Source organism: Metabacillus sp. 22489, assembly GCF_052044855.1.
GTDB lineage: Bacteria > Bacillota > Bacilli > Bacillales > Bacillaceae > Metabacillus > Metabacillus niabensis.
Genome location: NZ_JBQENT010000040.1, coordinates 1 through 49,633, shown reverse-complemented (window position 1 = coordinate 49,633; position 49,633 = coordinate 1). Strand labels below are relative to the sequence as shown.

Below are 49,633 nucleotides of genomic sequence, written 5' to 3'. Positions count from 1 at the left end.
ATAAAGTGGTCGGGAAACCAACTTTATCCTACCATGTGAAGTGAGGTTTTTTAATACCTAATACCACGCTTGAAGCTCTTTAGAACCCCCAGCATAGCAGGGGGTTTTCGAAACCACAAGAAATGCGATACCTCTTTATTGAGGTATCGCACCCGTTAGCCTATGTTTACTTCTTTTCAATCTTTTTGCTACCTCCGTTGTTAAGCTAAAATCCCCGTTACTTCCCCAAAAAAAAAGTTCCTAAACTCCAAAATTGATAAATATAATCCCATACTTCCTGTTCCTCTAAAATTTGGCACCCCTTTTGGAATTCACCGTAAAGGTACATATAACCCTTAAATTCTTTAGTTACCCCTGCTTTCATTTGCAAGATTGTATCGTCCATCAATTCTTTTATAAACTTTTGTTTCAAAAACTCTTACTCCATAGCTTTTTCTCCTCTTTGATTGCCATCATTCATATGTATCTTCTTCAATAACAATATCAATCTTTCTTTCCTTTACAGACAATTTTACCGAAGCATTCCATGGAGTCTTTTTTAGCTCAATATCTCCATTGTCGCAAAGGAATAATACTCCTACTGCATCATATGTTTCATCCAAAGCAACTATTTCTCGCTCATTTGAAACAACTCGAATATTTTGTACATCTCCAGTGAACTTAATTTTCCATTCTCCTAATTTAAATGTCTGCAACATAGTAATAGTCCCCTTTTTTCTAAATTTTGCTGTTCCTGAAAAGATTTTTCTAATATGTTCTGGTATTATGATATTTTCATTATTTTCTGTCAAAAGCCTCTCTACCTCTCTAATTTGACAATTGGTACCTTGTGTAATTTATTATAATTCCTTTTACCGAATACCGATATACATTTAAATCCCATGTCTCTAGTTGTACTAACCTGCCTCTTTAGTACAGTAAGAAATGTTATACCTCATTGCCGAAGTATCGCAACCGTTAGTTATACAAAAAGACTTACACAATAATTGCATATTATATAAATGATTATTTTTTATTTTTTAGTTCTAAAAGTATAGGTGCTATATTTAGTAAGATAGAAACAATTGTCAAAAGCCATAATGCCTTTTCCACAGTAGGTACAACATCCATTAAAGCTGACCAATCTTCGCCTTTTACCCAATTAGATACAAGGCTATGTTCTGCACAGAGTGTCAATGCTGTAAATGATAATCCCATTGCCATCGCAAGTTTATAATCTTTTCCTGTTTTATACATATAAAGATTTATAAAAGTTGCTACTAAGGCAATAAGTCCTAATATTAACCACATAATTATGCCCCCATTATATTTTTATTTAAGATGAACATTTTCTAAAATATATATAAAAGTTCAGTTATCCTTATTTCGAATTTCTACCGCGTCTGTTTAACAAAGTTACTTATTATTATGAAGTTCAAACGACTCTTCAAAGTCATCCCATTTTACATTTACCTTTATAACTTCGTCTTCACTTACCTTTGCTCCACCATCTGAACTACCTCTGGACGAAAATGTTAATGTTGATGGTGGGACTGCAAATTCTTCAATGCTTTCCGCAGCACTACTAATAGTTTCATAAGAGTATTCAAGTTTTTGTAATGAAGACAACTCTTCTATAGAACCTTTATATTTTAATATGAACTCATAGCTATCTTCATTGGAATAAGTCGTTCTTTCGTCTTTTTCTCCCCATTTTTCTGTTCCTTTATAGAGGTATTCAGCCTCCCAATTTTCACTTTCTCCACTAAATTTATAATCATTCGTTGTGGTTTCTGAACAAGCTGTTAAAAGCATTATTGTAAATAATAAAGTTGCTATTTTCTTCAAGTTTATTCTCCTCTCAACAATAAACATCTCCATATATTTCCTATTTCAACTTACTTCTAATAATGAATCTTTTCCCCTAAACTGCCCCTTTAGTTGAATTAAAAAATCGTATCCCACTTAGGAATTTTCTTACATCTTGATTCACAAATAGTTGTTTTCCATCAGCATAACCCGTTTTTTTAAAAAGAATTTATGAATCATCTTTCTGGTTCAAACAAATGAAATCATCCCCTTAGCCTGCATTCGATAAACATATTATACCTTTAAATCCATATTTTGTTAGTTAAAAATTCATTAAATTAAACTGTCCCTTTAGTTCAAAAAAAATACGATACCTCTTTATTGAAGTATCGCTACCTTTTTGTTCGATTTGATTCCGCAATGTTTCTTAAGTTGTTGATCTGGTATATTTTTTTCACGTTCTACATGTGTAACATTTATATTTGGAACATCTAACTTCTCTGGGATATCGGTCTAAGAAAGATCATAATTCTTGTTGTAGAATTGCGCCATTTGTGGCTAACTATCTCATTTAATATTAGTATTCCAGCCTTTTTGTAGTTGTTTTCGGCTGTAAACAATTTGTCCAATATGGTAAGCACTATGCGTGGAAAAATTTCCGATGCCCCCCACCACTTTGCAGTCAATTGGAAACCATCCACTTCATTTTCTACCTTCTCTTCAGTTAATCGATCTTGCCACTGAAGCAGAACCTCTAAAGGCATTTCCTTAAGTCAGCAAATCCTATATTTTTCGGAACAATAAAAAATGGGAAGTCTTATTCTCAACTTCCCATTCTGCTAATAATGATCTATTTAATTTCTTTAATTTTTGTTAGATCCCCACTGCATAAAGCTTCAAGATTTTCAGAAATTTTATAAGCAGACCAATCCCACCATTTAATGGAAAGGAGATAATTAATGAGTTCATCATCAAATCTTTTCTTAATAATTTTGCAAGGATTGCCTCCTGCAATATGGTATGGGGGAATATCTTTTGCAACGACTGAATTGGCCGCAATGATAGCTCCATCACCAATATGCACACCGGGCATTACGGTGACATTTTGACCGATCCACACATCGTTGCCAATTACAGTATCTCCTTTAAGGGGGAGCTCTTCCAATGTTGGAGTGAATTTCTCCCAACCATGACCCATAATATTAAATGGATAGGTAGTCACACTGGACATTCTATGGTTTGCACCATTCATTACAAATTCAATTCCCTTTGCTATTGCGCAAAATTTTCCGATAATCAGTTTATCTCCAATAAATTCATAGTGATGTGTGACATGTTCTTCAAACTTTTCAGCACCATTTATGTCATCATAATATGTGTAGTCACCGACTATAATATTTGAGCGTGTTATAACGTTTTTAATATAGCATATGCTTTTAATTGCCTCGTTTGGGTAGATTGCATTAGGATCTGGTCCGTATTGCATAATAATCCCTCCATTGGTTTAATATCGTTTTTTTATCTTTGGCCATCTGAATTTTGGAACATACTTTACCATTGTTTCAAATATGAGGCCCCATTGCTGCTCCGATAAAGTTGCTACTGATGTCTCATTATTGATACGAAGTTCCCTCTTTAAATGCTTAATTTGAGACGGTGTAAATATACCTCTTAATGCTAAATCGACTGAAAAATGAGGATTTTTAAGTACATAATCGGCCAAGCCCCAGAAAATTAAATAGTCACTATAAGGTACAATCGGTTTTGCTTTTCTATTTATTGTAATCATTGCCGAGTCAACTCTTGGTGGTGGAGAGAAATTTTTTCTTGAAATATCTTTGACATACCGAATATCAAACCACATTCTCCATGAAATGACATAGGCATCCTTCACAAAATTTGATGTAAACCTTTTGGCTGCACCTTTTTCCATTACAATTACTCCTCTTAGAAAACCACTTGAAGGTTTATTCAAGAGTAGTTTCATGATAGGTGTTGTGATGGAATATGGGATATTAGAAACAGCCAAAAATGGATTATTAGGCAGATGAATTTTCAAAATATCTTGATGAATAATCTTGGTATTCGGATGGTGATTAAATTTTCCTTTTAGAATTTCAACAAACTTATCATCATACTCCACAGCTAGTACTTTTCCAGCTTTTTGACTTAGAACTGATGTTAATGCTCCTTTTCCTGCACCTAAATCTAAAACTAAATCATGTGGGCTTACTTTTGCTTGATCTACAATCTCATTTATTAATTTTTTATTATGCATTAAATGCTTCCCTGAAAAATTGGGAGGTTCCCCACGACTCAATTTTATTCCTTTATACTTATGGGGTTTTTTGGTCATATCTTATCTTCCCTTCTAAAATATAAAATCACAGGCGATCTGGCTGTGATTTCAGAGTAAAAAGGAAGTGACCAATCATTATTTATAATTGAGCAGTTAAATTCGTCTTTAAATAAACCTTCTTTTTGATTAACATAAGAAGGTAAATTAGACATAAATAAAGAAAGGTAGAACTATCCGCCTTTCTAAACATTACATATTTGTGCTATCACTGAACGTTCAAGCATTGTCAATATACGTGATTATCAAAATATGAAATGAAGATTATTAAAAAAGGATAGACTAATCCCGTTTACTCTGAAAATCCAAATCAGAGCCTTTGAACGTATTAAATTACTGGTTCAAAGTTTGGAATCGTAGTCTTGGTATCATTTTCTAATAATCCTCCTTATAGGTAAAATATACCATTTATTATATGGCTTTATTTGGAATAAGTCAATACGAAAGGAATTTTTACATATTTTCCACACAGTAATAAGTAAGCCTGAAGATTATCTGGTATTTATTCAAACCAAATCTTATTATTTCTCCAGTTATCCATTTTGAATCGCCACTAAATTCGCCATTGTTTCTTCTATCTTATCATTTGGATTTATTAAACTCCCTCAGTTTAATATGAATATCTCTCGAATGCTCACTTATTCGCAGGATTTCATAACCCTTTAAATTAGATTTATGGGTAATGGATATGAGTTCAGATCATTTTGGCTTCGTGAAGGCATAGTGAAATAAAGGAGTTAGCTAATACTCCATATTTTACCATATAATGTACATCTCCACGCCGCCCCTGGAGGCTTTCCCTCCCATGTCTCAACGGGTCAATTGCCCTCTCATTCCTTCGTCATGCCTATCCAAGGGGTGGAGGCCAGTTATGCTAACCTGATGGGTCACAGTGCCCTTTTGTTGAATAAACCTGGTACTCCGTACATATTTGAAATCCTACGAATAAGACAACATTCAAAATAAAGTTAACTAGTTTATAAGATACATCTTTAACTTTGAACCTTCGGTTTAGGCAGCTAAGGGAATAGATTCTTGAACTTTACTTGGACAGTATGATACGTTTCGTCGTGCTATTCCTACAAATATCCTTGCTAGTTTCCCTATCAGTTTCATAATTGACTTCATTTTCTTCATCTTTTTTACTTTCACATTATGTGCATGTATTGCTTTAAACTCTGGATTATTCATCACAAGACTCATAGTAGCTAAATAGAGGAAACGCCGTAGGCGGGATCTCCCACGCTTCGAAAGAACAATCTGACCTTTCCATTTACCAGAACTGGCTTCAGCTAAATGTAATCCCGCATGACGTAATAGAGAATTTCCGTGAGAGAATCCACTAAGATCACCAGCTTCACCTATTATTCCGGCTAAAGATATTTCGCTTATTCCTTTCATCATGAGTAGTTTCTTGGCAAACGAGATTTTGTTTAGCACTTTTTTTACTTGTTGTTCCACTCTTTCGAGTTGTTGTTCAGCGAGGTCATATTCTTCTAATAATTGTTCTAAGTGGAACTTATATGCATCAAGTGCTTGTCCAGTTCCAATAGAAGATTTTGCGTACTTGATTAGTAATTGAGCTTTTTTGGGACCTGGTTGTCTTTTCATTAATGACTTCCATCCAACCATGATATCAAGTGAAGTCATGGAGGAGATTTCTTTTGGAGTGGGGAACAACCGGAGGGTTGCGATGGCTCCTTTGCACGAAACATCCTTAAATACATGTCTTAACTCTGGAAACACAATATCTACCCATCTATTAATTTGATTAACGGCCATAACGAGACGTTTTACTATCACATCACGATTAGACATAAGAACTCTAAGTTTCTCGAACGCTTCGGATGATATCTGAACGAAAGAATAGTAGCCATTTTTGACCATATCGGCAATCACAAGCGCATCTTTTTTGTCACTCTTTGATTGGGTATTATCACGATTCTCTTTATTCCTTTTTACTAAGTGAGGATTGACAGTGACTACCTCTATTCCTTTATCAAATAACCACTTAGATAGGTTAATCCAGTAATGGCCAGTAGGCTCCATTCCTACTATTTCTGCGTTTAAGTGTTTTAGTTTTTGTAAATCTTGCATCCAGTTTACTAGTTTCATAAAACCCTCTTCATTGTTTTCAAATGTAAGAGGATCTCCGACGATGATTCCGCGGTAATTAACAGCACGGGCCACGTGGAATTGTTGAGCGATATCGACCCCAACAATCAGATGATTACTAGAAATTCTTTCTATTAGTTGATTTTGTTTGTTTTGCATTTTAAAATTCATGGTAAGGGTTCCTCCTAGGATTTTGAGTTAGAGTGGTGTCTATACTCATATCTTACTGAGGAACCCTATTTTTATCAAAGCTTAAAAATAACGATCTACAGGAATGCTAACCTGCCCCGTTAGTTCATAAAAAAAGCCACACTCATCGCTAGTCGAATTTCTTCTGCTCTTGTTCTAATAATTTACTATACATATCAAGCCTTTCATTATCATTTAAATGCTTTGCAAAATACATAGCATTATAGAATTTATTGTATGAATCTTCTTCTTTTTCAATTTCTGCGTATGCTGTTTCCACATTTGAATTTCTTATTAGCCATTTTAATCCGTTATGTAAGAAATCTTGTTTAATATCGTTTATAACTTCCTCAATATTTGAACCATCAGGTTGTATCCACCAGATATCATTACGCTCCTTTTCAGCGCGATTGTAAAAATTCTTGGTGTACTTAGACTGATCAAGATTACAGGATAAATCATACCTTACATCACATTGATAGATTTTTGGTAGTAATTCTCCTTTAGCACTAATTTTTATTTCGTCTCTCGGTGGAATAAAGTCATAATATATTCCTAATTCTACAATAATAGACATAGGTGACCATCCTGTAACATCAGAAAAGGATTTCCCTACAGCAGCTATATCCAATACCCAAATACAGTGGTCATTCCACCCCCAATTATGTCTTGTATTCACTTTGTGAAATCCGTTTTCTCTTAATGTTGGCGATAAAATTTTTCTTATCACTTTATTTATTTCAGGAGTGCCAACCATACTTATCAACCTCTCATTACTTTAAATTACCTCTATTATAAAACAATTTCTTATTAAACAAATCTGCCTCTTAGTTCAATAAGAAATGCGATACCCCTTTATAAAAGTATCGCACCCGTTTGTGGAATAATCTATTCCCGATAAACTTACTCTTCCATTAATTGATTAATCGTCTGTTTTCATTTATCTTTCGTAAATGGTCACAATTACTCCATCCATATTATCACCTGAAATCTCGTATTCTTGATTTTTTGGCAGATGAATGGTCATGTTTTCAGAAAAGGGATAATAAGAAACAGTATATTTTTTACCTTCGACCTTAGTCGAAACCTTCTTTTGCTCCTTTAGATAATCTAAATATTCCTCTAAAACAAAACCCTTTTCCTTCATAATTGCACTATGCGGCAAACCAACATAGCGAATATGCCAAGGTTCATATTGGATGCCTGTAATATCTGTTTTATTCTTTGGATAGCGTAAAATAAAGCCGTATTTCCAAGCATTTTTTTCGATCCATTTTCCTTCTGGTGCACGTTCCATTTTCATCTGTGTAGACCCTACATCAAGCGATAAACCTAAATTGTGTTCACTATAACCTGGAGGTAGGGCTAGGTCGGATCCCATTTGTTCATATAATATCTTTTGTTCCTCAAAACTGCGAAATCCACTTGTGATGGCGAAATTATGGAGTCCCTCTTTTCCAGCATCAGCCATCATCTCTGAGAATTTTTGTGCAATATCCATTGACATATAATTTGTACTACCTAATAACACATATCCTTGTGTCAATTCATTGTGAATGGTTAAATTCACCACGTCTGATTTAATACTCTCTTCGTGAACTGGGTGTTCATTGTTGACCAATAGTAGATTTCCTTGATAAATTTGTTCTTCTGTAATAATTATTTGTTGGCTATTTTCGGCAGCCCTTCTATCCTCTGCTTTATCATTTTCATGTTGATCATATTTCAGCACTTCTACATTTGGTATATCTGCTTTTGATTCAAAAAATGATTCCTTATTTATGAAGGCTAAAAACAAGCATAAAAGGAATAATAGTAAAAATCCCCACTTCTTCATTTTTCAGTTTCCTCCTAATTCTTCTTCATTAGAAATAATAGGTAAAACTGTTTAAAAAAAGAGTGGGGTAAATCTTAAATTTTCTTTAAATGATGAATTTGAAATCAATCTATCTTAATTATTATGTTCACTTTCCTTTGGTAATCGAACTTCAAAAGTTGTCTGTACGACGTTGCTTTCAGCAGTAATTGATCCATTATGCTGCTCAGCAATATTCTTCGCAATAAACAGGCCCAATCCTGTGCTATCTTCTCTATGGGTTCGTGCTTTGTCTCCGGTATAGAACATATCAAAAATATGCGGGAGTTCATCTGGAGGAATGCTATCTCCATAATTGACAACTTGTACCACCACTTCATTTGCTTCAATGGAACCATTTATATCTACATACTGACCGTCATATCCATAACGAATTGCATTGGTGATAAGATTTTCAAACAGTCGTGCTAGCAAATCTCCATCCCCCAGAATGGGCAAATGGCTCGGAAGATTCATCCGGGCAATCAAATGATTTTTTTCGAATACAGGATACAATTCTTCATTTAATTGGTTTAGTAGGTCGGTTAAATTAAAGCTTTTCCTATCTACCGGCAGCATTCCATAATTCATTTTCGTTATCTCGAATAATTCATCAATCAGCCTTTCTAAGCGTTGAGATTTAGTGAAAGCAATCGTTAAAAAATGCCTGACTTGTTCTTTCGTTAAGCTTTCATCTTTAAGGATTAAATCCAAGTAACCCAAAACAGAAGTCAGTGGTGTACGCAAATCATGTGCTAAGTTTACAACTAGCTGATCCTTACTGCTTTCCGAAAAGTCACCTCTTAATATGGCTTCTTTTAATTTTTCACTTGCGAGATTGATGTCTTTCGCAATATCATGAAACTCATCATTTGATCGGATTTCAACTTGATGTTGAAAGTCGCCACGAGCAAGGTAGTGAATTCCGCTTGAAATCTCTTTGAAATAGGTAGAGTAGCGTTTCGTAAAAAGAAAGAAAAATAATATCGAAAGTGGAATAAAGATCAGTAAAAAGAAATTAATGTCTCCAATTTTGTTCATAAATAAGCGAAAATGGGTTATTAAATCGCCATATTCAACCCAAGTATGATAATAATATTGCAGTATTTTAAAGATAATATAAGTTATCGTACCAGACAGGAACATACTCAATCCAAATAACACAATCATTTTTGAGCGAAAACTTCGTACGATTTTAGCCATTGAATGTATACCCGACTCCCCATACAGTTTTAATTAATTTGTTTTTCTGTTTATCTTCTTTAAGCTTTTTTCGTAGCGTACGAATATGAACCATAACAGTATTCCCACTTTCAAAATATGCTTCGCCCCACACCTGCTGAAAAATGTTTTCTACACTAAAAACTTTCTTTGGATGACTGGCTAGTAAATACAAAATATCAAACTCTTTAGGAGTTAGCTCAATAGATTCACCGTAAAGTGTAACCGCACGTTGATCAGGAGAAATAACGAGTCCACCAAACTCTAGATTTGATTTATTTTCGGTCTTCGCATGATTCAATGTAGTAAATCGCCGTAACTGGGCATTTACTCGAGCTACCAATTCAATGGGGGTAAATGGTTTCGTCATATAATCATCTGCCCCAATTATGAGTCCCTGTACTTTGTCGAAATCAGATGTTTTAGCACTCAAAAATATGATCGGCATATTATGCTGTTTACGAATGCGTTGCGTTACTTCATATCCATCCATTTTCGGCATCATAATATCCAAAATCAGCAAATCAAAAACCTGATTCTCGACAGCACGAACAGCCTCTTGACCATTCGATACTTTCATAATACGGTACCCTTCCTTTTCTAAATGAAAGGCAATTAGATTAGCAATCTCCTCCTCATCATCAGCAATTAGTATCGAAATATCCTTCATATTTTCACTCCTAAATAAAGTTACATATAGGTCCTATTCATTTTCTATTATATCTTTTCTTTTTCAAAAAAATGGTCTTATTGTTGGACTGATAATACTCCATATGTTAACAAGTCGTTAGAAGATTCTCAAGAATGTTTGGTATTGCTTTTAAATAAAGTTTGATCTAAGAGGTTCCTTTCACTCTTAAAAACAACTAATAAAAAACCGTTGTTTTGAGAAAAGATTGATCAAAATAACGGTTTTTTATTGATTATTTATTTTTATATTAAAGTTTAATTATTTCTTATTAAACTAAAGCAGCCGTTAGTTGAACAAGAACTAGATATTGTTTTTATTTAAGTAAAGTTTTTAAGACTTCTTTAATATCAGCTACTAAATAATTTTGGATAAATCATATAATTGTCCGAAACCTATATAATGTTAAATTCGTCTAATCTTTTAAAGGGAAGGTGTATAGCTAATGAAAAGAAAATGTATCATTGCGTTTACAGTTATATTGTTAAGTATTTCACTCGCAGGTTGTAGAAATGCTGATATGGAAGGTATTATCTTAGAAGTAACAGAAAATGAGATATTACTTTCAGAGAATCTTTCTCTGGACAAGTATGAAGATATAAAAAATAAAACAATTTCAGAGATACAGGAAGAGGAAAAGGGTATTCCTTTAATTTCTTTAACTTATGACAATACAGTGGAATTGTCAAAAGGTGATGAAGTTATAGTATGGATTGATGGAAATGTACTTGCATCCTATCCTGAGCAAGCTAAGGCTAAGAAAATTCAATTTAAAAAATAAGTTCCTCAACAATCGGAGCAATTGTGATGATTATCTATACTAAATCTAATTACCTTGGACTTTAATGTCGCACCAGCCACTTACATCACACTGTCCATATTCGTTACCACCTACAGACACCACCGTTCCGTCAGATTTAAGTCCAATGGTATGAGTACAACCCGCCGCTACTGCTACTATATCGTACCAGTCACTTACATTGCATTGTCCATACTCATTCCAGCCCACAGCCATCACTGTTCCATCAGATTTAAGTCCAACGGTATGTTTACTACCCACTGCTATCGCCACAATACCACGCCAGCTACTCACATCGCATTGTCCTAGCTTATTTTGACCCACAGCAACAGTTGTACCATCCAATTTAAGACCAACAGTATGGAGATACCCCGCCCCTACCGATTCTATATCACACCAGTCGTTTACACTGCATTGATGGTACCTATTATTCCCCACAGCTGTAACTGTTCCATCCGACTTAAGACCGATGGTATGCCAGTCACCCGCTGCGACTGCCACTATGTCACGCCAGCCACTTACATCACATTCACCATAATTGTTTCTTCCTACAGCAATCACTGAACCACACGATTTAAGACCAATGGTATGACACCAGCCCGCTGCGACTGCTACAATATCGCACCAGTCGTTTACATCGCATTGGTTATGCTTATTCCAACCAACCGCTACCACAGTACCGTCAGACTTAAGACCAATGGTATGAGCATTACCAGTGTTTGTCGCCATATGAACATTACTCGCCGCTACTGCCACAATATCAAACCAATCACTTACACTACATTGTCCATATTTATTGTCACCAACAGCCGTCACCGTTCCGTCAGATTTAAGTCCAACTGAATGACGACGACCCGCTGCTATGCTATTTTTAGCCCACCGTTTCACCTTTAACGCTGATTCTTTTGGTGAAATGTAATCCATATTGTGTTACCTCCTTAAAAACAAGAGCTATATTATTATTGTTCATGATTAATCTGCTTCGTTAGCACAATAACTTCAACAAAAGGAAGCAATAATCCTTCTTGGGCTATCGCTATACCTATTTCCATTTAACAAAAAGTAAACCGAAGGCTGCCCCAAAAATAATTGCTTAGTCATTCCATTTCTATTGGTTTTCGAGGTTTTTCATCGTCACTCAGATTTCCTACAAATTTGATTTTATTTAGTTTCACTATTCTGCCCCTTTAATTGAATAACAAAAAGCGATGCTTCTTTATTGAAGTATCGCTCCCTTCACAAACTAAAATTTTAAAGGTCATTAAAAAAGGAAAGCTGTCATTTTAGGAGTATAACTTTAATAATTCTTGCTGAGGTAGATTATTCGTTTTATCTGTCTCAATAAAATATTCCAATTGCCATTTTTGTGTTTCAATAGCTTGTTTACTAGTAGGGGTATCCCATATAGGGTAAACTCTTATTGCCATTTTTCCTTTTGTAGTGGCTGTTTTAAGGATCTTTTGTTGTATAAGAACTTCTTTTGGAAAAACAAACTGTCCAAATCTATCATTATTAGAAAAGGTATTAATAACCAATAAATCGGCAGCTTTTTCATATGAAAAGGCTTGGTTTTTATGAGCTGAATCTTTTTCCCAAAAGGATACAAACTGTCCTATCTTATTAGGTGTAGTCCTTGCTACTCTAAATCTAACTGATTTCGAATTCAGCTGAAATATACCAGCACCATAATCTGAATTTTGGGGTTCCTCTTGGATAGCTTTTATTACTAGGTGATTTGGTTCATAGAAATTCTCATTTACATATGTTAACGCCTTATAAAATCCATTCATTATTTTACCCCTTCTATTTATACGACTGGCTCTAATGGCTCCTTCAAGATTTTGTTTGACTTCGATATGACAAGCCATTTATTCAGCTACATCTTACCCTTATTATTTATTCAGTTTTTATCATATTTTTTAAAACATCGTAAACAAATGGAAAAGTCATAAAGCCATCATCTTCTAGAAAATGTCCACCCTTTTCAATAGAAAAAAATGATGCATCCAATTGTTTGGATAAATTTTGACTTAATTGATAAGGAACAATATGGTCATCTTTGGCAGCAATAACAACACGTGAACTAGTTGCAGAAATTATCTTTTTATAATCTACTTTTTTAACTGTAAAAGGATCTAGTGAAGGTAAGATTGATAATGATTCAGAAAATCCGGAAACAAGAATAAGACCTCCAAAATTTGGTAGCGGATTTAATTGTTCTAGGTAGTTCAATAGTGTAATAGACCCTAAGCTATGCGTTACAAAATAAGTGTTGTTATCTAAATTCTTTATATGATTAGCTAATGTTTCCAACCATTCTTCCCTATTGGGATCAGATGAATTTGGCATGTGAAGAACAGAAACTTGATGATCATCTTCTACTAATTTTTCTTTTAACCAAGGGAACCAATGATTAGCTGGAGAAGCTCCGTATCCATGAATAATATAAACTTGTTTTCCCATTAATAATTCATCCTTTCTTATTATACGTATATACCAGTATATTACAGTTCTAAACCTACATGTTAGAAAAAACACTTGAAGAAAATATAATTTGTGAAGGGAAAGAAAAACTAGCTGAGATTAAAAAAATAGAATCATATTCGGGCGATATTGTGGTTTTAACGGCAAGCACCCGTTAGTTCAATAAGAACATAATGATTTAAACAAAATAATAAGTAATAGCCCATAAGGGGTAGCTTCATACCTTAACTACAGTTAAAATACCAGTCATACACTAACCGTTTTTGTTACCTTTATTTTTTTGAGGCCGAAAAAGGGTCTCATCGTTTTCTAGCTTAGAATCAATAAACTCCACAATACGTTGAAGATCGTGTATTTGATTCATAACTTTATCTTTATATTCTAAAAGGGTTCTTTTTAATTCGGGAACAGAACTAAGTTTATATTTTACAGGATATTGTAAAATATTTTTCATCTCATTTAATGACATTCCTGTTTTTTTCAGACAAATGATCAGTTCCATTAGCTCTATGTCTTCTTCATCGTATCTTCGATGTCCATTTCGTTTTCTTTTTGCATAAGGAAGCAATCCGATTTTTTCATAATAGCGGATCGCATCTTCAGTTAATCCGGTTTTCTTGGAAGCTTGCTTGATAGAATAAGCATTCAAATTATCACCTACTAATTTTGTTTACAGATAGATTAATTAAAATCTAAACGAGAAACTCGTTTTGGTAAATATCAAACAGTTGATTAAGTACTTGTGCCTCATAACCAGAGAATTTGATTGCAGTTTCTTTGCCCTTGTTTACAAAAATCCCGGTAATTTCGTTGTTGAAATTGAAAGCAGCTTCATATAAGCGAGATGCCCCTTTGCTTGGTGGAGAAAAAATAAGGTTCCTTATTGGAAGAATATAACTGGGCATTCTTTTTCCTTTGGTCAACTTCGTCCTGTTTGGTCCTGGGCAGACACTGCGAATTTTTATTCCCTCGGTCAATAGCTTCGGAGCAATTCCATTCGTCCACAGGGAAAGGGCTAATTTACTGTTCGCATATGGACCTATAATCTTTTTAAATGGAATTGTCTTAGGATCGATTACTGTATTTAAGTCAAATTGCTTTAAAAATAATAAAGAATTGGAAGACGTATTGATGATCGTTTTCTCCTGCCCCTGTAGTAACAGTTCTTTAAGTTCCATTGTAATGATATAAGGCACTAATGTATTAACTTCAAAATGAATTTCACGCCCTTGTTTGGAATATTTGTATTCAGCAAAACTGACTCCTGCATTGTTAAAAATCAAGTCAATTTTGGTCTCGCTTTTCTTAATCTGGCTAAGTACGTTTCTAAGACTGAAGAATTCAGCTAAATCAGCTTTATATATTCTTAAAAGCTTCTTTTTAAGAGCATCAATGATTATTGGTTGATCATTTGGAAAGTCAGAACGAATTACAGCAATTACTTCCCATCCTTGAGATAGCATCTTTTTCGTCAGTTCCAATCCAACCCCAGAGTTGGCTCCTGTAATCAATACCACTTTATTTTGTTCGTTCATTTTATTCTTCCTTTCTGTGTTTCCGATAGTAAACACAGATTACTACTTGGAGTGAACACCAAGTCAAGGAAAATTTATTTAATATATTTCCATAAGCGATTTATATTCGTATCCTTTGTAGTGTTATAAATAATCATTAAAATGGATGCTAAACTAAGTTGCGACCTTAGTTAAATAAAACTGCTTAGTTCGCAATCCGAATGAAAATAGACTTACAAATGAATATTAATACTGATTAAACTCGTAAGGTTGGTATTACTGTTTAATCAAAATGTAATTAAAGGATTGTTATTCAGCACTATACTATCATCGATTTTTAGTCTTACTATTATTGCTTTAACAATTTATCATCACACAAAGATAAGTAAATTAAATCAAGAATAAATCAGAATAATCACATCTGTGATTATTCTGATTTATTCTTGATTTTCGTCTATTCGACATAAAAAGCATAGTTTTTTCTTATTAAACTATTCTGCCCATTTAGTTCAATAAGACGTTTCACTTTTGTTACAGAATATAATCTGTACTATCTGCCTTTGTCCTCGTCTATAACGATACTATAAGAAATATTAAGTTTATCCCAAACCCAAGTCTGAAAAATTCTATCTATTTCTTTTTTTAGTGCTTCAACATCCAAATCCGCATCAATACCTAATTCTTTAAAAGTAAATGTTTCTGTCGCCTCTGTACCTTCATATTTTGTACTATTGAATGAAAATGTAACTGTTCTATCCATTAGTTCAACCTCCTTATTTCCCCTGCATAAATCAGTCTATAATGACAGTTTACAGTATTCTTTCTTTTTGCACTAAACTCCCCCTTTAGTTCAATAAAAAATGCGATACCTCTTTATCGAAGTATTGCACCCTATAGTTTAAGTACAATTCTACACATACTTGTTCTATAATTGGTTTAGAAACCTAAGACAACTTATATTTATAATGAAAGAGCATTGTTTATTTTAATTATTTATTAGAGGATTATGTTCTTCTGGTAACCGAAAAGTTGATTGTTTAAACATGATACATTCAGAATTAGGTTTTAGAATTGATTCAAACTCTCCCTTGCCAATTAACATTCAGATTAAGGGGCAAATAAAATAGCTATTAGGTAAAGATATACTAACACCTGGAGATACACTTCCTTTAACTAATGAGTTAGCGAATCAATTATCTATTAATCGAAATACGATTCAGGGAGTATATTCTCAACCTAAAGAGAAGGTCTGTTACTCATACTAAAGGGACGGGGGACACAAGTTGCAAACAACGAAGGATGCTTATGATGTAGGCTTTAATGTTGAAAACGGATTGCTTCTGAATTCGCTTATATAAACTGTTCGGCCAACCCCTGAAACGTAAAATGCATTATCTCTTTATTGAATGCAAAATTGCTTCTTGTATCTTTTATCTAGATGAAATTAAACGGATGACATCTGCAGAAATTGATAAAATTGATGTTTCTGAATTACCAGAACAAGCTCTTATTAAGCTATTCAAAATGCTGATGTCATTTTGACACGCTCCGATCTAGTAGATAAGGTTAAGAAGTTTGCAGATGTGACCCAAAAAAACATCATCTCTGTTGGTTCAACGAACGATGTGTCACTAAGAGGGTAATAAAAATGGAAATATATTAAACAAATATAAAAAAGCAGCCAATGAAGGTTATCCCCATTGACTGCTTTTAAACAAATGATCCTCTCGTTCAATTAGGTGTCTGTTCTAGATAAGCTATGCTTTATACAAAAGGTCAGCCATCTCAACTAATTTTAAGGATAGAATCATTATTCCCTTTTTATAAAATCTCTCCATTCGACTCAATCACGCTCTTATACCACTCAAACGATTTCTTCTTACTTCTATTGAGCGTCCCATTTCCTAAATTGTCTCTGTCCACATAAATAAATCCATAACGCTTCTTCATTTCTCCAGATCCTGCACTTACTATGTCAATACATCCCCACATTGTATAGCCCAATACATGTACACCATCTAGGTCAATTGCGTCTTTCATCGCTTTAATATGGGCTGATAGATAATTAATTCGATCATCATCATTTATGTTTCCTTCATCATCCTCAGGTATATCATTAGCTCCTAGGCCATTCTCTACAACAAATAATGGTTTTTGATACCTGTCATATAATTCAATTAATATTATTCTCATACCTAAAGGATCAATTTGCCATCCCCATTCAGAAGATGGTAAATATGGATTTTTAACTGAATCAAAGATATTTCCAGTCGTTTGCTCAGCTATTTCAGGATTAGCAGTACCAACACGAGACATATAATAAGAAAATGAGATAAAGTCAACGGTATTATTCTTTAATAATTCTTCATCGCCTTCCTCAATTTCAACTTGAATTCCTTCTCTTTCAAACTTTTTAAGCATATAAGCTGGATATTCTCCTCTTGCTTGAACATCCGAAAAGAAATAATCTTCTCTGTCTCTTAATTGACTTACAAGAACATCTTCTGGATTACAGCTATATGGATAATGTTTTCCACCATCTAACATACAACCTACTTGATTATTTGAGTCAATTTCATGAGCGATTTTTACCGCTAATGCGTTAGCAATTAATTCATGATGAGCAGCTTGGTATTTCACTCGTTTTGCCTCTACTTCATCTAAATCACCAACATATAGACCTGCTCCCATAAAAGGTGCATGTAAAACCATATTGATTTCATTAAAGACAAGCCAATATTTTACTAACCCCTTATATCTCGTCAAAATGGTTCGACAATATTTTTCAAAAAAGCCTATCATCTCTCGACTACGCCATGAACCGTATTTTTCAACAAGATACATAGGAACATCAAAATGAGAAATTGTTACAAGTGGTTCAATATTGTATTTCTTACACTCTTTAAAGACATCTTCATAGTATTTCAAACCCTTCTCATTTGGCTTTTCTTCATCACCATTTGGATAAATTCTTGTCCAAGAAATTGACATCCGATAAGTTTTAAAACCCATTTCTGCAAATAAAGCAATATCTTCTTTGTAACGGTGATATCCATCAATAGCATTCTTTGCTGGATAGAAATAACCTTCTTGAAAGTCGAACATTTTTTTCTCCCCGAAAACCACTGCTCGTCGATCTTCTCCTGTTGGCAACAGATCGACGTTTGCTAATCCACGTCCATCTTCATTATATGCTCCTTCATATTGGTTAGCGGCAGTTGCTCCACCCCATAAAAAATTCTTTGGAAATCCCATATTATTCATCCTCCTTAAGGTTTCATTTCTATCATAGGTTGAAGTTTTTCAACAGACTCATTTTCTTTAAGTAAACGTGTTACTTTTTTATTTGTTGATGAAAGATTTGTCACGACAATTGGCGTTGTAACATCATATCCTTGTGATTTGATGTATTCAATATCAAATTCCAGCAGAAGATCCCCCGCTATTACCTGATCGCCATCACTTACTTTTGGAGTGAAACCATTTCCATCAAGCTTAACTGTATCTATTCCTACGTGAATTAGAATTTCATCCCCTTTATCAGATAAGAGCCCAATTGCATGACCCGTCTTAAACATGACTTGGATTTTCCCATCGACCGGTGAATATACTTTACCTACAGAAGGTATAATCGCTATGCCGTCTCCTAATAACTTTTTTGCAAAAGTTGCATCTTTTACTTTGTCTATTGGAACAATCACACCTTCCATTGGTGACAGCAATTTATCTCCATCGCTATTTAAGCTAATTTCATTATTATTCACTTTTTTATCAGCTAAGTCCTTAAATCCTAATACGAAAACAGCTATAAATGAAACAACCGATGCAATGACAGCTACAATTATTGCATTCATTAAGTTAGAAGTTTGCTCGGGTGAGATGAACTGAATCATCGATATAATCCCTGGAGAAGCTAGAGCATACGATTTTATGTTAAATATACCGACAAATACCCCTGCAACCCCAGAACCAATCATTGCAGCGAACAATGGTTTTTTTAGTCTTAGTAAAACCCCGAATAAACCAGGTTCAGTTATACCGGCCATACTAGCTGAAATTGCTGAAGATATGGCAACAGATTTAAAGTTCTTATTCTTGGTTTTGACTCCAACTGCTAAACAAGCAGCACCAAGCGCGAAATTAGTCGCTAGCATAAGTGGTAAGAATAATCCATCAAATCCAGGTCCAGCAAAGTTCGTAAACATAATTGGATCAAAAGCATGATGCATTCCTGTAATAATTAACAATGGCATTAAAGCAGAGAGAATAGCCATTGTAAGCCACGGAGAGAACTTTTGGGCAATTTCTGTAATTTCTGTTAAGCCAACTCCGATAATTGCACCTAATGGAGCAAAAATAATTAGAACGATAGGTACTGTTATAATTAATGCTAATAGCGGCTTAAATATTGCCTTAGACCATCCTGGTGTTAGTTTATCAACCAATGGTAAAACTAAGCTTAGTACCCATGCTGCAAATAGTGGTGGAATCACAGCAGATGTATAACTAGTAGAATATATTGGTATTCCTAAAAACGATAAACCATCCCCTGCCATAGCTTCAATTAACATAGGATGTATTAATACAGCAGATACAACCATTGAGAGAACAATATCTGTATTTAATTTCTTAGCTGCAGTAAATGCAATAATTACCGGTAAAAAATAGAAACCTGCATCAGCAATAATATTCAATACATTATAGGTTGGCGTTCCATCCAATCCAACCATTCCAAGAATAACTAAAACAAGTTTGACCATCCCACACCCGATAATGGCAGGGAGCGCAGCTACTAAAGATCCTGAAATATAATCAAAAATGGAATTTAAATAACCCCTTACATCTTTCTTCTTTGGCTCCTTATTGCTCTCCTCTTCACCCGAAGTGCTGCGTATCGCCTTAGGTAAAGCATTAAATACATTAGCTACCTCACCCCCAATGATGATTTGATACTGACCGCCTTGCTTCATGACACCCTTAACACCCTCTATATTCTCTACAGATGCATCATCAACTTTAGACTCGTCTCTTAAAACCAATCGCAATCTTGACATACAATGAGTGGCATGTTCAAAATTTTCTTCACCAATTGCATTGGTGATTTCTTCAGCAACTTTTTTATAATTCATCCTCTTTTCCCCCTATAAAGAAACTTAAGCATAGTTCAAACAACATTAACTTTAATTAGAGAACCTCCAAAAGGGCACCTACCATCATTTTTAAACGCCTTGTGTTGTATTACTATTTGCATTATTGTCATTATTTTAAAAGTAATAACCTTTCTGAGGGATAGGGCTTTCATGATCGAAAGTGGCGACTTGCCTTCACGCCCATCGTTTTTTCCTATAAAATAGAAAGACCCAAACTCCTATAATTTCAAGAGTTTGGGTCAAGCTCGATCAATTCGATAACAATCCCATTTTATTTATCATTTATGACACGATTTATGTGAATAGTAATATAAGATAACTCAGCTGGTGTTAGCTTATGTCTTGTTTCTTCCAAAACATAATCACTAATTTTTAATGCACAATCATATTCTCTCGGATAGCTGTGACGAATCATAGAGAACAATTCCAAATTGTCGTCATATAATGCTCGATTCATCGTTATTCTCTGGATAAAAAATTTCAAGTGAGTTAACAATCGTCCGTATGCAAGGCTTTCTTCAGAAAACTCCTTATTAAATGTATACTGAATAATACTTACTATCTGCTTAATTATTTTCGTCATACCTACTGTATGATCCATTGTATTATCCATTTCGGCATTCACAATATGCAACGCTATCGTTATTGCTTCATCAATTGGAAACTGCACTTTTAATCTTCTCGAGATAATTTCTAACGCTTCTTTTCCAATCAAATACTCATGATGATAAAAATGCTTCACTTCCCAGGAAAGAGCATTTTTAAAGTCCATCCCTTTCTCATGACGTTCAATAGCAAAGTGAAGATGGTCAGTTAGAGAAAGATAAATGCTATCACTTAACCTTTTTCCAAGGGATAGTTTCGCATATGATACTATTTCATTAATTGTTTGGATTTCTTCCAAAGGAATATCTCGTAGTAATAGCTTAAACCGATCAGTAGTACTAGGATTATCTAGAGTATATACTTTTTCAATTCGACTAGGATCTACTTCTTGTCCAATCTCTTTTTTAAACCCTACACCTTTTCCCATGATAACAACTTCATTCTCATTTTGTACTGACGTTACAATATTGTTATTAATTATTCTTACGATTTTCATCACAATCCTCCTTTCAAAATATTATTGAACAAAAAAAACAGTTATCTCCAACACAAAAAAGCTGGACATAACTGGGTTAAGCTTACATTCGTAATAACAATCCCTATTTTATATCAAATCGTTTAATAAATTTTCATTTTTTAGACTTGCCCACTTAAGGTAACAATCTAGATAAATTGTACCACGCTTACATAAGAAATGCAAGACGTGATTTCGCTTTACTAATAAAATGATAATTCTTAAAATTTCTATCTATAATACTATTTTTTTCTAGATTACCATGTTCTTGTTCCACCTTAAATAAGTAACTATATATTTAGATATTACTTTTAATTATAAGCCTTCTCAATTGTAAATCTATTGTCGTCATATTTCTAAAAAACATTTTATTTAACTTCTCTGAATAAACAGCAATCCAATTTGTTGATATTTCGCTTTTATTTATACGTCACCAAAAACATGTCTTAAAGGTTTCAACTAAATAGCATCCAAAACAGAAAAAATCATAAAGAAAGAACCTCTTATCTTCAAAATCACATAAAGAATAAAAGGTTCTATAAAACTATTTTCGTTATCCTTACTTTAGACTATTTCAATTTCCTTGCTTTGCAGAACGGATAAACAAAAGTGCTATTAGAGCACCAGCAAAAGCCACCATACCACCCCAAAAGAATGCTTGCTGATAGCCTTCATTGAGTGTCACTGCAGTCTCCCCTGTTACACTAGCTGTTGCAGCTGCTGCAATTGACACCATAACCGCTAAACCAACTGCAGATCCAACTTGATAGGTCGTATTATAAAGACCTGATGCAACACCTGAATCCTCTGATTTTGCTTCTGCCACAGCCGCTGTCGTTGCCGGAAGATAGGTAAGAGCATTTCCAAGTGCTGCCAATACCAGTGGGACAAATACATTGCTCCAATAATTCCCATCAATTGTATTGCCTGAAAATAAAAGCCCCGCAAGACCAAGTATGATAAAGCCAATCATCATTGTTATTTTCATACCCAATTTATTCATTACCCTTTCAGCTAAAGCAATCATGAATATTGCCATTAGAATCGGTGCAGGTAACATTCCCATCGCAGCCTTAAATGGTTCAAATTCCAATACTTGCTGCAAATATAAAATAAGGAAGTAAACCAAAGGAAACCATGATGCCGATAATAATATAAGAGCAATGTTCCCTGCTGCCAAATTAGGTGTCTTAAAGATGCTAAGCGGTACTAATGGCTCTTTTCTAAACACTTGAATAAGGATAAAGACGATGAATAGAGCAATACCTATTCCTAAAGGTAAAATAGTTGAAAGTGCTTGCCAGCCGTTATGTTCTACGTTAACGATACCGTAAACAAGAAGGACAAGAGCTGCTGTAACAGCAATTGCACCTGCATAATCAATTCGACCCGTTTTTGGCATGTATTTTTGTAGAAGCTTTGGAGCTAATAGTAAAACGATAATACTGACAGGAACATAAAATAGTAATGTTGCCCGCCAACTAAATAACTGTGTTAAAACACCGCCAAGAACGATACCAAGTGCACCGCCTGCTGCACCAGAAAGCCCCCAAACAGCAAGTGCCTTCCCCATTTCTTTCTTATTAGCAGAAAATAAAATCATAACTATTGATAGTGCTGATGGTGCAATTAAGGCTGAACCAACCCCCTGGAAAGCTCTCCCTATATTCATTGACATTTCATTCCAAGCTAATCCAGCGAATAAAGATGAAATAGTTAAGATTGAAACTCCCCACATAAATATTCGACGGTGACCTAACAAGTCAGAAAGTTTTCCTCCTAACAGTAGTAATCCCCCAAACACAATCAGAAAGGCGTTCATAACCCATTGTAAGTTTGACTCTGTATATCCAAGTGCCCCTTTTATAGAAGGTAAGGCAACTTGAACAACAGCGGAATCCATGATCACAATAAAATTCGCAAATCCCAATAAAGCTAATGCTTTCCAACGCTTCGGATCGGGTTGTGTAATAGACTGTGAATGTGCTGACAATTTTCAATTCCCTCCATTTATTAAATTTATTTTAGAATTAACTTATTAATTGATCTTTTCCTATCCTTTTTAAAAATTTATAAAAAGTTTCGCGCTTTTTACCGTTTTGTGAATAGAAATTGATGATCTTTTCTACTGAATCATACAATTCTTCTGGTGTAAGACTGTCCATCAACAAGGAACCAACCTCAGCATCTTTCCCTTTTGCTTTGCCTCCAACATATAAATTGTAATGATCTTTCATTTTCATGATCCCTATATCACTTAGCATAGGCTCACCGCAACCAATGGGGCATCCTGTGTAAGCAACTTTCAGGGTAAATGGGACGGCTTTCCCGGCAATACGGCGATTTAGCTCTTTTGCAACAGGCATTCCTTCCTCTTCTTCCCCTTTGCAAAAATTACAGATTCGCAAGCTCTTTACAAAGTTTCCAACTGGATAGCAAGCTAATCCAACACTCTCAAACTCTTCTATTATTTCGTCTTTTTGGTCTTCTGGAATTTCTAGATAGAGTTGTTGGAATGTTGTTAACTCAAGTTCCTCATCTTCATTCAAATATTTTGATATCACCAAAAGTTGCTTTGCGTTTAGTTTTGCTCCAAAACCTATTCCACCATTTATGGCGATCTTCATTTTTTTCACCATGACTATCTCCCTCTTTTAAATTTATAAAGGATTAACAATTGTAATATACGTTACCTACGGAGGGTATATAAAGTAATATGAATATCCTGCTTATCATACATCAACAGGATATTCATACTTTTCATTTATTTTTTAACTTCTATAACAAATGGATAGACATGAACCTGTTCTCCGAACTTGAACTCTGCCCATAGCTTATATATTCCCGGTTTATCAAACTGTGTTTCAAATACAGTCTTATCATCTGCTACAGGGTGAACATGGATATATTTTTCACCCTCTTCATCCAAGACGACAACATGGCCTAATGCGCCTAGATGCGGCTCAGGTGTTGCATCCTTCACATCAAAATTAAGTATTATCTCTTTGTTGACTTCAAGGGAATCAGTTATTAATTCAACTGTTTGACCATTGATCGTCTTCGTAAATTCAGTATCTGCTGCAAGATCGTTCTCAACGTGTTTATGATTCGCTTCACCCACATGGAATTCAATAGGCTTTACTGAATATTGGAGACCTTTTGGTTTAATGTCAACGAACGCTTTATAAGATTGACCTGATAAACTTACCTTCTGTTTATAGATTCCATCCCCTGTTTTCTCAGGATGTAAATGATGGTACTCTTTTAAGTCTGAACTCACCACAATAAAATGCATGTATTTTTCATGGGAAACTTCCAGTTCCGGAACATTGTTATTTATATCTTTTAACTCAATAGTGATTTCTCCGTTAGCGTAAGACACCTTAGGGGTAACCTCGCTAGTTGTGTTTTTACTATGATTTTCGTGTGCGTGATGACTATTTTGATGATCCATGTTTTCTTCCTCCTGTTCAGTAGTCGGATGGGTATTATGTTCATCTGTATCAGGATTCATACTTGCGTACACATTGAAACCTATGATGACTATCCCAAGATAAACGATCGCCGAAATGGTCCAAATCAATATACTTTTTTTCAAACTAGGCACCCTCCTTTCTACTTTTGAGCCTTTAACTTAACTCTTTGAAGCCTTAAGGCGTTAAGAACAACAGATACAGAACTGAATGCCATTGCTGCTCCGGCTAACCATGGAGCTAAGAAACCAACTGCAGCGATTGGAACACCTAAACTGTTATAGGCAAGCGCCCAGAAAAGATTTTGCTTAATATTAGTAATTGTCTTCTTACTCATATAAATAGCGTCTGCAATACTTGATAAATCCCCGCGAATAAGCGTGATATCAGCTGCTTCCATTGCCACATCGGTACCTGTACCAATTGCCATTCCAATGTCAGCCGTTGCTAATGCAGGAGCATCGTTTATTCCGTCTCCTACCATGGCAACTTTCTTACCAGCCTGTTGAAGCTTTTTCACTTCTTCTGCCTTGCCTTCTGGTAACACTTCTGCGATGACTTTCTTAATTCCAACTTGTTTTGCAATTGCTTGCGCTGTTTGAGTGTTATCCCCTGTAATCATCACTACATCTAAGCCCATCTTATGCAAGCGGGCAATAGCTTCTTTAGATGTATCTTTAATCGTATCTGAAACAGCAACAATACCTGCATAGTGCCCATCAATGGCTACCAGCATTGCTGTTTTCCCTTGCTTCTCTAAATTCTCCATTTTGACTAATTCATTTTGTACATCGATATTATGTTTCGCCATCAGTTTTCGTGTACCGATAAATAGTTCCTTACCTTGTACCGTTGCTTGAATCCCAAAACCAGGAATGGCTTCAAAGTTCTCAGCTGACTCTAGAGAAATATCCCTATCCTTGATCCCTTCAACGATTGCTTCGGCAAGTGGGTGTTCGGAGTTTCTCTCAGACGTACCAACAAGCATAAGAAATTCTGTTTCATCGATACCTTCAGCTAAAATGACGTCAGTTAAAGACGGTTTCCCATTTGTAACGGTACCTGTTTTATCAAGAATAACCGTGTCTAATCGATGAGTTGTTTCAAGGTGCTCTCCACCTTTAAATAAAATCCCAAATTCAGCTGCACGACCTGAACCTGCCATAATGGAAGTTGGTGTAGCAAGACCTAGTGCACATGGACATGCGATGACTAGTACGGCAATGAACTTTTCAAGTGCTTCCGCAAACTCCCCAGGACTAACAGCAAAATACCAGATAAGGAAGGTTATAATCGCTATTCCAACTACAATTGGTACGAATATACCTGAAATCACGTCAGCTAAACGTTGGATCGGCGCTTTAGAACCTTGGGCTTCTTCAACTACTTTAATAATTTGAGCTAAAGCCGTATCTTTCCCTACTTTTGTTGCTTTAATTTTTAGAAAGCCATTTTTATTGATCGTTGAACCAATGACATGGTCTCCTACCTTTTTATCGACTGGAATACTTTCACCGGTAAGCATTGATTCATCAAGCGCTGATTGTCCTTCAACTATCTCACCGTCAACCGGTACTTTTTCACCTGGTTTAACGTAGACGATATCGCCTCCTAATACATCTTCAATTGGAATAATCATTTCTTGACCATCACGCATGACCGTCGCGTTTTTCGCTTGTAGACCCATTAATTTCTTAATCGCTTCTGATGATCGACCCTTTGCTTTCGCTTCAAATAATTTACCTAAGATAATTAAGGTGATAAGAACAGCACTTGTTTCATAATAGAGCTCAACCATATGAGCGTTAGAACCAATAGACATAATACTCAAATACAAACTATAGAAATATGCAGCAGATGTACCTAATGCAACGAGTACATCCATGTTTGCACTCTTATTTCTTAATGCCTTATAAGCCCCAATGTAGAATTGTCTCCCTACGATAAATTGAACAGGCGTAGCAAGTGCGAGCTGTACCCAGGGATTCATAAACATATCAGGTAACCAAATAAAGCGAGTGAATTCAAAATGACTGACCATGGCCCATAACAACGGAAATGATAAAATAAGTGAAAAGATAAACTTTCCTTGTTGTTTTTCAATCTCTTTTTGGCGATGGTCGACTTGTTCCCCTGCTTTTTCTTGCTTTTGTTCAAGCGAATATCCTAATTTTTTGATTGCCTCTTTCATATCAGAAGTGGATATTTGTTCAGGGTTAAATTCAACCTGAGCTGATTCTAATGCGAAATTTACCGTTGCTTGATCAACTCCATCTAATTTGTTAAGCCGTTTTTCAATTTTATTTGCACAGGCTGCACACGTCATTCCGGTAATATCAAACTCTGTTTTCTCGCTTACAACGTTATAACCTAAGGATTGGACCCTCTCTTTGAATTTTACTATGTCCGTTTTTTCAGGATCATATTTGATATTGGTTTTCTCAAGGGCAAAGTTTACATTCGCATCTTCGACACCTTCAATTTTCTTAAGTCCTTTCTCAATCCTTGTTGCACAAGCCGCACATGTCATCCCTTGGATTTGCATCGTTGTTTCCTTTTTACTCATGTTTTCTCACTCCTTCACTATATACTGACAGGGGGTATAAAGTTTTGTAAAAAATAATTGTGCCGACTACCAGCACAATTACTTTTGTGTGTTTTTATAAAACCTTAATTTTCTACATCGTACCCTTGGTCTTCAATTACATCTGTAATTTCTTTCAAACTAACGATGTTTGAATCGAATGATACGTCAACTTTTCCTGTATCAAGATGTACCTTAACCGCTTCAACACCTTTTAACTCTCCTACATTTCCTTCTATAGAATTAACACAATGTCCACAAGACATACCCTGTACATTTAATGTCACTTGTTGCATAAATAATTCCTCCTTGAATTTTTATATTACAATACCCTAGTATGGTACCGAATTAACATTTTTTATCAATCGGCTCTTTATCTCAACCGATCACTCTTAAAAATTTTTCAAAATACTGCTTGAGTTACTGAATTTGATGTAATCATTACTTAAGTTTTCTTCAAGATTACATTTTTTATTCCTTTAAATATATTTTATGTGCTAGTCAGTCTCACCTTCTTTTTTGTGTTCATTTTACATTAAAAGCTATCTTAGATCTTCCAATCAAGAAACATCTGATCGCTATTCACAAGTTGAATTTACTATACCCCCGAAAGGTAGTCAACTAATAAAAAGAAAATACCAGCCACCATAAGATACTGATATTTAGGCTATTGAGACTTAGAGAAGCGTTTAAACACTTCCATTAATTCCTGAATCGCCTCTTCTCCATTTCCATCCTTAATCGCGTCAGATACACAATGGTGTGTATGCTTTTCCAATAATTGAAGGCCGACTTTATTCATGGCTGCGTTAATAGCCGAAATTTGGGTGAGAATATCTACACAATACCTCTCGTTTTCAATCATATTTTGAATTCCTCGAACTTGGCCTTCGATTCTTTTTAAGCGGGTAATTAATTGATCTTTATCTTTTGTTGAGCGATGTGTCACTTTTACCTCTTCAGAATTAGTCATACTATTCCCTCCCTCTTTTTCTAATATTATATAATTTTTTAATATACTTAACTGGGGTATGTTATTATTGTATCATATAATAAAGAAGAAAGGAAAATTCAGAAACAAAAAATGGACCAAAGATAACGAACATAATATATCCATTTATACCCTTCCCGTTTTAGTTATTTATCCTCTAGAAAGTAATTACCGGGTATACATCTCGTAAATCTGTTCTAACTTTTCGTTTAATCGATCAAAACGAACAAACCGATCCTTTCGTAAATATTCCTTTTGATCTACCATAAAAAGCATAATAGGGAGCAGTTAAAATTAAAAATTTCCCTGCTACCTCTTCTACCTTACTAGCATCAATGTGCCCCAAGTAGATATGTGGGTAATGATCCAGCAGTTCCCTTAGCTTAGGTAATATAGCGTGACAAGTACTACACTCTGGTGTAGATACGTACAAGAAGCTCAATTCATGATTTTCAAGAAACTCTTCAACCATCTTAAGCGTAGTTAAATCATTTACCTTTTTCATATTAATTCTCCTTTGAAGGTCCTATGAATCAGCCAAATTACCTTCTAGGTTCTACCTTCAATTACAATTAGATACAATAACAGCGGACATGAAATATTGCTGCCGTCAGTCAATTCTTTAGCGCTGACCGGACAAGCAGAACCGTGTAAGGACTACTGTTCGATCTTTCCCTAGCAACTTCAATGGTTTCCGGATCAACTGGAATTTGCCCGGAAAAATAAAAAGTCTCCTGCTTGAATGATTTAGGAATAAGGTCCAATCGCTATAGTTGACCTTTCTGAATAAATCGTTGTTCTAACCATCATATTCACTCTTTATAGGCTGTCATAGGCATTTAAAGCATTCACACTGTGCGCCAGTGCAGAACCTGCTTTTAAAGCCGTCGCTACAAAAATAGCTTCTGCCAGCTCTTCCAAAGTAACACCCAGTTTTTTCGCGCACTTTGTATGAATCTCAATGCAATAGGCACAGCCTGTAACATGAGCTATAGCAACGGCAATTAACTCTTTTTCTTTTTCGCTGATTAACCCCGGTTTCATCGCTTCCTGTTCAAATTTGTTGAAAGCACTAAAGGCTTCAGGACTTAATTCCCTAAATTCTTTAAACCGCTCCAAATTAGATCGCTGATAAAGCTCCTCCCCTCCCATTTCATCAAAAGCGTTTAAAGCATTCAATCCATGGGCCATAGCAGAACCAGCCTTTAACGCCGTTGCCACCATGACAGCCTCCATAATTTCTTCTTTTGAAGCTTCTAATTTTCTCGTACGTGACACATGATCATTAATACAATACGGACATCCTGTGACATGAGCAACCGCTACTGCAATCAGTTCCTTCGTTTTCTTCGTGATCATCCCTTCTGCCATTGCCTGTCGGTCAAATGCGAGAAAGGCTTTAAACGCATCAGGTGCAAGCTTCCCTATCTCTGGTATTCTACGAAAATAAGATTTTTGATATAAACTTTCATTTGTCATTGAAAAAACCTCCATTGAATCTGCTAATTTTTTATAAAGTAACGCCACCGCCCTACCCTATACAAAGTTAATGGGAATTTCGATTAGATTACATTGGACCATATCAAGATGAATTTTGACGGATTCAACGCCATTTAATATACCTATATTAAAATTAATACAATGTCCACAAGCATCCCTTGTACATTAAGCTTTATTTGTTGCATAAAATAATTCCCAGTCATCTTTACTCACTAAATTTACTATACCCATGTATGGTATTTATAATAACTTTTAAATTTATTTTTTGATTTTAGAAACTCTTTCTTTTTATCAGGATCATCTTGTTTAAATCGTTCAATTACGCAAGTGTTAATATGACTCTCTAATAAAACTATAGAAACAGAATCTAATGCTGCTTGAGCTACTGAGATTTAATATTGTTTATTTTCTTTAATTTGACTCTCTCCCTGTTCATCCTTTTAATGAGCTTATCTTGTAGGTCACTAGGATAGTTTCACGTTCTTTTTCTTGTGTGCACAACATGTTTGTCAAGAAAGCATCATCAAGTCTTCCAATCATGCATCCCCCTTTCAATGACCATCTGAAATATTGGCTTGTTAATCACAAAACAAACTTACCATACCCCTGATAGGTATGTCAACATATAAAAATATATGACCAGCTTGTATGTAAAAACATCTTGAAATAAATTGAACCATTGTTCACAGCAGCCCAATTGACAATGGAGAAGGTTTTAAGAAGTCTTACTTCGGAAGATGTTGTGAAGGATATTTCTACTAAAGAAGATATCTGTTAAAAAAAGGCATTCCAAAAGAATGTCTTTTCTCTTTGTTCTTCAAACCTTTCCATTACTTTAAGTACATAACTTCAAATTCCCATTTAAAATGTAAGGAATAATCAATAAACCAAGTGCTGCAATGCAAAGACAAACTATAAAAGTAATTAGAGCATTATTAAATGGGGATAAAAAATAAAGAGGTTACTATATAATCTTGAAGGAAAAGTAATTTTATGTTTGGAACTACAATTTACAAACTGAATACTACTATAAAGCAAGTTTGATTCAAATATTTTATCCATTTAAATCGAATATTACACTTTTTGCAATATGGAAAATTATCACATCTCCATTGTATACAATTTTAACACAATAAGACTTAATACCTCTATAAAAGGGGAATTTTGTTATTATACTACTTAAACTAAACTACCCCTTTAGTTCAATAAAAAATGCGATACCTCTTTATCGAAGTATCGCACCCGTTAGTTTAAGTATAATTTTTCACAATAAAGCTAATTGCTAATTAAAACGTAAAAATAGATAATTCTCATTCTCTCTACTTACATTATACCATTACTTACAGGTTATTTTATAGACTACTCTTTTATATATTTCCATACTATACTTTTATTGAAATACACAAATCTAAAAATCAAAGGAGTGTGTCAGAATGAACAAAACAGATGTCCTTGATAATGGTCCTTTTTTTCATGGTACTAAAGCAGAACTAAAAATTGGAGATTTATTAGAACCTCAACACTTATCAAATTACCAAGATAAAAAATCGAACTATATATATTTTACTGCGACATTAAATGCTGCTAAATGGGGTGCTGAATTAGCAAGGTCTAATTCAAAAGAACGAATATATATTGTAGAACCATTAGGTGAGTTTGAAAATGATCCGAACGTGACGGACAAGAGATTTCCCGGAAACCCTACCCGTTCATATCGCTCTAAATTTCCTTTGAAAATAGTAGCTGAATTAGGCTCATGGGAAAGACATTCTGACGAAGAAATAAATCAAATGCTTACATCCTTAAAAAAGTTAAGTGAACAAGGAAAATATGTAATATACGATTAATCCAAAATATCTATAAGGTAATGATTTAAGAACTAAAAATCAATTTCCTTTTGCACGCTGTTTGAAACCGTCAAACTTTCAAAATCTGGACAAATAAAATTGAAATTTCTCCCCCTCAATTCTTGTGGGGATCTTTTCAAAAAATGACCTGATTGTTAAATACAAGATAAACATCGATTTTCAACTAACATGCTCCTTTACTTTAAGTATATTACTTCACAATCCGACTCTAATTAACAGAAATATCCAAGTGTTAATCCATATACTTCTTAACTAGCCTGCATCTTTAGTGATAAGAACAAGGAGTTGTCGAAACAACTCCTTGTTAAGTTAAAGCACCCGTGAGCTAAAGAAGGATTACGTCTGATTGTAGGAATTTAAATCTTTCCAACCTTGAAAAGTGTTTCTGAAATTTATAGAGAAGGTATCATCTTTACTAAAAAGTAAAATCAATGAGGAGTCCCAAAAAACTAGTTCAACAATTGCCTTTGGATGTTGGATTTTTGGATTATCAACCCAAAAATTTGGGTTTCCATCAGCATATGGTTCCACTTTAATCTCATTTAAATCAATTGTCTCGTTCTTTTCAAATGCTGAAAATACACCCCAAATAAAATAAACCTCTTTATTATTGGCAAGTTGCATTAGCTTATCGCCTGTAATCAAGTAATTATTAAGACGAGCATCACTATCTTTGAATTCTCGATAATCTTCAAAATAATCAAGGTAATTTTCAGGGTAAGTCCAATCAAGGTCAGTTAGTAGCCAATTATATTTTTGTTCAAGTCCATTGAATGAGTTTAATATTTCTTTCAACTCTAAAAAATCATCTAAAATGGTGTTCATTTCTTCCCACCTTTCAATTATGAAATATAGAAGGAGTTGCTTTAGCAACCCCTATATTTTAAATAACCTTTTATTATCATTTTTACAGTTTCTTTTCCAATTCCAGAGCCTGCTCCGTTACTATATTTTTCGTTGGTGGCTCAGTTATTTACCCCTCTTTTTTAAGTAGTTGATAGAACACTTTCTAATACTAAATTTTCCTTTTCAATTTTGATTTTATTTCTTGCAGTAATAATTGTTTTTCTGCCTCTGATATACCATCAACAGAAAGCTTTCGAGATGCGACTATAACAATCCAGGGCTCTACTTGCTCATAGCTTATACCCGTTAACTTTGTGTACTCTTCCATAAATGCTTTAATGATTGCTTCTCTAGCTAAGTCGAAATTTTCAATTATTTGGCGTGGAGTATCTGGTGGTAGAATGGCATATTTCATCATGATTATGTATTCTGCGATGTCTGTTTCCGGATTTCCTATTGTGGCATTCATCCAATCGATCATAACAAGCTTTCCATTATGTATAAGTATGTTATTTGGATTAGGATCACCATGGCAAAGGTAACCACTTTGGGGTAAGCTGTCTAATAAATTAATTACATAATTCTTTTCCATTTCGTTCAAATAATTAACACTTAATATGTGATTTTTCACGATTTCTCTTTGAGGAGGAACATGAATATTAGAGATATTATGAATTTCACTTAGAAGGCGGGCAGTTAATTGTATGTCACGCATATCTAAAGTTTGAGCAGATTCTGACTGTTCTATTAGATTTTTGAATAAGCGTTCTTTTAGAGTTTCTCCGTAAATTCTCTCTAAAACGATTCCCGAACGATTATGTACCTCCACTATTTCAAATGGCTGAGGAACAGATAAATTCATCTCCCACACAGCAAGGGTTTTCTCATATTCGATTTGAATTGCTTTAAATGTTGTATTTGATTTTGCTAATTTAATTATTTTGTTATCGCTCCCCCACTCAAATATTTCTGAGCAACTTCCTTCACCTATTTTCCGACCAATTCTCATGAATTACCTCCTCGTTAAAATATAAAAATCATAAACAATTAATTTAATTCGAGAAGGCTTTTCTTCATTCCTTCTATCTATAAAACAGCTTTCTTATTCAATCAAAGATACGCATTAAAACGTTTGAGTTGTTTTTTCCTTCTTCTTTCTCTTCTTCCTTTTGCCATATAAGGCTTGCTTCAGCAAATCTGCTCCGTCTTTTTTTATAAACGGAATGGTTGCAATTCCTAATACGACGAAATAAATCAACGCAGCCGTAATACAAGTTGAAGTAATTTTCGTGAATTGGAATAGATTCGGAGTATCGGTAACATGGCAAATGAATTCCGAGATAAGGATGGTCAAGGCAAATGCCACTAAAGTGAAAAAACTCGATTTTATACGTTTCCCTTCATTTTCAAACTTTTGGACACGAAAAATCATCGACCAGAATAAAGTTGTCCATAAATAATACAGAACAACAAGCAAAAACCAAAAAAACCATAAAAATCCATAGATTACCCACAGCATGTCTTCATCTCCCTTCTGTTATAGATGATTTTGCTGGCAGGAGTAGTTTAAATTACTTCTCAATTCCCACTGTTAATAGGAAATTTCCTGTGCAATATACATCATATTAAAAATACAAAAAATATGCTAAAGCATGTTATAAAAATACTTATTTATAACTTTATACTATTTTCTTTCCACTCTTCTTCTAAAATAGCGTAATAATACTCATCCCACCATTCATTTCCCATTGGAATACATTTTTTAAAATAGCCTTCCCTTCTCATTCCAATCTTCTCCATCACTCGATAAGATGGGATATTCTCTGGCTGACATGTTGCGATAATTCGATGTACCTTCATTTTTTCAAAACCATATTTCAAAATCGCATATGCTGCTTCAGAAGCATACCCTCTATTGTAATACTTTGGGTTAAACACCCACCCAATCTCATACGTATGCTCACCAAAATACTTAAAAAATGCAATGTGTCCAATCACAATATTCTCATCTAGTAATACAACAGCAAATTTCTCTGCCTTCTCACCACTATTTTTATGTATAAACTCTTTAACATCTTCTTTAGTAAAAACACCTTCTGGTATATATTTCATCACATTACCATCAGAAGTATATTCATAGACAGCTTGCCAATCGTTCAATTCAAAATTACGTATCAATAACCTTTTTGTATTTATCTGCATTACATATCCCCCAATAAAATGACTTAACCCATACTCCTTGTTTCGATAATAAGATAAAAATAACCTCTTAACCTTATCATCTCCTCTTCAATTTAATCACTTTAAGCACTATCCTTCACAACTTGCTTCGTTAAAAAACTAAAAAAGGCGATCACTATATAGAATCGCACTCTTTTAGATTCATTAAAATAGATTCTTAATGAAACGGATCAATATCCTTGGTATAAACATTAAGATGTTCCACACTATTTCAAATATAATTGAATCGCGAATTTCTAAAAGAATTTCTTTGAAAATGCCGCGACTGCTTTTCTCTTCTTTCACCTTCATCCTTTAACTCCTAACAACTCAATATTTCTATTATGAAACTATTTCAATTATCCTTTCGATTCAACAACAAGAGTTGTATGACACTAATGGTTTATTTATCTAATCTTCTTTTGTTTCATTATTCCTAATACAATCGGGATAAGGGCACTTAATATTGCGATTGGTAGAAACCATACCCCAAATCCATTTCCTATACCTAATGCAATTGAAATTGATTCAATTAAGATTAATGCAAAGATGATGAGACATATATTCTTTAATTGATTGACAAGTTTTCGGCTCATTAAGTAAAACTCTTTAGCATTCTCTTGATTTAACCGTTCAGGATAATTGTGTATTTCTGGGAATTTTTCAAACAATTGCATCATGAATGCAATGAATGCTCCTACTATGGGTAATATAAATAGTTCCATCTTTGAACCCCAACGATCTACCTCACCTAACGCATTGTAATGTGCCGGAACTTTGTCAGGTAGCTGATCCCAATTGTAGATTAAAAGGATGAACGAGCCTAAATAAAATGAATACCCGATGATATCCCAGATCCACTCACTCTTAGTTTTTACTATTTTTATTTTAGGTCTTTTCCAAGAATTTGCCATCCCCTTTACCCCCTTCCTTTTCCCTGCGAACAAACCCCAAATTTTTTCTATTCTTATACAAAAATAAATTTCTAAAACATCTTATATTTTATATACGATTGAAAAATAAATCTGTTTCGCGTTTTTTTGGAATAACCTACTCTATAGTCGAATAAGAAAAAACAATACCTCTAAAAAGGTATCTAAACCTATACTTAAAAAGCGGTATTTTCATCTATGCTCATTTTTACAAGCTTGTATATACGATAATATACAACAGTACCATTACTAGTCAGTTTTCCGCTCTCGTTACATTACTCTATTAACTATCTTCAACAATTACACAAAAATGACAATTTGGCTTAATAAACCAAATAATCACAAAAAAAGAACGGTCCCCTCACTTCCAAACCAGAAGTAAAAGAACCGTCCCTATCCAAGCTACCCTTTCATTCCAGTAATGGATATCCCTTCAATAATATGACGCTGTGCCACAATATAAACAACAAGCACAGGTATAACCGAGATAACCGTTCCAGCCATCATTAACGACCAGTCAGCCGTATAAAGTCCTTTAAAGGAATTCAAAAGTAACGGAACTGTAAAATTTTCAGGAGTATTCAAGTAAATTAACGGGTCAATAAAATTATTCCACGATTGCATAAATGTAAAGATACCAATTGCAGCTAAGGCTGGACGAATTAATGGGAGAATGATATTCCAATAGATTCTCACAAAGCCCGCCCCATCCATTATCGCCGCTTCTTCTAGCTCTTTCGGAATCCCCATGACAAATTGTCTCAATAGAAAGACAGCAAATGCATTAAACAGGGCACCTGGGACAATTAACGTTAAATGAGTATTTAACCAACCAAGATTATCCATGACCAAATATAACGGAATCATCGTCACTTGCTTCGGAATCATCATCGTCGCTAAAAATAAAATGAATAACACATTTGCCCCTTTAAAGTTAATCTTCGCAAAGGCATAGGCAGCCATTGACGCTGTTAGCAAGGTGAAGGCAACGATGATGGCTGTAATATAAAAGCTATTTAAGTAAGCTAAATCAAAGGGCATTGCCTGTAATGAGTTAGGGAAATTACTCCACACAAACGGGTCTGGAATCCATTTTGGCGGAATCACAAAGATTTGTGACATATCCTTTAATGAGCTAAGAATCGTCCAAATGAACGGGAAGATCATGATGAAAGCACTTATAACTAATAGGAAATGAAGAAGCACTTTTGATGCAATTCTTCCTCTTTTTACCGCTTTTTTGTTCATGACTTGTAGGCCTGGATTCACGTCTACTTTACTCTCCATAAAACACCCACCTTTTTTGCAATTTAAATTGTATGAGTGTAAGAATGAGGATGATGACGAATAAAATCATCGCAGCTGAGGCACTTTTCCCCATTGTAAAATCAACGAAGGCTTGATCATAAATGTGGAAAACAATCGTATAGCTTGCCTTTGCCGGTCCACCATTTGTCATAACAAATGCTTGGTCAAAGACTTGAAAGGATGAAATAATCGTCATAATCGTGACGAAAAAAGTAGTAGGTGTAAGCAACGGCAACGTAATATGTCTAAATTTTTGTAGCGCATTTGCCCCATCTATTTCGGCTGCTTCATAATAGCTCTTTGATATCCCTTGAAGGCCCGCCAGAAAAATAACCATGTTATAGCCTAGTCCCCACCAAATACTTAATAAGGCAATGGATGGGATGACCCACCTCGGATCAGTTAGCCAATGGGGCCCTGTAATCCCAACATAGGATAACAGCTCGTTTAATATCCCGAAATCACCGTTTAAAATCCACATAAAAATGACGCCAACAGATACAGAGCTTGTTACGACAGGCATAAAGAAAAAGACTCGATAAATTTCTTTCCCTTTCACCTTGTTGAGGGCAACAGCTAGAACTAAGGCGATGGCAATTCCGAGCGGTACGACTAAAACCATATAGTAAATTGTATTTACCATCGCTTTCCAAAAATCAGGGTTATTCATTTGTTCAATGTAATTCGTTATCCCAATAAATGTCGTACCTCCGAACCCACTCCATTCAGTAAAGCTCAAATAGAAAGCATATAGTAATGGAATGAGTGAAAAAAACAGAAGTCCGACTAATTGAGGAGTAATAAAAAGATACCCCCATAAATTGGCTTTGTTTCTAGCCATTTAACGATCACCCCTTATTAGAAAAATGACCAAGAAGAAGGTTCTCCTTGGCATATTTGACATTTAGTAGCTATTTATTGATATATTCATTCATGATATCGATTACCTTATCAATCGTCGTATCCGCATCCTGTTTTCCAAGGAACATTAAATCGATCGTTTCCGTTATTTCAGTAGTTAAGCCGGCAAATTGAGCATCACGAGCTAGGTTGGATCCGTGTGTAAACCCATTGTCTCGAGCTTCAAAAAAGTACTCCATATGTTTTTCATTGTCTTCGCCTATTGCGTTTTCGTCTGCTAAAGGTAGTGATGGTAGTGCATTTCCACCGACACCTGTTCGTACTTCTTGCCCAGCTTTGCTCACATAATAGGATGCGAACTTCATTGCCTCTTCAACATGCTCGCTTTTCTTATTTACCGAAACATATGCTACTGGTATCCCTACTGTTTCTTGTTTTTCTTCTGTGTTGCTTGGGAAATAAATATAATCGTAATCGAGACTAGCGTTTTGGTCGAACTGTGGCGTAAACCAGCGGCCACCTGCTACCATACCGACTTGATTGGACATAAACATTGCGTCTACGCCTTGACCCTGTGGCAATGAGCCTGCATAAACGGCATTTCCGTTTGCAACTAAATCATGTAAAAAGTGAAAGGCTTCTTTCGCTTTATCGTTTTCTTGAAAAACAAGGTTGCCTTCTTCGTCAAAGATTTGCCCTCCATTTGACCAAACCCAGCTATACCAGTGGGCCCACCAGTTTTCCATGACTAAGCCTTCCTTGCCTGATTCCTTAATTTTGTTTGTAACCTCTAAAAATGTATCCCAGTTCCAATTTCCTTCATCATAGTATTCTTGTGGGGTTTTCAGACCAGCCTCTTTAAAAACGGTCTTATTATAGTAAATCACCATTGGGTTAGCATCTGGGGCTACACCATAGGTTTTTCCGTCCAGTCTAGCTGGGCCAAACAAGCCTTCAGGAAACTCACTTAACTCGACATAGCTTTCTTCACTAGCAAAAAAGTCATCTAATGGTTGAACAACGTCTGCCTCAATCAATTGCGGCATCGTTGGCTCATGGGCATAAAATACATCTGGTCCCTTGCTTCCTTGTAGGGAGGTCATCAGCTTTTGGTCATACTGTTCACTTGCAACAGGGACAAGCTTCACTTTAATATCAGGGTTTTCTTTCATAAATCCATCAATTGCTTTCTGGTAAACCTTTAATTCCGCTGGATTCCCCCATGCCTGCATCGTTAATTCAACAGTCTTGCTGTTACTATTCCCTTTGCCACTACCTGAAGAACCATTGTTGCTGCAGCCGACAATAAGAAATAAAGCTAAAAGTAACAAAAATCCACTTTTTATTAGTTGCTTTCTTTTCATATGCTTACCCCCATTTGATATCGGTCATGAGATGCTCATAAAGTCGAGTTAAATTTTAGCTGGCCTTTCCTTTGCTTTATCAGCCTCTCCTGCGTTTTTGTTTGCCGCCTCTCTGTCCTTCTCCATTTCTTCAACTGTTTTCACTTTCAGCCTTGCAGCTCCGCGATAATCCTTTGTTGGCAGAAGCTCACCTGAATTAAGCCGCACTTTTGCTTCAGCTATGGCCTCCGTATATTGCGGGAGCCATTCCTCTAATCCGACTAATAATTCATCAACCATCTGCCAGATTTCCTTTGGATTACACACGGCACCGACAAGTGGATCCATCATCATCGCTTGCCGTAAAAGGTTGTCATCGCCAGTTACTGCCGCTTCCACCGCTAAGCGTTGAACGGAAATACTAACGTTACAAACCGCTGCACATCCAAGTGGTAGGTCACCAACTACAGGCATATTTATCCCATTGCGATCGACATAGCCAGGTGCTTCAATAATCGCGTCGTTTGGAAGATTTGTAATCACACCATTGTTGACGACGTTAAAATGTCCTCGGTAAACTCTTCCTGTTTCAAGCCCTTCCAAAATATAGGATCCGTGCTCTTCACTTCGATTCTTTTGGCTATATTCTAGAGCCGGGTCCTTTAACCAATTCGGAAAATCGGTTTTAAACCAGTTACGACCTTCTGTACAAACCCGTAAATAACCACCAGTCTCTCCATTAATCCAAGTGCCAAGGTCAATCCAATCCTTTATTTCCTCTGGTCGTTTTCGATACCAAGGAACATACTCACTTAGATGTCCATTTGACTCTGTACTGTAATACCCAAACCTGCGTAGCATATCGATTCTTACTTTTTCGGTTTTGCTGTATTCTGGGTGGTTTTCAAAAGCAGACAATAACTCACTAGTCATATCCTTACCTTTATAGCCAACCTTGATATACCAGGTTTGATGGTTAATCCCAGCACAAATAATATCGATTTCTTCCTTTTCTTTCCCAAGTACATTCGCAATTTGTCGATGGCCACCTTGCACTCCGTGACATAGCCCGATTGTTCGTACACCACCATATTTGTTACAAGCCCACGTTAGCATCACCATTGGATTTGCATAGTTTAATAGAAGACAATCCTCTTCTGCTACCGCTTTAATATCGTTGCAAATTTCTAACATAGCTGCGATCCCACGTTGACCGTACATGATGCCGCCAGCACTTAACGTATCCCCAACACATTGGTCGACTCCATATTTCAAGGGGATTTCAATATCCTTCGCAAATGCCGTTAATCCACCGATGCGAACGACATTAAAAATATACCTCGCACCAATTAATGCCTCTTTGCGGTTTGTCGTCGAATGAATCTTTATCGTTAATCCATTTTCATCAATGTCACGCTGACAAAGCTGTGTCACCATGTCGAGGTTCTCTTGACTGATGTCAGTAAATGCTACCTCAATGTCTCTAAACTCTGGCACAGAGAGCAAATCTCGTAATAAACCCCTCGTAAATCCTATACTTCCAGCACCAATGAATGTAACCTTGAATGTCATTTTGTCCCTCCTTTTCGTTACCTTCATGTTAGCACCACTCACCTTGTAAGCGCTTTTAAAAATCTAATGTCTTCTATAGACTTTTGTGCACAATTCTAACTTCTTCTTTTGTTAGTGAATGACACTAGCCTTTCGAAATTCTGTCGGTGTAATCCCCGTGTACTTTTTGAAGACTTTACTAAAATATTGACTGCTATTTATACCTATAAAGCTAGAAACCTCTGTGATCGGGATATCTGTTTGGGTAATAAGCATTTTCGCTTTCTCGATGCGAATTCTTGTTAGGTATTCAATGATCGTACAGCCCATTGACTCCTTAAAGATACGATGGAGGTAATTAGGATGTAGATGAGTAATCGCAGATAAGTGGTCTATTTTTATCTCATAATCATAATTTTCATGAAGATACTCAATCACCTTTTTTACATATTGATCTGTTTGCTGACTTGACTGCTGTTTGATTTTCACTACGTTTCTAGCAATAAGCAAAAGCAGCTGTGCAATTAGAAGATGTACCATTAAATAATTGTCCTTCACATCATTCAATCGATTATCCAGCTCAAACACTAGCGTTCTTAATGAATGGAAAACACCATTGCTATCTTTTAATAAATGGTAGGCTTGTTCATATTTAAGCAATTCATATAGCTCATCACTTTCTTTCGCAAGCTCACAAAGAGAAGGAAATGTACGATGACTTTCTGTTAATGCGAATTCTAGGTTTAACATTCTGCAAGGCTTATCTTTTTCAACGACCAACCGATGTGGTACGTAACTATCAATTAAAATGAACTGATTCTTCTTCATCTTGAAGCCTTCCTGTTTCACTTCAACCGTACATTCACCTGATATCACATACATAATTTCAATCGCAACATGTGTGTGAAACGGCATATAAAATCCATCCCATTCCTTGAAGTAATAAGCTGTTACCTTTGGATGTAAGCTGTTCATTTCGTTCACATGATATAAACTACCTGACTTCATCATTTCCGCACCCTTCCTATATCAATATTTTATGATTAAAGAAGCTAGACACTAGTAAGTCTATTAAACATACTAGTTTGTCATAAATCTATTCAAACTTTTAATCTCTTATTACGACGATGCGAAAACAGAAGGGATGGTTCTCTCGCTTTTAAAATTGTAGCGAAAGAACCATCCCTATGCTTGTGTCAGACTTGTTATATCACAATGTTTAATTGAAAATCTCTTTAAAAAATCCATCGCTTTTTGAGTTACTACTAGCTCACCCTTAGATGAGAGGCAAAAATGATGACCTGACCAATGATTGAAGTTCTCACCCTCTACTTCAATTGTGCCAAGTGGGATAAATCTAGTAAAAGAAGGTAGTTCTTTATTAGGATACAATTCATACCATTCATCGGACATTGTAACCAAACATTTCTCTAATTTAAAATCTGTAAATTCGCTCTTTTTTAATTCATATTCTAGATAGCTTGAAACGATAAAGGCTGGTGTTGACTCTATAAGATCATCACCAAGCCACCCTTCAAACTCATAATGCAAGTACTTTTACTTTCGCTGATATACCCTCTTTTCCTACATTTTCTTCTGTTCCATAAATCGTTTGTTCACCATGACCACCAGATACTTCTGGCTCTAAAAAATATAAGATCATTCGTTATCAACCTTCCAAAACAGCAGAAACGGTTCTCTCTCCCAAAAAGGAATGAAAAGAACCGCCCTACCTTTACTCTTTTGGATTTATCACAATCTCTACTCGACGGTTTTTCGCTTTCCCTTCCTCCGAGTCATTTAAAGCGATCGGCCTTTTTTCCCCATATCCTGTAGTACTTATCTTAATATGGTCAACCTTGCCACTTTGCTGTAAATAGGCTTCGACTGATTTTGCTCTTTTTTCTGATAATGTTAGATTATATTGGTCATCACCTGTATTATCGGTATGTCCATTTATTTGAATCTCTGTATTTGCCTTCAATGCTTCTAATGACTGAATAAGCTCATTCAATGTTTTTTGGGCATCTGGCTTCAATTCACTTTGATCGTGATCAAATAAAATGTCATCAGGCAATTGAATTTTTGTTTCTTCTCCATCAGTGGTAATGCTTGTCTTTTCCGGAGCTTTAACGGTTGGCGGCTTTGGATGAAGGACGACTTCGATCATCTTCCCATTTCCATCCTCCTCATTTGGAATCACCTGCTCACCATTCATTTTTTCGAAATGCTCCCCATACGTTTGTTTCATTTTCGTTTTAAGCATATGCCCATTGTTCGGTTTTGATGAAATCATGATATAGCCATTTTCTGTGATGCTATCATAAGGAATCTGTAATGAAAACGTCCCATCACTCACGACATTTGCCGTTGAACTGACCCAATTTTGTGCAACAGCTACATCCTCGGATGAGTAATAGGTAGCTGTCAATTCAGTTCCCTCTAATAGGTTTGATTTCCCTTTTACATAGAAGTAATAATGGTCATTTTTTAATTCTGTTTCAATCCAAACCTTCGGGCTTCCGTAATCCTCTGGAGGCTTTTCCCTTTTTGGTGTTTCAATTGGATACTCGGTTTGTTTTCCACTAGGCAAGACAAGAATGGAAGAATAAATCTTTTGATATTCCTCAGCACCTATTTCATACTTATAAACAAAAGGACCTTTCAAGTTCTCCCCATGCTCACCATAAACAGACACAATCTCATCTGCCTGCCCTGTTCCTCCAAGAAGGGCTTGGATCGTTACAAAAATATATCCATAGTTTTTTAAATCTGTCGGTATTTCATATGTAAAATCCCCATTCTTATCGACAATAGCTTCCTTATCACAAACAAGACAAATTGGATTCCGTACAGAGAATGGCCGATCAAGCCAATCAACTTCTACTTTTGTCCCTTCCATTAAATTACTTTTTCCTTTAACAATAATCTTCCCATTTTCGTTTACGACTTCTCCGCTTAATTGGATATTCGTCGGATCCGTTTCATCCTCTTTCTTTTTCGATTCCTCTTTTGGTTGTTCATCTGCTTCATTTGTATCCTTAACAGCTGTACGACTATTTTCCTGATTCCCCTGACATCCGAATAAGAAAAAGATTGTCGCAAACATAAGGACCAACCAACTACTCTTTTTTCCCATATTGCCCTCCTAAATTTGCCATTCTTTCTTTAAATTAAATGATTATTCACAATTAGGAAATAGGTGGATAGTACTAGGATAGAAAATAAACGATTTGCTCGGGTTTCAAAAAAGGAAGCAAGCGAACTGTCCCCGTATTATGAATAAAGCTCCCAACAAAACAGCTTCAAGCCCCTAAAAAACTACAAATAAAAGAAACGTTTTTTTGAAAAAAGATTGATCAAAATAACGTTTTTTTGATTACATATCTATTTTTTAAATTAAGTTTGCTCATTTTTTATTGAACTAAATAGCCCTACCATTGAATAATCGAATCACCTTATACATTTTCAACCGTAACCCTCTTCATTAATCGCTTTAATTTTTTTTCTGTATCTGTTTCCTCTACTGGTGTATAGATGCTGCACCGTAAATCCATATCACCTTGAACTTGAAGAGAAGTTAAATTAAACAACATTTTCCCTGCTCTAGAATGTCTGAATTCAATGATCATTTCTGGAGCCTTACTTACTTGACTTTCTTGCCATAAATCCTGAAATTCTGGATGTGAATGACTCATCTCCTTAATAAATTGGTTGTACCATTCATCACCTAAATAGTGTCCATAATAGGTTCGGAAAATAGCAAGAAAACCCTTCGCAAAATGTTCCCAATTGACGGCCAATGCTTTTAATTCTTTTCTCGAGAACACTAAACGAATCAAGTTTCTTTCGTCATTTGGGATTTGTTCAAAATCTAAAAAAACATGTGCAGCTGCCAAATTCCAGCCCACTATATGGCAATGTCGATCCGTAATGATAGTCGGACAATATGTTAATTCGGTTAGTATCCGCTTTAAAGAAGGGCTTAGCTCTGATTGATTCTTTACTTGATTTGTAATTTCAGATTTTGTCTCTAATGCCAGATCATATAAGTAGTCTCTTTCATCATTATTTAATTGAAGAGCTTGAGAAATACAATCAAGTACGACTGAAGAAACTTTGATATCTCTTCCTTGTTCTAGCCATGTATACCAAGTGGTACTCACACCTGCTAATTGTGCAACCTCTTCTCTTCGTAATCCAGGTGTCCTTCTCCGCGATCCCGCAGGTAAACCAACAGACTCTGGCTTAATTTGGGCACGCTTTGCTTTTAAGAATGTCGACAAAGCTTCAAGCCTCGTTTTATCATTCATTTTTAAAACCCCTCACCTTATCAATTTAACCTATTAGTAATTATACTAGGATAAACTATCACTTGTAATAGGATAAAAGAAATGTAAAATACAAGTTAATTATTCATATGGAGGGATGAAAAGTGGAAAGAGTTGTGATTACCGGTATGGGGATCGTGTCTCCTATAGGAAACAACATCCAAACATTTTGGAACAATTTGATTAACGGAGAATCTGGTATATCCACTATCGATACCTTTGATGTTACGAATCATAAGACTAAAATTGCCGGTATCGTCCAAGATTTTGATGCGGATAAGGTTTTAGGAAAGAACGAAGCTAGACGCTTAGATCGTTTTTCGCAATTTGCACTGGCGGCAGCTGAACAAGCTTGGATAGATTCTAAGTTAAATCTCGATCATATCGATGTAGAAAGATTAGGCGTATATGTAGGTTCAGGAATAGGAGGAATTGAAACATTAATTGAAAATATCGATGTGCTCAGACAGAAGGGGCCAAGGAGAGTTAGCCCTACCCTAGTACCAGCCATGATCTCTAATGCTGCTGCAGCACACATTAGTATCAAATGGAACGCAATGGGACCTTCTTTGTCGCCCGTTTCTGCTTGTGCAATTGGAAATACAGCTATTGGTGAAGCCTTTAGACTTATTCGTTCTGGAGAAGTTGATGTCGTGTTCGCAGGTGGAACAGAGGCTGCTATAACAGACTTATCATTAGCAAGCTTTGGTAATGCAACAGCATTATCAACAAGAAACGATGATCCACCTAAAGCTAGTCGTCCATTCGATGAAAACCGAGATGGATTTGTCATGTCAGAAGGAGCTGGAATTCTAATCTTAGAATCTTTATCACATGCTCTACGTAGAGAGGCAAAGATTTATGCAGAAGTTATTGGATATGGTGCAAGCTCAGACGCACACCATATTGTAGCTACACATCCGGAAGGTAAAGGGGCCTATCTTGCAATGAGAGCCGCTTTAAAAAATGCAAATATATCGCCAGAAGAAATTGATGTTATTAGTGCCCATGCAACAAGTACAAAAGTGGGAGACATTTCTGAAACAATGGCTATTAAGCAGCTATTTGGTAAACAGGCTTATCAAATACCAGTAACAGCTAATAAATCTATGCTCGGTCATATGTTAGGCGCTGCAGGCGGAGTTGAAGCAATTGCTTTAGCTATGAGTTTAAAGGAAGGTATCATTCCTCCAACAATTAACTTAGAAAATCCTGATCCAGTATGTGATCTTGATTATGTCCCATCTATTGCTCGCCAAGCAAAAATAAATATAGGTCTGTCTAACTCATTCGGCTTCGGAGGTCACAATGCGGCTATTGTCTTAAGGAAATACAAGTGAATAAACTTTCTTTCGTAAGAAACTGTGACAAAAGGTTTTCAGCCAAAGAAAAATCCGTACTATTAGTTGAAATTCTAATTTGAATTTAGTATTAGTCGGATTTTTTCTTTTAATGGTTTTCGCAATGTTCAATGTTTGGCTTTCATTTGGGAGATTTCGTTATAACACTGCCTCTTAATCCTTTAAATGGCACCATTGTTGAATAAAAGCTAATGACGTTTTAAGTGTATTTTTCACAATCTCTTTTTAACAAATTAATGATCAAACTTTTTTAAAAACGACCAATCTTTAATTTCAATTAACACCTTTTTCTATCACTCACACAAATTCTTTAATATGCTCTTCATATTCCTTTGCCGCTTCTTTTCTATTAAGCACCTTAAATCGGTTGATCCGGTCATCCCCATTGAAATAGTCTTCAACATTAAAATTCAACAAAATGTTAGGATGCTCTTGCTTGCCCTTAGAATCTCTAAGACGAGAAATCACTTCATCACATGCAGCAACGATTCTATCAAAATGCTCGTCAAATTCTTCTGTGAAGAAATATGTATTTGGGTTTGTAAATTTATCAGGATCGCTTTCTAAGAACATGCTCATATCTTTCGATAACGTGTGGAACGTATCAAATATCTCCCATTCATTCTCACAATATTTGTAATACCAATAGTCCTCAGACTGTTCATCTGCGTTTTTTGCTAAATAGGTTTTTGTATTTGCAATAACTCCTATTGACCGTACATCGCGGGAACAGCTTAAGGTGAATGCGTAAAGGTCCTTATGCTCTTCTGTTATTTTTTGAAGTACAGTTACTAGTTCGTGAAATAGATCATTGCTAAATTTGTTATAATTAAATTCCATGTCTGTACCCTCCTATTTCCTCTAAATAACAGAATCTATTTTATCATTTTAGAATTTAACTTTTATTAAGGAACTTCAGAGATTAATATCTTAATCAAAGATTTCAAACCAACATGTAAACAATTCCATACATTCATGAAAGAAGGTAATACTTCTAACCTTATTTCTGAAAAAAGCAGAAACTCTTCCTGAATCGCAAATCCATTTAATTAGTAATGATTGAGTATAGGTAACGGCTGTTATAATCAACCAAAGGAAGTTTATATTTTTGGAATATCTTTCACTTTCTCAGGTGATTACTAACTTTTCTTTTTATCTAATGATTGAACCGCAAATTTAATATCCTCTTCCAATTCTATATCCGGATATTTTTCTTGTAGTTCTAAAAGACACTCTATAAACCTTTTACTTTGAAATTTATAAGATAGGTCTTCAAAAATCTCACTTAACCAATATAACTCTTCTTTGTCACATTTGTTTAGTAAAGAAATAGTTTCATTTTCATTGTCTTTTAAAATATTCACCATCTCATTCCAAATATCACTTATAGATGGGTCATCAGGATGACTATTTTTTCTTTTATTAATTAACGTTGTAAGCTCATCATTAATCTTCATTATTTTCTACACCTCTAGACTGTTAAGATTTATCTGGTGTAATTGTCACTATTTCACCATTATTTTCATTGCACCAACTCTTACACCATTATATTCTCTAAATATCAATTCACCATTACCTTTTACAGAATTCACCTGGTATGTTTGCAACATATATCCTTTAATCAAAAAACAAGGACGGTTCCCCCACTTACATGAACTCCATCCTTTCTCTGATCCTTATAAAAAATAAAAAACTGACACTTTCATACAGGACAGTTTGTTTATATAATTCTCCCAAAGTAAAAATGGAGAGAAGAATGATGGAAATAACAAAAGTAGTATTAAGTGGAGATCGAGTTATCATACAACCTATGGAAGATTATCACGTACAGGAATTATTTGATGCTGGAAACAATCCGGATATATGGGCATACATGCCAATGAATGTTCATTCGCTTGAAGAGATGAAGCACCTTGTGAATGGAGCACTTCAAGCGAGAGAGCAAGGAAGCGAATTTCCTTTTGTTATCTTAGATAAGGATTCGGGGAAAATTGTGGGAAGCACTCGTTTTCTTAATATATCCATCCCAAACCGTAACTTGGAAATTGGTTGGACATGGCTTTCTCCAACCGTTTGGCGAACTAGAATCAATACAGAATGTAAGTATCTTCTATTGAAGCACTGCTTTGAGACGCTTGGGACAATTCGTGTTCAGTTGAAAACAGATAGTCGTAATGTCCGGTCTCAGCAAGCAATAGAACGGCTGGGTGCGATAAAAGAAGGAGTGCTTCGGAATCATATGGTTATGCCTGATGGTTATGTAAGAGACTCTGTTTTTTATAGTGTAATCGACGAAGAATGGGTGCTAGTGAAGGAAAAATTGGAGAGTATGTTACAATAATTCAATATTTAGAAGCGATGATGTTAGGGGGGGAAAAGACTAATCGGAAAAGGTTCTTTAATTGAAAGCAATGGTCAGCAAGAACATTCCTCCTAACAGCAAAATCATCCATAAAGCTATGATATAACGCAGAAATAAGTTTGAGACATGCTGTTGTTAATCTATGCATTTATCTGGTTTATTTTGTTTTTGCTTGTTATTATGTATTATTTATCGACAGCTTTATTCTGGTCAATCATTTTTCGTGCTCAAAAGTTTGAAAATGAAGAAAACGTAGTATAGCAGGTCTGATCAATTTGGTATCGATAGCCTTGACGATCCTTTTCTTGGAAATCATTTGTCATTTAACGGATACTCCGAATTTGTTCCAATTCACGAAAATTACCTCAACTTGTTTTACGGCTTTGTTTATTTATTTCGTCGTATTAGGAATTGCAACCATTCCTTTTCTCAAAAAGGACGGAACAGCTTTTCTGAGGCAAGCTCTTTATGGCAAAAGGAAGAAGAAAAAGATTCAGTAAAAAACACCCTAAACGTTTTTAAAGGGTTCCGTTTTGAGGTTCTTTTCTGCCAAAATGACAGTTGTTATGGCATTGGAATTGGCATATAAAAAGGCAAAACTCGCCATAGTATTTGCGTGAAACCTTATTTAATTAATACAGCCGTTACTTTAAATACATTTCTTCACATAATATTCTTCACAAAAAAGGATTGGTATTCCCCAATCCTTTCAGATTGAAGACAAAAGGCATTTGGGAAAGCTTTCTTTCCCAAATGCCTTTTTAATTTTTGATTTTCTTCTTAGAATCTATCTTAAAAATAAGTGTAAATTGCCTATTATTCA

At 35.2% G+C, this 49,633-nt stretch carries 49 protein-coding genes and 1 pseudogene; 4 read left to right on the top strand and 46 right to left on the bottom strand.

Annotation, left to right across the window (positions count from 1 at the left end; translation table 11 throughout):
• Positions 1 to 217 precede the first annotated feature (217 nt).
• The 12 genes and pseudogenes from ACTJJ9_RS19805 to vanR all read right to left on the bottom strand — a co-directional run bounded on the left by ACTJJ9_RS19805 (position 218) and on the right by vanR (position 10,194).
• Complete coding sequence (locus ACTJJ9_RS19805) at positions 218 to 412, bottom strand: hypothetical protein (RefSeq protein WP_145585349.1); 195 nt, start codon at positions 410 to 412, stop codon at positions 218 to 220.
• Positions 413 to 452: 40 nt separating this feature from the next.
• A complete protein-coding gene (locus ACTJJ9_RS19800; protein WP_145585350.1) occupies positions 453 to 791 on the bottom strand; it encodes a hypothetical protein in 339 nt (112 codons plus the stop codon).
• A gap of 214 nt (positions 792 to 1,005) precedes the next feature.
• On the bottom strand, positions 1,006 to 1,290 hold the full coding sequence (locus ACTJJ9_RS19795; RefSeq protein WP_145585351.1) for a hypothetical protein: 285 nt from the start codon (positions 1,288 to 1,290) through the stop codon (positions 1,006 to 1,008).
• A gap of 105 nt (positions 1,291 to 1,395) precedes the next feature.
• Entirely contained in the window at positions 1,396 to 1,854 is a 459-nt protein-coding gene (locus ACTJJ9_RS19790) for a hypothetical protein (RefSeq protein ID WP_440768835.1), read from the bottom strand.
• Between the two features lie 501 nt (positions 1,855 to 2,355).
• Positions 2,356 to 2,593, bottom strand: a pseudogene (locus tag ACTJJ9_RS19785) (DinB family protein); the annotation flags it as partial.
• A gap of 45 nt (positions 2,594 to 2,638) precedes the next feature.
• Positions 2,639 to 3,274, bottom strand: a complete 636-nt coding sequence (locus ACTJJ9_RS19780) for a Vat family streptogramin A O-acetyltransferase (protein ID WP_145585352.1) — start codon at positions 3,272 to 3,274, stop codon at positions 2,639 to 2,641.
• Between the two features lie 18 nt (positions 3,275 to 3,292).
• Positions 3,293 to 4,144, bottom strand: coding sequence for a 23S ribosomal RNA methyltransferase Erm (gene erm / locus ACTJJ9_RS19775; RefSeq protein ID WP_145585353.1), 852 nt, complete (start codon positions 4,142 to 4,144; stop codon positions 3,293 to 3,295).
• A gap of 1,011 nt (positions 4,145 to 5,155) precedes the next feature.
• Positions 5,156 to 6,430, bottom strand: a complete 1,275-nt coding sequence (locus ACTJJ9_RS19770) for an IS110 family transposase (protein ID WP_145585426.1) — start codon at positions 6,428 to 6,430, stop codon at positions 5,156 to 5,158.
• 148 nt (positions 6,431 to 6,578) lie between these two features.
• Positions 6,579 to 7,205 (bottom strand): DUF4304 domain-containing protein, encoded by a 627-nt coding sequence (locus ACTJJ9_RS19765; RefSeq protein ID WP_145583037.1) that lies wholly within the window; start codon positions 7,203 to 7,205, stop codon positions 6,579 to 6,581.
• A 183-nt stretch (positions 7,206 to 7,388) separates the two neighbouring features.
• Positions 7,389 to 8,285, bottom strand: coding sequence for a VanY-A/VanY-F/VanY-M family D-Ala-D-Ala carboxypeptidase (gene vanY / locus ACTJJ9_RS19760; protein ID WP_145583040.1), 897 nt, complete (start codon positions 8,283 to 8,285; stop codon positions 7,389 to 7,391).
• Positions 8,286 to 8,399: 114 nt separating this feature from the next.
• Positions 8,400 to 9,506: a sensor histidine kinase gene (locus tag ACTJJ9_RS19755; protein ID WP_145583042.1), complete on the bottom strand. Its 1,107-nt coding sequence runs from the start codon at positions 9,504 to 9,506 to the stop codon at positions 8,400 to 8,402.
• A complete protein-coding gene (vanR, locus tag ACTJJ9_RS19750) occupies positions 9,499 to 10,194 on the bottom strand; it encodes a vancomycin resistance response regulator transcription factor, VanR-F/VanR-M family (protein WP_145583044.1) in 696 nt (231 codons plus the stop codon). The genes ACTJJ9_RS19755 and vanR overlap by 8 nt, the downstream gene beginning before the upstream one ends.
• Before the next feature lie 463 nt (positions 10,195 to 10,657).
• Between vanR and ACTJJ9_RS19745 the strand changes: the two genes are divergently transcribed.
• Positions 10,658 to 10,993, top strand: coding sequence for a DUF3221 domain-containing protein (locus ACTJJ9_RS19745; protein ID WP_145583046.1), 336 nt, complete (start codon positions 10,658 to 10,660; stop codon positions 10,991 to 10,993).
• Positions 10,994 to 11,038: 45 nt separating this feature from the next.
• On the opposite strand, the gene ACTJJ9_RS19740 is transcribed toward ACTJJ9_RS19745, so the two are convergent.
• The 18 genes from ACTJJ9_RS19740 to ACTJJ9_RS19655 all read right to left on the bottom strand — a co-directional run bounded on the left by ACTJJ9_RS19740 (position 11,039) and on the right by ACTJJ9_RS19655 (position 30,219).
• A complete protein-coding gene (locus tag ACTJJ9_RS19740) occupies positions 11,039 to 11,935 on the bottom strand; it encodes a chromosome condensation regulator (protein WP_145583048.1) in 897 nt (298 codons plus the stop codon).
• A gap of 359 nt (positions 11,936 to 12,294) precedes the next feature.
• Complete coding sequence (locus tag ACTJJ9_RS19735) at positions 12,295 to 12,801, bottom strand: MepB family protein (protein ID WP_145583050.1); 507 nt, start codon at positions 12,799 to 12,801, stop codon at positions 12,295 to 12,297.
• A gap of 106 nt (positions 12,802 to 12,907) precedes the next feature.
• Positions 12,908 to 13,474 carry an alpha/beta hydrolase gene (locus ACTJJ9_RS19730; RefSeq protein ID WP_145583052.1) on the bottom strand — a complete coding sequence of 189 codons (567 nt, stop codon included), beginning with the start codon at positions 13,472 to 13,474 and terminating at the stop codon, positions 12,908 to 12,910.
• Between the two features lie 274 nt (positions 13,475 to 13,748).
• Positions 13,749 to 14,144 carry a MerR family transcriptional regulator gene (locus ACTJJ9_RS19725; protein WP_145583055.1) on the bottom strand — a complete coding sequence of 132 codons (396 nt, stop codon included), beginning with the start codon at positions 14,142 to 14,144 and terminating at the stop codon, positions 13,749 to 13,751.
• Between the two features lie 43 nt (positions 14,145 to 14,187).
• Positions 14,188 to 15,030 carry an SDR family NAD(P)-dependent oxidoreductase gene (locus tag ACTJJ9_RS19720; protein ID WP_145583057.1) on the bottom strand — a complete coding sequence of 281 codons (843 nt, stop codon included), beginning with the start codon at positions 15,028 to 15,030 and terminating at the stop codon, positions 14,188 to 14,190.
• Between the two features lie 529 nt (positions 15,031 to 15,559).
• Complete coding sequence (locus tag ACTJJ9_RS19715) at positions 15,560 to 15,769, bottom strand: hypothetical protein (RefSeq protein WP_145583060.1); 210 nt, start codon at positions 15,767 to 15,769, stop codon at positions 15,560 to 15,562.
• 1,061 nt (positions 15,770 to 16,830) lie between these two features.
• Positions 16,831 to 18,264: a 6-phospho-beta-glucosidase gene (locus tag ACTJJ9_RS19710; RefSeq protein ID WP_145583062.1), complete on the bottom strand. Its 1,434-nt coding sequence runs from the start codon at positions 18,262 to 18,264 to the stop codon at positions 16,831 to 16,833.
• Between the two features lie 14 nt (positions 18,265 to 18,278).
• Entirely contained in the window at positions 18,279 to 20,138 is a 1,860-nt protein-coding gene (locus ACTJJ9_RS19705) for a beta-glucoside-specific PTS transporter subunit IIABC (protein WP_145583064.1), read from the bottom strand.
• 292 nt (positions 20,139 to 20,430) lie between these two features.
• Positions 20,431 to 21,261, bottom strand: a complete 831-nt coding sequence (licT, locus tag ACTJJ9_RS19700; protein ID WP_145583066.1) for a BglG family transcription antiterminator LicT — start codon at positions 21,259 to 21,261, stop codon at positions 20,431 to 20,433.
• A 592-nt stretch (positions 21,262 to 21,853) separates the two neighbouring features.
• Positions 21,854 to 23,272 (bottom strand): MFS transporter, encoded by a 1,419-nt coding sequence (locus ACTJJ9_RS19695; RefSeq protein WP_145583069.1) that lies wholly within the window; start codon positions 23,270 to 23,272, stop codon positions 21,854 to 21,856.
• A gap of 37 nt (positions 23,273 to 23,309) precedes the next feature.
• The gene (locus ACTJJ9_RS19690; protein ID WP_145583071.1) at positions 23,310 to 23,918 is read right to left on the bottom strand and encodes a nitrite reductase; all 609 of its coding nucleotides are present in this window, start codon (positions 23,916 to 23,918) and stop codon (positions 23,310 to 23,312) included.
• Between the two features lie 125 nt (positions 23,919 to 24,043).
• Positions 24,044 to 24,877, bottom strand: coding sequence for a hypothetical protein (locus ACTJJ9_RS19685; RefSeq protein WP_145583073.1), 834 nt, complete (start codon positions 24,875 to 24,877; stop codon positions 24,044 to 24,046).
• A 17-nt stretch (positions 24,878 to 24,894) separates the two neighbouring features.
• Positions 24,895 to 27,318 carry a heavy metal translocating P-type ATPase gene (locus ACTJJ9_RS19680; RefSeq protein ID WP_145583075.1) on the bottom strand — a complete coding sequence of 808 codons (2,424 nt, stop codon included), beginning with the start codon at positions 27,316 to 27,318 and terminating at the stop codon, positions 24,895 to 24,897.
• A 104-nt stretch (positions 27,319 to 27,422) separates the two neighbouring features.
• The gene (gene copZ / locus ACTJJ9_RS19675; RefSeq protein ID WP_145583077.1) at positions 27,423 to 27,632 is read right to left on the bottom strand and encodes a copper chaperone CopZ; all 210 of its coding nucleotides are present in this window, start codon (positions 27,630 to 27,632) and stop codon (positions 27,423 to 27,425) included.
• A 371-nt stretch (positions 27,633 to 28,003) separates the two neighbouring features.
• Positions 28,004 to 28,309 (bottom strand): metal-sensing transcriptional repressor, encoded by a 306-nt coding sequence (locus ACTJJ9_RS19670; protein WP_145583079.1) that lies wholly within the window; start codon positions 28,307 to 28,309, stop codon positions 28,004 to 28,006.
• 235 nt (positions 28,310 to 28,544) lie between these two features.
• A complete protein-coding gene (locus tag ACTJJ9_RS19665) occupies positions 28,545 to 28,832 on the bottom strand; it encodes a thioredoxin family protein (protein WP_255451953.1) in 288 nt (95 codons plus the stop codon).
• A gap of 314 nt (positions 28,833 to 29,146) precedes the next feature.
• Complete coding sequence (locus ACTJJ9_RS19660; RefSeq protein ID WP_145583082.1) at positions 29,147 to 29,806, bottom strand: carboxymuconolactone decarboxylase family protein; 660 nt, start codon at positions 29,804 to 29,806, stop codon at positions 29,147 to 29,149.
• A 242-nt stretch (positions 29,807 to 30,048) separates the two neighbouring features.
• Positions 30,049 to 30,219 carry a metal-sensing transcriptional repressor gene (locus ACTJJ9_RS19655; RefSeq protein ID WP_440768836.1) on the bottom strand — a complete coding sequence of 57 codons (171 nt, stop codon included), beginning with the start codon at positions 30,217 to 30,219 and terminating at the stop codon, positions 30,049 to 30,051.
• Positions 30,220 to 31,260: 1,041 nt separating this feature from the next.
• On the opposite strand from ACTJJ9_RS19655, the gene arr reads away from it, so the two are divergent.
• Positions 31,261 to 31,674, top strand: a complete 414-nt coding sequence (gene arr / locus ACTJJ9_RS19650; RefSeq protein WP_440768834.1) for an NAD(+)--rifampin ADP-ribosyltransferase — start codon at positions 31,261 to 31,263, stop codon at positions 31,672 to 31,674.
• Positions 31,675 to 32,031: 357 nt separating this feature from the next.
• On the opposite strand, the gene ACTJJ9_RS19645 is transcribed toward arr, so the two are convergent.
• The 14 genes from ACTJJ9_RS19645 to ACTJJ9_RS19580 all read right to left on the bottom strand — a co-directional run bounded on the left by ACTJJ9_RS19645 (position 32,032) and on the right by ACTJJ9_RS19580 (position 45,069).
• Positions 32,032 to 32,520, bottom strand: coding sequence for a hypothetical protein (locus ACTJJ9_RS19645; RefSeq protein WP_145583085.1), 489 nt, complete (start codon positions 32,518 to 32,520; stop codon positions 32,032 to 32,034).
• A 190-nt stretch (positions 32,521 to 32,710) separates the two neighbouring features.
• Positions 32,711 to 33,550, bottom strand: a complete 840-nt coding sequence (locus tag ACTJJ9_RS19640; protein WP_145583087.1) for an aminoglycoside phosphotransferase family protein — start codon at positions 33,548 to 33,550, stop codon at positions 32,711 to 32,713.
• Between the two features lie 114 nt (positions 33,551 to 33,664).
• Entirely contained in the window at positions 33,665 to 34,060 is a 396-nt protein-coding gene (locus ACTJJ9_RS19635; protein WP_145583089.1) for a hypothetical protein, read from the bottom strand.
• Positions 34,061 to 34,212: 152 nt separating this feature from the next.
• Entirely contained in the window at positions 34,213 to 34,743 is a 531-nt protein-coding gene (locus tag ACTJJ9_RS19630; RefSeq protein ID WP_145583091.1) for a GNAT family N-acetyltransferase, read from the bottom strand.
• Between the two features lie 425 nt (positions 34,744 to 35,168).
• Complete coding sequence (locus ACTJJ9_RS19625) at positions 35,169 to 35,675, bottom strand: DUF1648 domain-containing protein (RefSeq protein ID WP_145583094.1); 507 nt, start codon at positions 35,673 to 35,675, stop codon at positions 35,169 to 35,171.
• Between the two features lie 420 nt (positions 35,676 to 36,095).
• Positions 36,096 to 36,980, bottom strand: a complete 885-nt coding sequence (locus ACTJJ9_RS19620; protein ID WP_222124789.1) for a carbohydrate ABC transporter permease — start codon at positions 36,978 to 36,980, stop codon at positions 36,096 to 36,098.
• The gene (locus ACTJJ9_RS19615) at positions 36,970 to 37,842 is read right to left on the bottom strand and encodes a carbohydrate ABC transporter permease (protein WP_145583096.1); all 873 of its coding nucleotides are present in this window, start codon (positions 37,840 to 37,842) and stop codon (positions 36,970 to 36,972) included. The genes ACTJJ9_RS19620 and ACTJJ9_RS19615 overlap by 11 nt, the downstream gene beginning before the upstream one ends.
• Before the next feature lie 70 nt (positions 37,843 to 37,912).
• The gene (locus ACTJJ9_RS19610; protein ID WP_145583098.1) at positions 37,913 to 39,226 is read right to left on the bottom strand and encodes an ABC transporter substrate-binding protein; all 1,314 of its coding nucleotides are present in this window, start codon (positions 39,224 to 39,226) and stop codon (positions 37,913 to 37,915) included.
• Positions 39,227 to 39,274: 48 nt separating this feature from the next.
• Positions 39,275 to 40,777, bottom strand: coding sequence for an alpha-glucosidase/alpha-galactosidase (locus ACTJJ9_RS19605; RefSeq protein ID WP_145583100.1), 1,503 nt, complete (start codon positions 40,775 to 40,777; stop codon positions 39,275 to 39,277).
• A 111-nt stretch (positions 40,778 to 40,888) separates the two neighbouring features.
• Entirely contained in the window at positions 40,889 to 41,767 is an 879-nt protein-coding gene (locus tag ACTJJ9_RS19600) for an AraC family transcriptional regulator (protein ID WP_145583102.1), read from the bottom strand.
• Between the two features lie 174 nt (positions 41,768 to 41,941).
• Entirely contained in the window at positions 41,942 to 42,307 is a 366-nt protein-coding gene (locus ACTJJ9_RS19595) for a hypothetical protein (protein ID WP_255451954.1), read from the bottom strand.
• Complete coding sequence (locus ACTJJ9_RS19590; RefSeq protein ID WP_255451955.1) at positions 42,297 to 42,419, bottom strand: hypothetical protein; 123 nt, start codon at positions 42,417 to 42,419, stop codon at positions 42,297 to 42,299. The genes ACTJJ9_RS19595 and ACTJJ9_RS19590 overlap by 11 nt, the downstream gene beginning before the upstream one ends.
• 72 nt (positions 42,420 to 42,491) lie before the next feature.
• Entirely contained in the window at positions 42,492 to 43,895 is a 1,404-nt protein-coding gene (locus ACTJJ9_RS19585) for an OmpA family protein (RefSeq protein WP_145583104.1), read from the bottom strand.
• A 319-nt stretch (positions 43,896 to 44,214) separates the two neighbouring features.
• The gene (locus ACTJJ9_RS19580; protein ID WP_145583106.1) at positions 44,215 to 45,069 is read right to left on the bottom strand and encodes a helix-turn-helix transcriptional regulator; all 855 of its coding nucleotides are present in this window, start codon (positions 45,067 to 45,069) and stop codon (positions 44,215 to 44,217) included.
• 122 nt (positions 45,070 to 45,191) lie between these two features.
• Here ACTJJ9_RS19580 and fabF point away from each other — a divergent pair, with 122 nt between their 5' ends.
• Positions 45,192 to 46,427: a beta-ketoacyl-ACP synthase II gene (fabF, locus tag ACTJJ9_RS19575; RefSeq protein WP_145583108.1), complete on the top strand. Its 1,236-nt coding sequence runs from the start codon at positions 45,192 to 45,194 to the stop codon at positions 46,425 to 46,427.
• 318 nt (positions 46,428 to 46,745) lie between these two features.
• Here the strand turns inward: fabF and ACTJJ9_RS19570 are convergent, their stop codons facing one another.
• Positions 46,746 to 47,288 (bottom strand): DUF4303 domain-containing protein, encoded by a 543-nt coding sequence (locus ACTJJ9_RS19570; protein ID WP_145583111.1) that lies wholly within the window; start codon positions 47,286 to 47,288, stop codon positions 46,746 to 46,748.
• A 299-nt stretch (positions 47,289 to 47,587) separates the two neighbouring features.
• Positions 47,588 to 47,905, bottom strand: a complete 318-nt coding sequence (locus tag ACTJJ9_RS19565) for a hypothetical protein (protein WP_145583113.1) — start codon at positions 47,903 to 47,905, stop codon at positions 47,588 to 47,590.
• A gap of 302 nt (positions 47,906 to 48,207) precedes the next feature.
• Here ACTJJ9_RS19565 and ACTJJ9_RS19560 point away from each other — a divergent pair, with 302 nt between their 5' ends.
• Positions 48,208 to 48,789 carry a GNAT family N-acetyltransferase gene (locus tag ACTJJ9_RS19560; protein WP_186324249.1) on the top strand — a complete coding sequence of 194 codons (582 nt, stop codon included), beginning with the start codon at positions 48,208 to 48,210 and terminating at the stop codon, positions 48,787 to 48,789.
• Positions 48,790 to 49,633: the final 844 nt, after the last annotated feature.

Coding starts and splice junctions, on each gene's coding strand:
- ACTJJ9_RS19670 (WP_145583079.1), bottom strand. CDS start 28,309: ATGACTAATTCTGAAGAGGTAAAAGTGACACATCGCTCAACAAAAGAT.
- ACTJJ9_RS19755 (WP_145583042.1), bottom strand. CDS start 9,506: ATGGCTAAAATCGTACGAAGTTTTCGCTCAAAAATGATTGTGTTATTT.
- ACTJJ9_RS19600 (WP_145583102.1), bottom strand. CDS start 41,767: ATGATGAAGTCAGGTAGTTTATATCATGTGAACGAAATGAACAGCTTA.
- ACTJJ9_RS19690 (WP_145583071.1), bottom strand. CDS start 23,918: ATGGTGAAAAAAATGAAGATCGCCATAAATGGTGGAATAGGTTTTGGA.
- ACTJJ9_RS19620 (WP_222124789.1), bottom strand. CDS start 36,980: ATGGAGAGTAAAGTAGACGTGAATCCAGGCCTACAAGTCATGAACAAA.
- ACTJJ9_RS19565 (WP_145583113.1), bottom strand. CDS start 47,905: ATGAAGATTAATGATGAGCTTACAACGTTAATTAATAAAAGAAAAAAT.
- ACTJJ9_RS19770 (WP_145585426.1), bottom strand. CDS start 6,430: ATGAATTTTAAAATGCAAAACAAACAAAATCAACTAATAGAAAGAATT.
- ACTJJ9_RS19735 (WP_145583050.1), bottom strand. CDS start 12,801: ATGAATGGATTTTATAAGGCGTTAACATATGTAAATGAGAATTTCTAT.
- ACTJJ9_RS19780 (WP_145585352.1), bottom strand. CDS start 3,274: ATGCAATACGGACCAGATCCTAATGCAATCTACCCAAACGAGGCAATT.
- ACTJJ9_RS19745 (WP_145583046.1), top strand. CDS start 10,658: ATGAAAAGAAAATGTATCATTGCGTTTACAGTTATATTGTTAAGTATT.
- ACTJJ9_RS19610 (WP_145583098.1), bottom strand. CDS start 39,226: ATGAAAAGAAAGCAACTAATAAAAAGTGGATTTTTGTTACTTTTAGCT.
- ACTJJ9_RS19625 (WP_145583094.1), bottom strand. CDS start 35,675: ATGGCAAATTCTTGGAAAAGACCTAAAATAAAAATAGTAAAAACTAAG.
- ACTJJ9_RS19660 (WP_145583082.1), bottom strand. CDS start 29,806: ATGACAAATGAAAGTTTATATCAAAAATCTTATTTTCGTAGAATACCA.
- ACTJJ9_RS19705 (WP_145583064.1), bottom strand. CDS start 20,138: ATGAATTATAAAAAAGTTGCTGAAGAAATCACCAATGCAATTGGTGAA.
- ACTJJ9_RS19560 (WP_186324249.1), top strand. CDS start 48,208: ATGGAAATAACAAAAGTAGTATTAAGTGGAGATCGAGTTATCATACAA.
- vanR (WP_145583044.1), bottom strand. CDS start 10,194: ATGAAGGATATTTCGATACTAATTGCTGATGATGAGGAGGAGATTGCT.
- erm (WP_145585353.1), bottom strand. CDS start 4,144: ATGACCAAAAAACCCCATAAGTATAAAGGAATAAAATTGAGTCGTGGG.
- ACTJJ9_RS19790 (WP_440768835.1), bottom strand. CDS start 1,854: ATGTTTATTGTTGAGAGGAGAATAAACTTGAAGAAAATAGCAACTTTA.
- ACTJJ9_RS19795 (WP_145585351.1), bottom strand. CDS start 1,290: ATGTGGTTAATATTAGGACTTATTGCCTTAGTAGCAACTTTTATAAAT.
- ACTJJ9_RS19710 (WP_145583062.1), bottom strand. CDS start 18,264: ATGGGATTTCCAAAGAATTTTTTATGGGGTGGAGCAACTGCCGCTAAC.
- licT (WP_145583066.1), bottom strand. CDS start 21,261: ATGAAAATCGTAAGAATAATTAATAACAATATTGTAACGTCAGTACAA.
- ACTJJ9_RS19615 (WP_145583096.1), bottom strand. CDS start 37,842: ATGGCTAGAAACAAAGCCAATTTATGGGGGTATCTTTTTATTACTCCT.
- ACTJJ9_RS19635 (WP_145583089.1), bottom strand. CDS start 34,060: ATGCTGTGGGTAATCTATGGATTTTTATGGTTTTTTTGGTTTTTGCTT.
- ACTJJ9_RS19605 (WP_145583100.1), bottom strand. CDS start 40,777: ATGACATTCAAGGTTACATTCATTGGTGCTGGAAGTATAGGATTTACG.
- ACTJJ9_RS19640 (WP_145583087.1), bottom strand. CDS start 33,550: ATGAGAATTGGTCGGAAAATAGGTGAAGGAAGTTGCTCAGAAATATTT.
- ACTJJ9_RS19645 (WP_145583085.1), bottom strand. CDS start 32,520: ATGAACACCATTTTAGATGATTTTTTAGAGTTGAAAGAAATATTAAAC.
- ACTJJ9_RS19680 (WP_145583075.1), bottom strand. CDS start 27,318: ATGAGTAAAAAGGAAACAACGATGCAAATCCAAGGGATGACATGTGCG.
- ACTJJ9_RS19740 (WP_145583048.1), bottom strand. CDS start 11,935: ATGGATTACATTTCACCAAAAGAATCAGCGTTAAAGGTGAAACGGTGG.
- ACTJJ9_RS19715 (WP_145583060.1), bottom strand. CDS start 15,769: ATGGATAGAACAGTTACATTTTCATTCAATAGTACAAAATATGAAGGT.
- vanY (WP_145583040.1), bottom strand. CDS start 8,285: ATGAAGAAGTGGGGATTTTTACTATTATTCCTTTTATGCTTGTTTTTA.
- ACTJJ9_RS19570 (WP_145583111.1), bottom strand. CDS start 47,288: ATGGAATTTAATTATAACAAATTTAGCAATGATCTATTTCACGAACTA.
- ACTJJ9_RS19665 (WP_255451953.1), bottom strand. CDS start 28,832: ATGAAAAAGGTAAATGATTTAACTACGCTTAAGATGGTTGAAGAGTTT.
- ACTJJ9_RS19580 (WP_145583106.1), bottom strand. CDS start 45,069: ATGAATGATAAAACGAGGCTTGAAGCTTTGTCGACATTCTTAAAAGCA.
- ACTJJ9_RS19765 (WP_145583037.1), bottom strand. CDS start 7,205: ATGGTTGGCACTCCTGAAATAAATAAAGTGATAAGAAAAATTTTATCG.
- ACTJJ9_RS19730 (WP_145583052.1), bottom strand. CDS start 13,474: ATGGGAAAACAAGTTTATATTATTCATGGATACGGAGCTTCTCCAGCT.
- ACTJJ9_RS19720 (WP_145583057.1), bottom strand. CDS start 15,030: ATGAACGAACAAAATAAAGTGGTATTGATTACAGGAGCCAACTCTGGG.
- ACTJJ9_RS19630 (WP_145583091.1), bottom strand. CDS start 34,743: ATGCAGATAAATACAAAAAGGTTATTGATACGTAATTTTGAATTGAAC.
- ACTJJ9_RS19585 (WP_145583104.1), bottom strand. CDS start 43,895: ATGGGAAAAAAGAGTAGTTGGTTGGTCCTTATGTTTGCGACAATCTTT.
- copZ (WP_145583077.1), bottom strand. CDS start 27,632: ATGCAACAAGTGACATTAAATGTACAGGGTATGTCTTGTGGACATTGT.
- arr (WP_440768834.1), top strand. CDS start 31,261: ATGAACAAAACAGATGTCCTTGATAATGGTCCTTTTTTTCATGGTACT.
- ACTJJ9_RS19590 (WP_255451955.1), bottom strand. CDS start 42,419: ATGATCTTATATTTTTTAGAGCCAGAAGTATCTGGTGGTCATGGTGAA.